The 56,342-nt window shown below is 71.2% G+C and carries 50 protein-coding genes; 27 read left to right on the top strand and 23 right to left on the bottom strand.

The window, feature by feature from the left end; genetic code table 11:
- Nucleotides 1–66: 66 nt before the first annotated feature.
- The 5 genes from ACFQ6S_RS10300 to ACFQ6S_RS10280 form a co-directional block, all read right to left on the bottom strand.
- Nucleotides 67–3,516 (bottom strand): beta-galactosidase, encoded by a 3,450-nt coding sequence (locus ACFQ6S_RS10300; RefSeq protein ID WP_383405801.1) that lies wholly within the window; start codon nt 3,514–3,516, stop codon nt 67–69.
- Nucleotides 3,516–4,490, bottom strand: a complete 975-nt coding sequence (locus ACFQ6S_RS10295) for a carbohydrate ABC transporter permease (protein WP_383405798.1) — start codon at nt 4,488–4,490, stop codon at nt 3,516–3,518. The genes ACFQ6S_RS10300 and ACFQ6S_RS10295 overlap by 1 nt, the downstream gene beginning before the upstream one ends.
- Before the next feature lie 6 nt (nt 4,491–4,496).
- On the bottom strand, nt 4,497–5,786 hold the full coding sequence (locus tag ACFQ6S_RS10290; RefSeq protein ID WP_383405795.1) for an ABC transporter substrate-binding protein: 1,290 nt from the start codon (nt 5,784–5,786) through the stop codon (nt 4,497–4,499).
- Between the two features lie 184 nt (nt 5,787–5,970).
- Nucleotides 5,971–6,612, bottom strand: a complete 642-nt coding sequence (locus tag ACFQ6S_RS10285) for a response regulator (protein ID WP_383405792.1) — start codon at nt 6,610–6,612, stop codon at nt 5,971–5,973.
- A complete protein-coding gene (locus ACFQ6S_RS10280; protein ID WP_383405790.1) occupies nt 6,609–7,811 on the bottom strand; it encodes a sensor histidine kinase in 1,203 nt (400 codons plus the stop codon). The genes ACFQ6S_RS10285 and ACFQ6S_RS10280 overlap by 4 nt, the downstream gene beginning before the upstream one ends.
- Before the next feature lie 234 nt (nt 7,812–8,045).
- Here ACFQ6S_RS10280 and ACFQ6S_RS10275 point away from each other — a divergent pair, with 234 nt between their 5' ends.
- Together ACFQ6S_RS10275 and ACFQ6S_RS10270 are read left to right on the top strand one after the other, a co-directional pair.
- Nucleotides 8,046–8,603, top strand: coding sequence for a heme-binding protein (locus ACFQ6S_RS10275; protein ID WP_383405788.1), 558 nt, complete (start codon nt 8,046–8,048; stop codon nt 8,601–8,603).
- A gap of 188 nt (nt 8,604–8,791) precedes the next feature.
- A complete protein-coding gene (locus tag ACFQ6S_RS10270) occupies nt 8,792–9,148 on the top strand; it encodes a luciferase family protein (protein WP_383405786.1) in 357 nt (118 codons plus the stop codon).
- Nucleotides 9,149–9,167: 19 nt separating this feature from the next.
- Here ACFQ6S_RS10270 and ACFQ6S_RS10265 read toward each other — a convergent pair whose 3' ends face one another.
- Complete coding sequence (locus ACFQ6S_RS10265) at nt 9,168–9,752, bottom strand: TetR/AcrR family transcriptional regulator (RefSeq protein WP_383405784.1); 585 nt, start codon at nt 9,750–9,752, stop codon at nt 9,168–9,170.
- A gap of 90 nt (nt 9,753–9,842) precedes the next feature.
- On the opposite strand from ACFQ6S_RS10265, the gene ACFQ6S_RS10260 reads away from it, so the two are divergent.
- The 3 genes from ACFQ6S_RS10260 to ACFQ6S_RS10250 all read left to right on the top strand — a co-directional run bounded on the left by ACFQ6S_RS10260 (nt 9,843) and on the right by ACFQ6S_RS10250 (nt 11,612).
- Nucleotides 9,843–10,271 carry a nuclear transport factor 2 family protein gene (locus tag ACFQ6S_RS10260; RefSeq protein WP_383405783.1) on the top strand — a complete coding sequence of 143 codons (429 nt, stop codon included), beginning with the start codon at nt 9,843–9,845 and terminating at the stop codon, nt 10,269–10,271.
- Nucleotides 10,268–11,134 carry an NAD(P)H-binding protein gene (locus ACFQ6S_RS10255; protein WP_383405781.1) on the top strand — a complete coding sequence of 289 codons (867 nt, stop codon included), beginning with the start codon at nt 10,268–10,270 and terminating at the stop codon, nt 11,132–11,134. The genes ACFQ6S_RS10260 and ACFQ6S_RS10255 overlap by 4 nt, the downstream gene beginning before the upstream one ends.
- A 79-nt stretch (nt 11,135–11,213) precedes the next feature.
- Nucleotides 11,214–11,612: a DUF3592 domain-containing protein gene (locus tag ACFQ6S_RS10250; RefSeq protein WP_383405779.1), complete on the top strand. Its 399-nt coding sequence runs from the start codon at nt 11,214–11,216 to the stop codon at nt 11,610–11,612.
- A 55-nt stretch (nt 11,613–11,667) separates the two neighbouring features.
- Here the strand turns inward: ACFQ6S_RS10250 and ACFQ6S_RS10245 are convergent, their stop codons facing one another.
- The gene (locus ACFQ6S_RS10245; protein WP_383405777.1) at nt 11,668–12,672 is read right to left on the bottom strand and encodes an esterase/lipase family protein; all 1,005 of its coding nucleotides are present in this window, start codon (nt 12,670–12,672) and stop codon (nt 11,668–11,670) included.
- Between the two features lie 250 nt (nt 12,673–12,922).
- Here ACFQ6S_RS10245 and ACFQ6S_RS10240 point away from each other — a divergent pair, with 250 nt between their 5' ends.
- Complete coding sequence (locus ACFQ6S_RS10240; RefSeq protein WP_383405775.1) at nt 12,923–13,666, top strand: DUF1775 domain-containing protein; 744 nt, start codon at nt 12,923–12,925, stop codon at nt 13,664–13,666.
- A gap of 206 nt (nt 13,667–13,872) precedes the next feature.
- The gene (locus tag ACFQ6S_RS10235; protein ID WP_383405773.1) at nt 13,873–15,423 is read left to right on the top strand and encodes a glycoside hydrolase family 30 beta sandwich domain-containing protein; all 1,551 of its coding nucleotides are present in this window, start codon (nt 13,873–13,875) and stop codon (nt 15,421–15,423) included.
- A gap of 24 nt (nt 15,424–15,447) precedes the next feature.
- Here the strand turns inward: ACFQ6S_RS10235 and ACFQ6S_RS10230 are convergent, their stop codons facing one another.
- The 6 genes from ACFQ6S_RS10230 to ACFQ6S_RS10205 form a co-directional block, all read right to left on the bottom strand.
- Nucleotides 15,448–16,299, bottom strand: coding sequence for a PaaX family transcriptional regulator C-terminal domain-containing protein (locus ACFQ6S_RS10230; protein WP_383405771.1), 852 nt, complete (start codon nt 16,297–16,299; stop codon nt 15,448–15,450).
- Nucleotides 16,300–16,351: 52 nt separating this feature from the next.
- Nucleotides 16,352–17,731, bottom strand: a complete 1,380-nt coding sequence (locus ACFQ6S_RS10225; RefSeq protein WP_383405769.1) for an alpha/beta hydrolase family protein — start codon at nt 17,729–17,731, stop codon at nt 16,352–16,354.
- Nucleotides 17,728–19,089: an MFS transporter gene (locus ACFQ6S_RS10220; RefSeq protein ID WP_383405767.1), complete on the bottom strand. Its 1,362-nt coding sequence runs from the start codon at nt 19,087–19,089 to the stop codon at nt 17,728–17,730. The genes ACFQ6S_RS10225 and ACFQ6S_RS10220 overlap by 4 nt, the downstream gene beginning before the upstream one ends.
- Nucleotides 19,090–19,185: 96 nt before the next feature.
- A complete protein-coding gene (locus tag ACFQ6S_RS10215; protein ID WP_383405765.1) occupies nt 19,186–19,977 on the bottom strand; it encodes a thioesterase family protein in 792 nt (263 codons plus the stop codon).
- Between the two features lie 22 nt (nt 19,978–19,999).
- Nucleotides 20,000–20,326, bottom strand: coding sequence for a branched-chain amino acid transporter permease (locus ACFQ6S_RS10210; protein WP_383405763.1), 327 nt, complete (start codon nt 20,324–20,326; stop codon nt 20,000–20,002).
- A complete protein-coding gene (locus ACFQ6S_RS10205; protein WP_383405761.1) occupies nt 20,319–21,074 on the bottom strand; it encodes an AzlC family ABC transporter permease in 756 nt (251 codons plus the stop codon). Before ACFQ6S_RS10205 ends, ACFQ6S_RS10210 begins: the two co-directional genes overlap by 8 nt.
- An 80-nt stretch (nt 21,075–21,154) precedes the next feature.
- Between ACFQ6S_RS10205 and ACFQ6S_RS10200 the strand changes: the two genes are divergently transcribed.
- Nucleotides 21,155–21,595: an Lrp/AsnC family transcriptional regulator gene (locus ACFQ6S_RS10200; RefSeq protein ID WP_383405759.1), complete on the top strand. Its 441-nt coding sequence runs from the start codon at nt 21,155–21,157 to the stop codon at nt 21,593–21,595.
- Nucleotides 21,596–21,936: 341 nt separating this feature from the next.
- Entirely contained in the window at nt 21,937–23,574 is a 1,638-nt protein-coding gene (locus tag ACFQ6S_RS10195; protein ID WP_383405757.1) for a sigma-70 family RNA polymerase sigma factor, read from the top strand.
- 27 nt (nt 23,575–23,601) lie between these two features.
- Here the strand turns inward: ACFQ6S_RS10195 and ACFQ6S_RS10190 are convergent, their stop codons facing one another.
- From ACFQ6S_RS10190 to ACFQ6S_RS10160, 7 genes are all read right to left on the bottom strand, one after another.
- Complete coding sequence (locus tag ACFQ6S_RS10190; RefSeq protein WP_383405755.1) at nt 23,602–25,023, bottom strand: aminobutyraldehyde dehydrogenase; 1,422 nt, start codon at nt 25,021–25,023, stop codon at nt 23,602–23,604.
- Nucleotides 25,016–26,335: a flavin monoamine oxidase family protein gene (locus ACFQ6S_RS10185; RefSeq protein ID WP_383405753.1), complete on the bottom strand. Its 1,320-nt coding sequence runs from the start codon at nt 26,333–26,335 to the stop codon at nt 25,016–25,018. The genes ACFQ6S_RS10190 and ACFQ6S_RS10185 overlap by 8 nt, the downstream gene beginning before the upstream one ends.
- Nucleotides 26,336–26,363: 28 nt before the next feature.
- Nucleotides 26,364–27,434 (bottom strand): ABC transporter ATP-binding protein, encoded by a 1,071-nt coding sequence (locus ACFQ6S_RS10180; protein ID WP_383405751.1) that lies wholly within the window; start codon nt 27,432–27,434, stop codon nt 26,364–26,366.
- A 5-nt stretch (nt 27,435–27,439) separates the two neighbouring features.
- Complete coding sequence (locus ACFQ6S_RS10175; protein WP_383405749.1) at nt 27,440–28,318, bottom strand: ABC transporter permease; 879 nt, start codon at nt 28,316–28,318, stop codon at nt 27,440–27,442.
- Nucleotides 28,315–29,208, bottom strand: coding sequence for an ABC transporter permease (locus ACFQ6S_RS10170; RefSeq protein ID WP_383405747.1), 894 nt, complete (start codon nt 29,206–29,208; stop codon nt 28,315–28,317). The genes ACFQ6S_RS10175 and ACFQ6S_RS10170 overlap by 4 nt, the downstream gene beginning before the upstream one ends.
- A gap of 3 nt (nt 29,209–29,211) precedes the next feature.
- Nucleotides 29,212–30,336 (bottom strand): spermidine/putrescine ABC transporter substrate-binding protein, encoded by a 1,125-nt coding sequence (locus tag ACFQ6S_RS10165; RefSeq protein ID WP_383405745.1) that lies wholly within the window; start codon nt 30,334–30,336, stop codon nt 29,212–29,214.
- A 191-nt stretch (nt 30,337–30,527) separates the two neighbouring features.
- Complete coding sequence (locus ACFQ6S_RS10160) at nt 30,528–31,706, bottom strand: aromatic ring-hydroxylating dioxygenase subunit alpha (RefSeq protein ID WP_383405744.1); 1,179 nt, start codon at nt 31,704–31,706, stop codon at nt 30,528–30,530.
- A gap of 411 nt (nt 31,707–32,117) precedes the next feature.
- Here ACFQ6S_RS10160 and ACFQ6S_RS10155 point away from each other — a divergent pair, with 411 nt between their 5' ends.
- Genes ACFQ6S_RS10155 through ACFQ6S_RS10120 form a run of 8 tightly spaced genes read left to right on the top strand, consistent with a single transcriptional unit; the run spans nt 32,118 to nt 40,099 of the window.
- Nucleotides 32,118–32,543, top strand: a complete 426-nt coding sequence (locus tag ACFQ6S_RS10155; RefSeq protein WP_383405742.1) for a hypothetical protein — start codon at nt 32,118–32,120, stop codon at nt 32,541–32,543.
- Nucleotides 32,540–33,775 (top strand): NADH-ubiquinone oxidoreductase-F iron-sulfur binding region domain-containing protein, encoded by a 1,236-nt coding sequence (locus tag ACFQ6S_RS10150; protein ID WP_383405740.1) that lies wholly within the window; start codon nt 32,540–32,542, stop codon nt 33,773–33,775. Before ACFQ6S_RS10155 ends, ACFQ6S_RS10150 begins: the two co-directional genes overlap by 4 nt.
- Before the next feature lie 60 nt (nt 33,776–33,835).
- Nucleotides 33,836–34,027 (top strand): ferredoxin, encoded by a 192-nt coding sequence (locus ACFQ6S_RS10145; RefSeq protein WP_383405738.1) that lies wholly within the window; start codon nt 33,836–33,838, stop codon nt 34,025–34,027.
- Between the two features lies 1 nt (nt 34,028).
- The gene (locus ACFQ6S_RS10140) at nt 34,029–36,083 is read left to right on the top strand and encodes an acetate--CoA ligase family protein (RefSeq protein WP_383405736.1); all 2,055 of its coding nucleotides are present in this window, start codon (nt 34,029–34,031) and stop codon (nt 36,081–36,083) included.
- A 39-nt stretch (nt 36,084–36,122) separates the two neighbouring features.
- Complete coding sequence (locus ACFQ6S_RS10135; protein ID WP_383405734.1) at nt 36,123–37,295, top strand: acyl-CoA dehydrogenase family protein; 1,173 nt, start codon at nt 36,123–36,125, stop codon at nt 37,293–37,295.
- Between the two features lie 35 nt (nt 37,296–37,330).
- Nucleotides 37,331–38,503 carry an acyl-CoA dehydrogenase family protein gene (locus ACFQ6S_RS10130; protein WP_383405732.1) on the top strand — a complete coding sequence of 391 codons (1,173 nt, stop codon included), beginning with the start codon at nt 37,331–37,333 and terminating at the stop codon, nt 38,501–38,503.
- 34 nt (nt 38,504–38,537) lie between these two features.
- Complete coding sequence (locus ACFQ6S_RS10125) at nt 38,538–39,440, top strand: 3-hydroxybutyryl-CoA dehydrogenase (RefSeq protein WP_383405730.1); 903 nt, start codon at nt 38,538–38,540, stop codon at nt 39,438–39,440.
- A gap of 47 nt (nt 39,441–39,487) precedes the next feature.
- On the top strand, nt 39,488–40,099 hold the full coding sequence (locus tag ACFQ6S_RS10120; RefSeq protein WP_383405728.1) for a TetR/AcrR family transcriptional regulator: 612 nt from the start codon (nt 39,488–39,490) through the stop codon (nt 40,097–40,099).
- A gap of 19 nt (nt 40,100–40,118) precedes the next feature.
- On the opposite strand, the gene ACFQ6S_RS10115 is transcribed toward ACFQ6S_RS10120, so the two are convergent.
- Together ACFQ6S_RS10115 and ACFQ6S_RS10110 are read right to left on the bottom strand one after the other, a co-directional pair.
- Nucleotides 40,119–42,566 (bottom strand): SpoIIE family protein phosphatase, encoded by a 2,448-nt coding sequence (locus tag ACFQ6S_RS10115; RefSeq protein ID WP_383405726.1) that lies wholly within the window; start codon nt 42,564–42,566, stop codon nt 40,119–40,121.
- 126 nt (nt 42,567–42,692) lie between these two features.
- Complete coding sequence (locus ACFQ6S_RS10110; RefSeq protein ID WP_383405723.1) at nt 42,693–44,768, bottom strand: SpoIIE family protein phosphatase; 2,076 nt, start codon at nt 44,766–44,768, stop codon at nt 42,693–42,695.
- A 145-nt stretch (nt 44,769–44,913) separates the two neighbouring features.
- Here ACFQ6S_RS10110 and ACFQ6S_RS10105 point away from each other — a divergent pair, with 145 nt between their 5' ends.
- Entirely contained in the window at nt 44,914–48,288 is a 3,375-nt protein-coding gene (locus ACFQ6S_RS10105; protein ID WP_383405721.1) for a pyruvate carboxylase, read from the top strand.
- 143 nt (nt 48,289–48,431) lie between these two features.
- The gene (locus ACFQ6S_RS10100) at nt 48,432–49,241 is read left to right on the top strand and encodes an aminoglycoside adenylyltransferase domain-containing protein (RefSeq protein WP_383405719.1); all 810 of its coding nucleotides are present in this window, start codon (nt 48,432–48,434) and stop codon (nt 49,239–49,241) included.
- Nucleotides 49,242–49,244: 3 nt separating this feature from the next.
- Here the strand turns inward: ACFQ6S_RS10100 and ACFQ6S_RS10095 are convergent, their stop codons facing one another.
- The gene (locus ACFQ6S_RS10095) at nt 49,245–49,499 is read right to left on the bottom strand and encodes an EF-hand domain-containing protein (protein WP_383405717.1); all 255 of its coding nucleotides are present in this window, start codon (nt 49,497–49,499) and stop codon (nt 49,245–49,247) included.
- Between the two features lie 243 nt (nt 49,500–49,742).
- Here ACFQ6S_RS10095 and ACFQ6S_RS10090 point away from each other — a divergent pair, with 243 nt between their 5' ends.
- From ACFQ6S_RS10090 to hypA, 8 genes are all read left to right on the top strand, one after another.
- Nucleotides 49,743–51,290: a hypothetical protein gene (locus ACFQ6S_RS10090; RefSeq protein ID WP_383405715.1), complete on the top strand. Its 1,548-nt coding sequence runs from the start codon at nt 49,743–49,745 to the stop codon at nt 51,288–51,290.
- Nucleotide 51,291: 1 nt separating this feature from the next.
- Nucleotides 51,292–52,380: a hydrogenase expression protein HypE gene (locus ACFQ6S_RS10085; RefSeq protein ID WP_383405713.1), complete on the top strand. Its 1,089-nt coding sequence runs from the start codon at nt 51,292–51,294 to the stop codon at nt 52,378–52,380.
- Nucleotides 52,381–52,449: 69 nt separating this feature from the next.
- Nucleotides 52,450–54,243, top strand: a complete 1,794-nt coding sequence (locus tag ACFQ6S_RS10080) for a nickel-dependent hydrogenase large subunit (RefSeq protein ID WP_383405711.1) — start codon at nt 52,450–52,452, stop codon at nt 54,241–54,243.
- A complete protein-coding gene (locus tag ACFQ6S_RS10075; protein ID WP_383405709.1) occupies nt 54,236–54,799 on the top strand; it encodes a NifU family protein in 564 nt (187 codons plus the stop codon). Before ACFQ6S_RS10080 ends, ACFQ6S_RS10075 begins: the two co-directional genes overlap by 8 nt.
- Entirely contained in the window at nt 54,796–55,392 is a 597-nt protein-coding gene (locus ACFQ6S_RS10070; protein WP_383405707.1) for a DUF5947 family protein, read from the top strand. Before ACFQ6S_RS10075 ends, ACFQ6S_RS10070 begins: the two co-directional genes overlap by 4 nt.
- Before the next feature lie 40 nt (nt 55,393–55,432).
- A complete protein-coding gene (locus tag ACFQ6S_RS10065) occupies nt 55,433–55,639 on the top strand; it encodes a hypothetical protein (protein WP_383405705.1) in 207 nt (68 codons plus the stop codon).
- Nucleotides 55,640–55,712: 73 nt separating this feature from the next.
- Nucleotides 55,713–55,862, top strand: coding sequence for a hypothetical protein (locus tag ACFQ6S_RS10060; protein WP_383405703.1), 150 nt, complete (start codon nt 55,713–55,715; stop codon nt 55,860–55,862).
- A 7-nt stretch (nt 55,863–55,869) separates the two neighbouring features.
- Nucleotides 55,870–56,220 carry a hydrogenase maturation nickel metallochaperone HypA gene (gene hypA, locus ACFQ6S_RS10055; RefSeq protein WP_383405702.1) on the top strand — a complete coding sequence of 117 codons (351 nt, stop codon included), beginning with the start codon at nt 55,870–55,872 and terminating at the stop codon, nt 56,218–56,220.
- Nucleotides 56,221–56,342 lie beyond the last annotated feature (122 nt).

Raw genomic sequence — 56,342 nt, 5'->3', positions numbered from 1 at the left:
CCGTACAGGCTCGGTCTGTTGATCAGCGTACGGCGCGCGACCGGCACGCAGTCGGGAACGGGACGCTCATTCCGCCCCCGCCCCCGCCCACGCCCCCACCCACACCGTCCGTACCTCCGGAGCCCCCCGCCCCTCGATGCCCTGCACGAGCAAGGTCAGGCCCGGCCAACCCGGCGGTACCCAGAGCGAGTCGGGATCCCCGCCCGAGAAGGCGGGCCGGTCGCCGGCCCAGATGCGGCCCACGCACTCCCCGCCGGCCCATCCGGTCACCCGTACCTGCGTGGCGTCCAGCCGGACCAGCCGGCCGTCCGGGGACGCCGGCAGATCGACGTCGAGCCATGCCTCCTCTCCCGGTTCGAGCGCCAGCGGGAGCCGTACCTCCTCCGTACGGCCGGACCGGGCGGCGAACCTGGTCAGCAGCTCGTCGTCCTGTGCCGCGCACGACCAGTCCCTCACGGCGTCGAGCGCGAGCAGTTCGGCGCGCAGGCCGGGACCGCTCGGGTGGTGCGGGAGGGTGAGCGCGACCTGGTGGGTGCCGGCGGGGAGCAGCAGCCAGGGGTTCTCGGTGTGGACGGTCGTCGGTTCGCCGTCGTCGACGCTCACCCGGAGTGGTTCGACGACCCCTCGCAGACGCAGGGCGGACGGAGTGGGGGAGTGGACCGTACGGGTATAGGTGACCGGCACCGCGACGCGCGTGCTGCTCCAGCCGCCGAGCACACGGACCGGTGCCGGGGCGCCCGCCCAGTGTCCGTGCACGGTCCACAGCGCCGACACGTCCGTCGTCTCCCGCACCTTCCACAGGGTGCCGAGGCCGCGCAGCGCGCCGAGCCGGAGTGCGGGCAGCCGGGCGTCGTCGAAGTTGGCGTGGCCCCAGATCTCCACCTTCGCCTCGATCGCGACGCTGCCCGTCACATCCCGCACGTCGATGCGCCGTGCCGCGCCGAACCCGGCGATCGGCGGGTGCGTGCGCCCCCCGACGGACAGGTCGACGATGTCCGCCGCGCCGGTGAGCAGCAGCTCGTCGACGTCCGTCAGATCCGTGCTGGTCCGGTAGACGCCACGCCCCCGGTACACGCCGAGCGACTCCAGCGTCGGCGGCAGCGCGTGCACCCCGGCCGGCTGCTCGGGGGCCGTCTCGCAGCGTCGGCGCACCTCTTGCACGGCGGTCGGCGCGGCCTTGGCGGGCCGGTGCGGGGCGTCGGTCAACCGCACCGTGCCGTCCGGTGCGACCGACCGCAGTCGTGCGGCCTCCGCCGACGGCAGCACGACGACGGTCACTCCCGCCACGGTCCTCCGCTCGGACACCGGGATCTCGGCCCGTTGCCCGTCCAGTACGACGGTGACCGGCACGTCGGAGGAGAAGACCAGCGTCCCGTCCGTCCGCGCCACGAGGTCTGCCGAGGCGAGGTCCAGGACGGTGTCGGCGAGCGGCACGTCCAGCGCCATCAGGGGGCACGATCCCGGAGCGACCGCGACCGGCACACCTCGGACGACCGCCGTGCCGGGGTTCTCGCCGAGATGCGGTACGGCCACCAGCAGGCCGCCCTCGGGAAGGGCGAGTGCCGACGGCTCCGAACTCGTCGGGAAGTCGCAGCTGAGCTCGGTGTACGACAGCGTTGTCGCCAGGGCCAGTTGGGAACCCCATGTCTCCACGAGCCGTGCGAACACCTGCGCCTCGGCGTACTCCGGCCGCTCCTCGCCGGTCGACGTGACGTATCCGCCGAAGTCGTAGCCATGGCTCATGAAATTGCCGGGGCTACCCCAGTTTCCGCTCGACGGGGTGTACCCGAAGTTCCAGCCGGACGACTGGAGATACGGCGCGATCAGCTTGGCGCCGCTCGCCAGCAGCCGCCGTAGTGTCCGATGGCGGCGGTTGGTCTCGGTGACCAGCAGTGGCACACCGCGCTCCGCGACCAGAGCGGCATAGCGGCGCACCTCGGCCTCGATGTCCGGGGAGTCGTCGTCCGGATAGAAGTTGCAGGCCGGTACGACATCGTCGGCATCACCCGTGGCGCCCGCGAGGTCGCCCTGGCCGGAGCAGGCGATCAGCGGGACCGTGATGCCGTGCCCGAGTGCCGCCTCACGCAAGGCGGTCAGGTAGCCCGTCCGGTCCGCGCAGTCGAAGAAGTCCAGCTCGTTCTCCAACTGCACCATGACGACGGGACCGTTCGCCGGATACTGTCGCTCGGCCAGCAACGGCAGCACCTGGTCGAACCACTCGGTGACCCGCTCCAGATAGCGCGGCTCGTTCTGGCGAACCCCCAACTCCGCGTCGAGACCGAGCCAGGCGGGCAGCGCGCCGCCGTCCCACTCGGAGCAGATGTACGGACCCGGCCGTGCGATGACGTACAGGCCCGCCTCCTGCGCCAGGTCCAGGAATGCCGCGACGTCCCGCCGGCCCTCGAACGACCAGCGGCCGGGCGCCAACTCGTGGAAGTTCCACGGCAGATAGACGTCGACGCAGGTGTATCCCGAGGCCCGCACCTGGTCGAGCCGCTCGCGCCACTGCTCCCGGGGCAGACGGAAGTAGAACAGCGAGGCGCACAGCAGGGTGCTCGGGCGGCCGTCGATCCACACGCCCCGGCCGTCGAGGCGGACGGCTTCGATGGTCTCCGTACGGTTCACTTCACTCCCGCGCTTCCGCCGCTGATGTCCATTTCGTAGAGGTACTTCTGGCCCAGGTAGTAGATGACGATCATCGGAGCCGCGAGCAGGATCGAGCCGACCATGACCAGGTTCCACGGCGGTGCCTGCATCGCCGCCGAAGTGCTGGTGATGTACTGCACGCCCAGGGCGAGGCATCTTCGACTCGTCGTTGAGATAGATCAGGGGCCCCATGAAGTCGCCCCAGGTGTGGGTGAGCGTGAAGATGCCGATGGCGATCAGCACCGGCCGCAGCATCGGGAACATGATCCGGCGGTAGATGCCGAAGAAGCCCAGACCGTCCACCATGGCGGCCTCGTCGAGCTGGCTGGGCAGCCGGGAGACGAACTGGCGGACCAGGAAGATGTTGAAGGCGTTGGAGAAGAAGTTCGGCACGATCAGCGGCAGGAAGGTGTTCACCCAGCCCAGGTCCCGGAAGAGGATGAACTGGGGGATCATCGTGATCTGCGTCGGGATCATCATCGTCGCGAGGACGACGAGGAACATCGTGCTCTTGCCGGGGGCCCGCAGCCGCGCGAACGCGTAGCCGACGAGGCCGCTGGAGAGCACCTGCCCCACGACCGAGAACAGCGAGATGATCACCGAGTTGAGCAGGAAGGTGCCCATCGGCAGCTCGGTGCCGAACACCCGGGAGAAGTTCTCCCAGTGGAACTCGCGCGGGATGATCGTGAACGTGTTGGCGTTCACGGTGGCGTCGCTCGACAGCGCGATCGAGCCGACGAACACCAGCGGCGTCGACAGGATCGCCGCCACGATGATCAAGGTGCCGTACGTGAACGGGGTCGCGCGGAACGCCCGTACGGCGGAGGTCTGTTGGCCGTCCTGGCGTACCGATGTCACCACAGTGGCCATCACTTCACCTCGGTTTCGTAGAACACCCAGCGTCGGGTCGTACGGAAGGCGATGACCGTGAAGACGAGGATCACGGCGAACAACAGCCATGAGATCGCCGACGCGTACCCCATGTGGTAGAAGCCGAAGGCCTGGTCGAACAGCAGCGGCACCATCGTCTGCGCCGAGTCGTAGGCTCCGCGGTTGCTCTTCGGGGTCAGGATGTACACCTGCGCGAACACCTGGAACGCGTTGATCAGCCCCATGATCAGGTTGAAGAAGATGATGGGCGTCAGATGGGGCAGCGTGATGCTCCAGAACTGCCGCACCGAGCCCGCCCCGTCGACCTCGGCGGCCTCGTACAGCTCACGCGGGATGCCCTTCATCGCGGCGAGCAACAGCACGGTCGCGCTGCCCGCGCCCCACGCCGACATCAGGATCAGCGCGGGCTTGACCCAGGGGCCGTCGATCAGCCATGACGGGCCCGAGATACCGAACAGGCCGAGGAAGTCGTTGACCGGGCCGGACGGGGCGAGCACCATCTTGAAGATCATCGCGGTGGCGACCAGCGGCACCAGCGTCGGCAGATAGATCAGGGTGCGGAACAACTTGCGGGCCCGGACCTGCTTGTTGAGCAGGTTCGCCAGCCACAGGCCGAGCACCAGACCGAGCGGGACCGAGATCGCGGCGTAGTAGAAGGTGTTCCAGAGCGCCTTCCAGAACGCGGGATCCTCGGTCAGGAGCGTGGTGTAGTTCTCGAGGCCGACCCACTTGGGTGGGGTGAAGGAGTCCCAGTCCGTCAGGGAGTAGTAGATCGACGCGATCATCGGTCCGAGCAGGAAGACCAGGAAGCCGATCACCCACGGCGAGACGAACAGGTAGAAGGAGAGCGCCTCACGGCGCCGCCGCTTCGAGAGCCGCGGTTTCCTGGATGACGTGCGCTTCTTCGCGGCCGGCGGGGCGGTCGGCGTGGTCGAGGCCGTCGTGGTCGCCATCGCCGGTCATCCCGCGGACTTGATGAGGGACTCGAGGTTCTTCTGAAGCGCGGTCAGCACCTTCTTGGCGCTCCGCTCCTTGCCGAGCCAGAAGTCGGCGAGCCCGCTCTCGATGGCCGCCTGCATCTCGTTCCACTCGGGGATGAATGGCGCCCGGAAGACGAACTCGCTCGACTCGGCGAACACCCCCATGTCCACCTGCGTCTTCATCCACTCGGGCTTGAGGAACGCCTCGCTCTTCTGTACCTCCAGGCTGGCCGGTACGTCCTCGCCGGAGGAGATGATCACCTTCTGTGCCTCGGGTGAGGTGAGGAAGTCGATCGCCTTGAACGCGTTGTCGGCCTGCTTGGAGCTGCGGGAGACGGCGAGGCCGCTGCCGAACGCCGACACCGCCTGCTTCTCGCCTCGCCACATCGGCGCGATGTCCCACGCGAACTTCGTCGTGGTCAGACCGGCGATGGCCCAGAACCCGGTGGCATTGACGGCGACCTTCTGGTTGGCGAAGGCCTGGTCGCCGCCGATGTCGGCACCCATGTCCGCGTAGTCCTTCGCGCTGGGCACGACCTTGTGCTTGAAGACCAGGTCGCCGGCCCACTGCAGGGCCTCGACCGCCTCGTCGCTGTCCACCGCGGGTCTGCCGTTGTCGTCGATGATGGCGCCGCCGTTCTGGTAGACGAAGCTCCACCACTGCGGCCACCAGCCGGCACCGCCGTAGCCCCACTGCTTGCCGGGGACGGTCAGCTCCTTGAACGCGTCCAGCGCGTCGTCCCAAGTCCACTCCGCGGTGGGCGCCTTGATGCCCTTCTTCTCGAACAGCTCCTTGTTGTAGTAGACGATCATCGCGCCGGACCGGTCCGGTATCGCGAAGAGCTCGTCCTGGTACGTGTAGATGGAGCCGACCGAGCCGAACCGCTGCTCGGTGTCGAGGCCGGCCTTCTTGGCGAGATCGTCGAGCGGCAGCAACTGGCTCTTGCTGGAGTACGTGTTGACGCTCTCGGCGACCTGCATGATGTCCGGCCCGTTGCCGCCGGCGATCATCGTCTGGACCTTCTGCGGGTACGAGTCGCTCGGGATCAGCTGGAGCTTGACCTTCAGCTCCGGGAACTTCTTCACCAGCAGGTCGATGCGGGCCTGGTACGCCTTGCGGTCGGCGTCGCCGCCCCACACCGTCATCACGAGCGGCCCCCCGCTGGATCCGCTGCTGGAGGATCCGCACGCGGTGAGGGTCACGACACCGGCCGCGACCCCGAGACCGAGGAAACCCCGTCGGGACATCTGAAGCTTGTCAACAGGCATGGCTGTACCCCTAGTCGGCGTGCGCGAACGCGCAGGGAGCGGCTCTCAGCAGCCGGGACCCGGCTTCGAGTGACGGTTAAAATAACCCTCGTTAAATCGGGGCTACAAGCCCTTGATCCCTACGAGTTTCGACCTGCACGACTCACACACGACCGGCCCGGTGACCCTGACCGCGGGTCACCTCTCACGGCAGCAGGCGCTGTTCCTTCGCCACCGCGACCGCGCCCGCTCGGGTGTCGACGCCGAGCTTGTCGTAGATGCGGCGCAGATGGGTCTTGACCGTGGCCTCGCTGATGTACAGGGCGCGGGCGATGTCGCGGTTGCCGATGCCGCGGGCGAGTTGGGCGAGGATGTCGCGTTCGCGGTCGGTGAGGGTGGGGCGGGGCCGGCGCAGGTTGGCCATCACACGGCCGGCGACCGGAGCGGACAGGGCGGGACGGCCCTCGGCGGCGGCGTGGATCGCGGCGAAGAGTTCCTCGGGGCGCTCGGCCTTGAGCAGATAGCCGGTCGCGCCCGCCTCGATGGCGCGGGTGATGTCGGCGTCGGTGTCGTACGTGGTCAGGACCAGGACACGGGTGGCGGTGCCGGGGGTGGAGGTGAGGCGGCGGGTGGTCTCCACGCCGTCGATGCCCTCGCCCAGTTGCAGATCCATCAGCACCACGTCGGGGGCGAGTTTCGCGGCCAGTGCCAGCGCCTCCTCGCCGGTGCCGGCCTCGCCGACGACCTCGATGTCCGGGGCGCTGTCGAGCAGCGCGAGCAGCCCGGCCCGTACGACGGCATGGTCGTCGCACACCAGAGTGCGTACGGGTGCGGTGTCGGCGGTCATCGGGGTGCCTCCAGGGGGACGGCGGCGGACAGGACGGTGCCCTCGCCGGGCGTGGAGTCGACGGTCAGGGTGCCGCCGAGCGCGTGCAGCCGGGCACGCATGGCGGGCAGCCCGTGTCCGCGCTCCGCACCGGGCGAGCCGGGCAGGGCGGCGGGGTCGAAGCCATGGCCGTCGTCGGAGACGTCCAGGACGACCCCGTCGTCGAGGCGGGTGAGCGTGAGGGCCGCGTGCGTGGCGGCCGCGTGCTCGCGGACGTTGGCCAGGGCGCCCTGGGCGATGCGCAGCAGCGCGGACTGGACGCGGTCGGGCAGCCGGGGGAGGCGTCCGTCGTCGTCGATGTGGACGCGGACGGTGAGGTGCCCGCCGGACTCCCGCGCGGCCAGGGCACGCAGCGCCTGGTCGAGGCCGCCGTCCACCAGGTCCGTGGGGGCGAGGTCGTGCACGAAGCGCCGGGCCTCGGCGAGGTTGTGCGCGGCGACGGACGCGGCGGTGCGGACATGGACGCGGGCCTTGTCCGGTTCGGTGTCCCACACCCGGTCCGCCGCCTGCAACAGCATCTGCTGGCTGGACAGGCCCTGGGCGAGCGTGTCGTGGATCTCCATGGAGAGCCGCTGACGTTCGGCGAGGGTGCCCTCGCGGCGCTCGGACGCGGCGAGTTCGTGGCGCGTGCGGATCAGGTCGTCGATCAGGACGCGCTGGCGTGCGGTGTGCCGTTCCATCTGGAGGAAGACGGCCGTGGCGAGGGCGGCGACGGCGGGCGGCGCCAGGACCAGGTTCGGGTCGAAGCGGCCCGCGAGCTGCACCTGCGCGGCGACGACGAACGCGGTCAGGACCACCACCAGAACGAGGGCCGCGCGGGTCGGCAGCGTGCGCAGACCGGTGTAGAAGAGGGGCACCGCGCACCAGGCGAAGCTGGGCGCGAGCACGACCAGGACCATCCACACCACGACGACCAGCGCCAGCCAGGCCGAGTGCCGCCGGGTGGGCGAAGGTCCCGCGTCACCGGTCCTGGGGCCCAGCAGATGCAGCACGGCGAGCACGACGCACAGCGCGATGATCCAGGGCATACGCGGTTCGCCGGGATGGCGCAGCACGAATCGGGCCAGTGCTCCGCCGAGCAGCAGAAAGAACGCCGCGTGCATGACGAAGCCGAGCCACCGGCTGTCCACGGTGCTCGGTTCGTACGGCCGGTTCCCCATCAGGGGCTCGCCTCCCTTCCGCCCGCCTGCGCTGAACTGGGCAAACACCTCCATTGTGACCCGGTGCGAGGGCCGGGCAGGTCAACCGAACGGATGACCCCGGTGTCGTCCTTCCCGGCGCCCGGAGCGAGCCGGAACGTCGACCGTGCGGGGCCCGTTCAAGGCCGAGGGTGGAAAGCGGACGAAGCGGGGCGGCAACCGGGCCGCCCGCCCACCGAAGGAGTCGACCGACCCATGAACCCCGTGCACAAGAAGTTCTCCCGCCGCGCTCGTGTCGCCACCGGCGGTGCCGTGCTCGCCGTCGTCGCCCTGGCGGGGTTCGGCGCGGTGTCCGCGAACGCCTCGGCGCCCGTCACGAAGCCGACCACCGTCGCCGCCGCCCCGGCCAGGGCCACCACCACCCACCTGACGATCGACGCCGCCACCAAGGCCGCGCAGGCCGCGCTCGACGCCGCCGAGAAGGAGAACCAGCGCGTCACGGTCGCCGTCGTCGACCGCAACGGCAACACGATCGTCACCCTGCGCGGCGACGGCGCCGGCCCGCAGTCCTACGAGTCCGCCGAGCGCAAGGCCTACACCGCGGTCTCCTGGAACGCCCCCACCTCCCAGCTGGCCGAGCGGCTGGAGCAGGCCCCGAACCTGAAGGACATCCCCGGCACGCTGTTCCTCGCGGGCGGCGTCCCCGTCACCGCCGGCGACGCGCCGATCGCCGGCATCGGCGTCGCGGGCGCTCCGTCCGGGGCCCTGGACGAGAAGTTCGCGCAGGCGGGCGCCAACGCGGTGGCTCGCTAGCCACCGGGAGCGTATGGCGCGGGGCGCCGTCGCGGGGCGGCCGACGGCGGCAGCCAGTGGTGGCGGAGCCGGCTCGGCGCCCCGATGCCGTATCGGTACAGGTCGTGCAAAAGCGGTCCGTCTCCGCGTTCCGGTTACGGCTTGCTCGCGCCTAGGTGTCCGGGTGGTGAGCGCACGATGATGGGGTCATGACCACGGCCTTACATGCCATGACGCAACTGGCGAGCTGGCCCGACCTCTCGGAGGCCCCGCCCAGCTGTGGCACCGGCCGGGCATTGTGCTCGGCCGGCGCCGAGATCGTGCACTTCCACTCGGACCACAACGTCGACCTGCATCTCACGGCCAGGACGATCCGCCGCTTCCAGGACGAGCTGAAGAATTCGACGGCCGTCCGGCTGGTGCCCGACTCGCACTGGGTCACCATCCACCTGGACTGCGATTCGGACATCGACCTGCTCATGACGCTGGCGAGCGCCGCCCTGCAGGCCCATCAGAGGGGGCCGGATCCGGACGGCGCGCCGTGCGCCTGGTGCAACGGTCACTGACCGGGCGCGGAGGACCGATTCACGCCTCGCTGCCGAGCACCCCGGCACTGAATTTCGCCAGCTGTCCCCGCAGTTCCTCCCGCGGCACCCCCTTCACCCCGGCCAGGTATTCGACGAGGTCGGCCCGGGTGGCCGCGAGCAGCGCGTGGGCGGTGAAGTCGCTCTCGGCCACACCCGGGACCCGGTCCAGGAGGTCCCGGAGCAGGGTGTGCCAGCCCTCGTAGTGCTCCGTGAGATAGGGGCTGTCCGCCCCGTTGCCCTCCAGGGCCAGCGCGAGATGGCGGTTGTCGAGCTTGAAGCACAGAACGGCGTCGAGCAGCGCCGGTACGCGCTTCAGCGGCGGTGTCGTGGGACCCAGCGGTGGTGGGCCCTCCCCGACGGCGGTCCTCAGGGGCTCGAGGCGCGCGGCGTACAGCGCGCGGATCAGGCCCGTTCGGTCGCCGAAGGCGCGGAAGAGGGTCCCTTTGCCGACGCCGGCCGCCGCCGCGATGTCCGCCATGGTGACCTCTTCGGGGCTTCGGCACTCGGTGAACAGGGTGTCGGCCGCCGCGAAGGCGGCCGCCCGGTTACGGACCGCGTCCTTACGGGGCTTGCGCTCGGTCATGGGCTCCTCCGGTTGCGATGCGGACCAGCGGTCCGTATTGTTGCGGGTGAACCGGACCGCTGGTCCGTATCGTACGGCAAGGAGACACTCATGCCCGCGACCACCTCACCGTCAGACCTGTACCGCCACAGCCTGCGGCTGCTGCTGGACAAGGACATCGCCGCCTGGGTCGGCCTGTGGACCGAGCACGGCGTCATGGAGTTCCCGTTCGCGCCGCCCGGCTGGCCCGAGCGGCTCGAGGGCCGGGAGGCCATCGCCTCCTACATGCGGGGCTACCCCGACCACATCGACCTGCACGACTTCCCCGACCTGAGGATCCACGAGACGACCGACCCCGCGACCGTCGTGGTCGAGATGCGCGGCGTGGGTCGCATGGTCGAGACCGGCGGTGATTTCGACATGAAGTACATCGCCGTCGTGACCGTCGAGGACGGGCAGTTCACCTCCTACCGCGACTACTGGAACCCCCTCGCCGTCAGCGAACCCGGCGCGGACTTCACCGGGAGTGCCTCCCGATGACCTCCGCCCGCACCACCCTGGTCATCGGCGCCACCGGCACCACGGGCAGCCGCACGGCCGCCCGGCTGAGCGCCGCCGGTCGGCGAGTGCGGGCCGCCGGCCGACGCGCCACCCCGGTGCCCGGCGCGGACGCGGTCCGATTCGACTGGTACGACCCCGCCACCCATGGCGACGCCCTCGACGGAGCCGACCGTGTCTACCTCGTGCCGCCGATCGGTGACCCGGAGCCCGCCTCGGTGATGCTGCCCTTCCTCCGGCAGGCGCGCTCCGCCGGCGTGCGGCGCGCGATACTGCTCAGCTCCTCGGCGATCCCCGCGGGCGGTCCGGCGGTGGGGGAGGTGCACCGGGCGCTGCCCGGCCTGTTCGACGAGTGGGCGGTGCTGCGGCCGTCGTGGTTCATGCAGAACTTCACCGGAGCGCACACCCACGCCGACGGCATCCGCGAGCACGGCGTCATCCGGACCGCGACCGGAAAGGGACGCGTCGGGTTCGTCGACGCCGACGATATCGCCGCCGTGGCGGTCCACGCCCTGACGGACGAGCAGGCGCCCGACACCGACCTGATCCTGACCGGTCCGGAGGCGCTCAGTCACGACGACGTCGCCGCGATCGTCACCGAGGTCACCGGCCGGCCCGTGGCCCACCGCCATCTGGCCTACGACGACATGCGGGACCGGCTCGCCGCGGTGATACCGCCGGAGTTCGCCACGATGCTGGCCGACATGGACCGTGCCATCGCCGAGGGCGACGAGGACCGCACCACCGACACCGTCCGGCGCGTGACGGGCCGCCCGCCGAACGGTTTCAGGGCGGTCGCCGAGCGGGAACTGACCGCTCGAGCCACGCGGGAGGGCATTCAGTGAACCATCGGGGTGTCATCCGCGTCGTCTGATGGTGACACCGGCGCCGGACGTGCGCCGGGCTGAGGGAGACGGGTGGCCCATGGGAGAAACGGTCGCTTTCGTGCTGAGCGTCCTAGCGGGGGTCCTGTGTCTGTGGGCCGGCGTCCGCGAGCACCGGCTGATGCGTCTGCTGCTCCGGGACGGCGTGCACGCCGAGGGCGTCGTCGTGGACCAGGAGCGGGTCTCGTCGGAGGACCCCTGGACGCCGGTGATCGAGTACACCGACCGGCAAGGGCGCCGGGTCAGGTTCCGCCCCCAGGCGACCGGGACCGGCCTCGGTTTCGCCACCGGGACTCATGTGCCCGTGGTCTATCTGCCCGAACGGCCGGACACGGCACGGGTGTTCACCCCGAAGCACCGCAGGGCGCCGTACCTCATGCTGCCGACCGGTGGAGTGGCGTTCCTCGGCGCCGCGGTCCTGATCGTGCTGAATCGCTGAGCGTCGTCGACGGAGGCGCCCCCCACCCGCGAGGGACGCCACCACCGGCACGTTCTCAGCCGCCGAGGAGGGGCAGCGTCAGACCGCAGCGCACGGGCGTTGCGTGCGCGGGGTCGAGGGCGTTGCTCACGAGTTGGGCGGCGTTGGTGTCGTACGCCAGCGACAGGTGGTCGGAGACGTCCTGTCGGCAGACGTTCTGGATCAGGATGTTCCGTACCGTCGCGCCAGGTCCCGCGGTCAGGAAGTTCTTGGGGTAGGGGGTGGCGAACTCGTCGTACCGGGTGGCGATGACGGTGTAGCGGACTCCGGGCTGGGTGTCGCCGTCCCGGTCCAGCTTCTGGTTCATCTCGGAGCCGGCCATCTGATCCGACCAGGCCTGGCCGACGAGGGCGGACATGGTCGGGTTGAGACCGAGCTTCGTGGTCAGCCTGCCGATGCCGGAGATGTCCCCGCCGTGGTTGGACGGAGCGAGGGCGACGAGGCCGCGCACCTTGTTCCGCTTCGGGTGCGCCGGATTCGTACCGCCCTCGAACCGCAGATACCAGCGAGGGGTCGGGCCGCCACCCTGGGAGTGGCCGACGAGATCGACCTGGCGGGTACGGGTGGCCTTCAGCACACGGTCGACATAACGGGCGACCTGCTTGGCGGACTGCGCGATGGGACCGGTGGCCTGGAACGGACTGCCCGGAACCCCGCCGTAGTTGGGCGCGAAGACGCAGTAGCCCTGACGCTTCAGCCACGGGGACAGCATGCTCCAGTTGTTGAAGCGGTTGGCCGCCGAGCCGTGCAGCAGCACGACCGGGCGCGGATGCTTGCGTGTGGGCCGGCAGGACCAGTCGTTCGCCCCGGCCGGCGAAGCGTCCGGGTGGAGGAGCCCTCCGGCCATCGCCGCGGGGACGTCGAGGACCCTGAGCGGCGGTCGCGGCGATACGGGGCGGTCGGACGCGGTCGCCACACCGGGCACGCCGGCCGTCAGCGACAGCGCGACGCTCGCACAGACGGCGGCCCACCTGCTGTGCCGCCGGTTCGACCGTCTCCGGGAAGCCATACGATCCGACATCGGACCACTCCTCGTCTCAGCGCCGGCCGAGCGCCGACGCGAAGATCATCGAGGAGTCGATCAGTGATCCGCCCAACACCCGCTCCGGGGACTTCTTATGGAGCAGACTGCTTTCATCCGTCCAGCCCACGCGGCACCGGCGAAAATCTCCTGGGTGCCCGGGAACTCACCCGGGTCCTCATCCGACTTGTGTGAAGAAGAGGCCGTTCGCCGGCCGTTCCGCCACGTCCTGCGTACAAGGGAGTCGTCCGTGTCCCGCTCCACCCTGACAGGCAGCCTGCGCCGTGCCGGCGTCCTCACCTCGGTCGCCCTCGCCGTGGCCCTCGCCACGGCGGTACCCGCGGCGGCGCACACGGAGGTGGAGGCCGAGGGAGCCCGGGCCCTCGACCGGAACGTCGAGTTGACCTTCTCCGCGGAGTCTGAGTCCGGCACGGCCGGGATCAGCAAACTGGAGGTGATCCTGCCCGAGGGGATCGGCCCGCAGGACGTCACCTACGAAGAAGGGCCCAAGGGGTGGAAGTTCGCCCCCACCAGCCGGGGCTACACGGTGTCCGGGCCGAAGCCGGCCGTGGGTGAGGACGTCGAGTACGTCGTGACCGTACGGCAGTTGCCGGATACGAAGGAAGTGGTCTTCAAGACCCTCCAGAGCTACAGCGACGGCAAGGTCGACCGCTGGATCGAGCTGGAGGAGGAGGCCGAGGGCGACGGTCACGGGCACGGTCATCCCGCGCCCCGCCTCGCGCTGAAGGCGGCGGCCCCCGGCGCCGAGTCGGTGAGCCCCACTCCCACGGAGGCCCCGACCACTGCCGCTCCTTCGTCGGGCACGACGTCGGGCGGGCCCGCCGCAGAGAAGACCTCCGCGGAGCCTGGGGCGGACGACTCGAAGGACGACGACGGCATGCCCGTTGCCGTGCCCGTGGGCATCGTCGCGGCCGTGCTGGTGCTCGGTGGTGGTGTGTGGTGGATGCGTAAACGCCGGAGCGGGGCCGCCTGAGGGTAACCGGCGGGCGCCGGGCACGGTCCGGAGGCAGCCGCGGGGCGGCCGGACAAGCTGAAGGAACGTGCCCCTCGGTCCAGGTTCGTGACGGCTCAGCGCAAGAGGCTTTCTTCACGCCTTGACTTAAGTGTACGGGCATTGCTTGGATCGCAAGTCCCGCTCAGCCCCGCACTGCTGGCCCCCCCACGAGTCCAGGAGCAGCTGTGAGACGTCCCCTCACCACCTTCGCGGCCGTCGCGGTCACGACGCTGTCCGCACTGATCGGCACGGGTCAGGCCGCGCAAGGCCAGGTCGTCACCGGTACCTACTCCACCGGTGCCGCGCACGCATGGCAGCAACTGCCGATCGTCCGGACGGGCACCGATCACGGCGGCACCGTCGATGCCACCGTGGTCGTCGATCCCGGCGCCGCTCGCCAGAAGTACGCGGGGGTCGGCTTCTCCCTGGACGAGACGAGCGTGTCCAACCTGTGGAAGCTCACGCCAGCCGAGCGCGAGAAGGCCGTACGGCTGCTGGTCGACCCCGAGCGCGGCGCGGGCATGGACCGCTTCCGCCTCACGATCGGCAGTCCCGATCTCATCGAACACCTGCCGTTCTGGTCGCTGGACGACCTGCCCGCCGGAGTCACCGAGGACTTCGGCCTGAAGCACTTCTCCATCCGGCGGGACATCGACCTGCACATCATCGAAACGATCAAGCTCATCCAGCGGTACAACCCCAGGGCCACCTTCTTCGCCTCCGCATGGAGCGCCCCGGCCTGGATGAAGACCAACAACCGGTTCACCGGCGAGGTGGCACTCAAGCCCGGCGGCACCACGGAGCACTACCAGGTGGGCAAGCTGCGCGACGACTGCATCGAGGTGTTCGCGCGCTACTACGTCAAGTACGTCCAGGCGTACGCCAGGCAGGGAGTGCGCGTCGACGCGCTGACCCTGCTGAACGAGCCCGGCATGGACGTCGTCTACCCGGCGATGGACATCAGCGTCGCCCAGCAGCAGAAGCTGGCCCTGGCGATCAAGCGTGAACTGCGTGCCGCCCGGCTGAACACCCAGCTGTATGTCCATGACTTCAACTTCTGGGACTGGCGCGACCCCAACAGCACGGCGACCAAGAACTACCACCGCATCTTCGAGGACGCCCCGGCCGGCTCCGTGACCGGAGAGCAGGTGCGGCGGGCGGCGGACGCGATCGCCTTCCACCCCTACTGGGGTGACGCGAGTGTGATGCGCGACGCCCGCGAGCAGACCGGGAAACCGGTCCATGTGACCGAGACCAGCGATCTCTCGCCCTCGACCGTCCTCGACGACTTCCGCCTGGACGCCAGTTCCTACATCCTCTGGGCCCAGACCACGGACCAGGACGGCGGGACCCTGCACTGGACGCCGTCACGCGACAACGACATCGACTGGGACGAGGTGGCCGCCACCACCAAGTGGCCGGACCGGCTGGTGAAGGTGAACACGGCCACCAAGGACTTCAGCGTCCGCGACGAGCTGTACGGGATCGGGCAGTTCGCCAAGTACCTTTCGCCCGGCGATGTGCGCCTGGAGTCGAGCGCCGCGGAGAAGGGCGTCAGCAACGTGGTGTACCGCTCCGGCAAGGGCACCTACGTGGCCGTCCTCGGCAACAGCGCGGGCACCGACAGCAGGGTCCGGATCGCCGTGGGCGGCCAGAAGTTCGTGGTGACGGTGCCGGCCGGCTCCTTCGCCACCTACCGGTGGAAGGGGCACCCCGGACCGGACGATCGGGGCTGAGGGACCCGAGGCGTCGCCGATCGCTCACCGCAGCGGGGTGGTCTCCAGCAGTTCGCGGGCCATCTGCCCCGCGGGCCCGGCGGTGTGGTCGGCGACGCGCCGGAAGGTCTCCTGCGCGGGCCGGGCCGGCCACTCCGGGGGAAGGTGGCGGGCCGGGAGCCTGGGATCGGCACGGATGGTCCACAACCACTCGCTGACCAGCCGCAGCCGGGTGCCGATCGGATCGTCCCCGGCCCCGGCGTCCAGATGCGCGGTCCAGCGCTTGTCGAAGACGACGTAACGGGCGGCGATGCTCTCCAGGTCCCAGGTGTCGCGGACCATCAGCTCGATGTCGGTGGCCACGTCGGCCTGCGCGTGGAAGATCTTGACGTGGTCGGTGAGGCCGAGCTCCGAGACGATGCCGGCCACGTCGACGCTCCCCGGAGCGATCCACAGCCCGCTGTAGAGCGCGCCGAATCCGGACCACGTGAGCCGGGAGCGCAGATCGTGGCGCTGTCGCTTCCAGGAGTCGGGCAGGGAGAAGCCGAGCAGGGTCCAGGAGCCGTCCCAGTCGTCGTTGACCGCGCCCTGCTGCCAGATGCGGGCGCGGCCGTCCTGGAGGACGCGCGTCGCCTGCGGGGTCAGACCGAAGAACATCTTGCGGCCCTCGCGCTGGCGGCGCAGCAGACCCCGGTTGACCATGCGGGTCAGCGTGGAGCGTACGGCCTGCTCACCGACCCCGACGCGGCCGAGCACGTCGATGATGCTGCCCGAGTAGACGCCCAGGTCGCCTTCCTCCAGGGCATGGTTGCCGAAGAAGGCGAGCATGAGCGACTGCGGGCGCGGCTGCGGGCCCTCCGAGGTGTCCTGACCGTCCAGGATGTCGTCGTCCTCCACGGTGGCAAGGGTACGGCCGCCCGCCGGGGGCGCGGCGGGCGGCCGTACGGCTTCATCGGCCGTCGGCGGGGTGGGCGAGGTCGTAGGGACGGGGGTACGCGGTGGGGCGGTACGGCACATAGCGGGCAGGTGTCGTCGGATCGGCCTTCGTGGCACGGGAGTTGAGGGCGGCCGGGTCGGTGCCGACCCACTTGCCCGTGTCCAGGCGGTCCTCCAGCGTGTCCAGGGCGGCGAGCTGTTCGGCGGGGCTGAAGGTGCAGTGGCCGGCGTTGTCGGTGTACGCCTGCCGCAGCCGTGAGGCCGATCCGGCGGCGGTGACGGCCCGCTTCAGGGCGCTCTCCGCCTGGACGGGGATGAGGGCGTCGCCGGTGGTGTGGACGGTGAGCTGCGGCTTTGTCAGCTCGCCCGTGAAGGAGCTGGTGCTCGCCATCCACGCGACGGCAGCCGGGTCGGCACTGACGCGCGGGGCGCGGTTGAGGGCGGCGAGGTCGGCCTTCAGGGAGAGGCCGGCCTCCTTGTACAGCTCGGTCACCTCCTTGCGGACCGACGACCTCCCGAGCAGCTTCGCGTAGTCGACCCCGGTGTTCCAGGACATGTTGCCGCCGGCCCGGGACTCGGCCTCCTGCCGCCAGCTGAAGGCGGGCAGCTTCACCAACCCCTTGAGCGCTTCGTACTGATGGGACTGCTGGGCGTCCCAGTCGGTCGTCGCGGGCCGGGGCTGCGTCGGCTGGTTCCAGCCCGGGATGTTGTGCAGGGCGGCGGCCAGGGCGATCCGTGCCCGTCCGGCGGGCGTCGACTGGGCCGTGTCGACCGCGGTCGTCAGGGTGTTGGCCGCGTCGGCCGCGGTCCGCTGGTCCGCGATGTTCACCAGCGGAATGTCGGCGTCGGGCGCGACGAGGGTCCTGAGGGCGAAGACCGGGTCGAGGGTGCTGTTCCAGTTGGCGACGCCGCCGTGTACGAGACCGCACAGGGAGAGCGAGCCGTCGATCCGCTCCGGGTGGCGCTCGGCGATGGCGGTGGTGACGAGGCCGCCGTAGGACTGCCCCCAGGCGATGGTGCGGGAGGCAGGCCCGAAGCGTTCGGTGAAGGCGGCGAGGGTGGCCATCTGGTCGGGGACCGCGTCCGTCACCGCCCAGCCGGTGGTGGCGTAGGAGGACCCGATGAGGGCGTAGCCCCGCTGCAGGAGAAGGGCCTTCGTGGCCTCGTCCGTGACGTCCCGGGCGGGGTTGGCGGGGCCGGGGGTGTAGCCGTGGCTGAAGAGCAGGACGGTGCCGTTCCAGTCGGCGGGCACGTCCATCATGTACGTCGCCCCGGAAGGGAGTTCGACGTCCACGTGGGTGGGGGCGGGGGCCGCGGCGACGGCCGAGCCGGGGAGCGCGGTGACGGCGAGGGCGAGGGCTGCCGCGAAGGCCGTGCGGGTGCCGGTCGTCATGCGGTGATCTCCTCCGTGCGGGGGGTGGTGGGGAGTTCGGCGGCGGGACCGGAGAGGGACGTACGGCTGGTCTCGCGCACGAACCAGACGGTCAGCGCGGTGATGAGGGAGCCGCCGCAGATCAGCAGCGCGACGGGCGTGCCGTTGCCGCTCCCGGCGACCAGGCTTCCGGCGATCATGGGGGAGAAGCCGGCGCCGACCAGGGTCGCGCCCTGGTAGCCCAGGGACGCGCCGGTGTAGCGGACCCGGGTGCCGAACATCTCGGTGAGCAGGGCGCCCAGCGGGCCGTACATCGTGGACTGGGCGATGCCGTGGCCGATGACGACGGCGAGGATCAGCGCACCCGGGGACTCGGAGTCGACCAGTGCGAGGACCGGGAAAGCGGTGGCGGCCGAGAGGACCGCGCCGGTGAGGACGACCGGGCGGCGGCCGACGCGGTCGGAGAGCGCGGAGGCGCAGGGCAGTACGACGAGGGCGACGGCGGCGGAGACCGTGAGCGCGGTGAGCACCTGGGAACGGGCGTAGCCGATGCCGGTGGCGTACGCGATCAGGTAACTGGTCAGCAGGGACTGGGCGGTGAAGGCGCCGATGCCGACGCAGCAGGCCAGCAGCAGGGCCCGGGGACGCCGCAGGACGTCGAGGATCGGTAGCCGGGACTCGGCGCGGTTCTTCTTCACCTCGGCGAACAGCGGACTCTCGACCACCTTGAGCCGGACGAACAGGCCTACGCCCAGCAGCACCACGCTCAGCAGGAACGGCACGCGCCAGCCCCAGGCGGTGAACTGGTCGCGGGGCATGGCGACCACGAGGGTGACGACGACCGAGGACAGCAGGGAACCGAGCGGTGCTCCCATCTGCGTGAAGCTGGACCACAGACCGCGGCGCCGCTCCCCGGCGTGCTCGACGACCATCAGGGTGGCGCCGCCCCACTCACCGCCGATGGCGATGCCCTGCAGGACGCGCAGGGCGATCAGCAGGACCGGCGCCCAGATGCCGATCGTGTCGTACGTCGGCAGCAGGCCGATGAGGAAGCTGGCGCCGCCCATCAGGCCCATGGTGAGCAGCAGCATCGACTTGCGGCCGAGCCGGTCGCCGAAGTGCCCGAAGACGATGCCGCCGAGCGGCCGGGCGCAGTAACCGGCGGCGAAGGTGCCGAACGCGGCGATCGTGCCGACGGCGGGGTCGGCGCCCGGGAAGAACAGTTCGCCGAAGACGAGCGCGGCTACCGTGCCGTAGACGAGGAAGTCGTAGAACTCCACGGCCGTCCCGAGCAATCCGGACAGTGCGACTCTGCGCAGCTGCCGGATTCGCTCGGAGGGTGTGGACGGTGTCGGTGATGCGGCGGGGGACGGGGACATCGCGGTCTCCCTAGACCGGGGGGAAGGACACCGCGAAATTAGGCTCTGTAGCTACCATCGTCAACAAAGTGCACAACATTGACAGCCGACCGGTCGTCACATCCCCGGTGCGGGGCGGACGGTGAGGATCTGCTGTGCCTGTCCGACCGGGCCGTCGGCGTCGTGCAGAACCGTGCTGGTCAGGCCCTGACCGGAAGGGCCGAAGGAGACCGTGGTGTCCAGTCCGGTCCAGGCGCCGTGCGGTTGGCGGTGCAGGTGGACGGTCAGATCGACATTGGGGAACATCCAGGCGGTGGGCGACTGTCGCACGGCGATGCCGTTGGCGGTGTCGACGAGCGCGAGATACGAGGCGAGCTGGCTGACCGGGACGCCGGCCACCAGCGCCAGGGGTGTGGAGATCCAGGCGGTCGTGCGGCCCGGCCGGGGCGGTGCCACGGGCCGGACGTCCAGGGAGGCGATGTAGCCGCCTGGCCAGACCTCGGTCATCGGCCACGGGCCGAGCGACTCCGGCGGGGTGAGGCGCTCGTCGGCGCCACCCGCGACCGCGGCGGTGTCGATCCGGGCCAGGAACCAGGCGCGGGCCCGGACCACCGGACGGCCGGCTATCCGTACGACCGCTTCGAGCAGTGCGATGGTCCGTCCCGGGCGGACGGTCTCCACCTCGATCTCGCACTCGTCGAGGGCGAGGCGCCCCAGGATGTCGTAACTGATCCGGGAGAGGACCAGACCGTCGTCCGGTCCGCTCGCCCGGTGGCGGTCGATGGCGTGGACGACGAGCCCGCCCAGGGGACTGAAGTGCTGCTCGTCCGGATCCCAGGCCCCGCCCGCGTGGGGCGTCGGCTTGTAGCGGCGGTCGTCGATGGCTTCGAAGTAGCTGTCGGGGGTCAACGGGCGCTTCTCCAAGGGGTGTTCAGAGGGTGTTGAGCAGGACGACGTAGACGGCGGTGCCGGCGCCGACGCTCACGATGGTGCGGCGGCCGAAGGAGAGGTGGGTGCCGACGGTCACGGCGACGGCGAGCAGCGCGTAACACGTGCCGCGCGGGTCGGTCGTGATCGTGCCGTGCAGCGCGGTCACCGCGAGGATGGCGAGGATCCCGACCGGCATCCACACCGCCAGCCGCCGCACGACCGCCGAGTCGCGAAGCCGCCCGAGTACGGCGAAGGGGGCGGCGCGCAGGGTGAGGGTGACGGCGAAGGCGATCGCCACGACCGCGACGAGATACGAGGTGCTAGGCATGCGCGGTCTCCTCGGCGGTGTCGCGGGCGGTGACGGCATGGCGGACCAGGAGCAGTCCGACGAACAGCAGCAGCGCCGTGAACATGGCCATCCCCGGAGTGAGGACGAGGGCCACGGTCACGCTCGACGCGGCGATCAGCAGGGACGGCAGCTCCTCGCGGGAGCGGAACGCGTCGAGGGTGAGCACGGTGAACAGGGCGCACAGCGCGAACTCCAGGCCGTGGACCGGGGCGGGCAGAAAGGAGCCGAGCGCGACGCCGACCAGGCCACCGCCCACCCAGTACGCCTCGCACGCGATCTGCATGGCCAGCAGCCGGGGCGCCGAGCGCTCGTCCTCGGGGAGGGAGGCGTTGACCGCGTACACCTCGTCGATCATCGCGTACACGGCGTACGCCTTGGCCACCGGGTGTCTGACCAGGTGCAGCGGGAAGGAGAAGGCGTAGAAGACGTGCCGGAAGTTGACCACGAGCACGGTCAGCGCCACCGCGGTCAGCGGTGTGACGGCGGCGAGCATCCCCACGAGCAGCAGCTCCAGGGAGCCGGCGAACGCCGCCAGCGACAGGGCGGGCGCGAGCCACCACGGCAGTCCGGCCTGGACGATCAGCAGACCGAGGGCGATGCCCAGCGGGAAGATGCCCAGTCCGGCCGAGAAGGAGTCGCGGACGCCCTGGGAGATCCGGGTTCGGCGGGCGGGCGCGGGTATCTGGGGCGGGCGTACGGCCGTGCGGGTCGGTGCGTGTTGTTCCACGGCTCCATCGTCCCGTAGGAGCCGTGGCATTTGGTTGCGAATATTGCTCGGTGGGACACTCCTGGGGCAATATTATTGTCGTGGATGCCATCGACAAGGCAATCATTGCCGAGCTGGAGCGAGACGGACGACTGACCAACGTGGAGCTGGCCCAGCGGGTCGGGCTGACCACCGGGCCGTGTCTGCGCCGGGTGCAACGGCTGGAGGCCGACGGTGTCATCCGCGGCTACCGAGCTGTGATCGACCCGGTGCCGGTGGGCCGGTCCTTCGAGGTGCTGATCGACCTCAGCCTCGAGGCGCAGGACGCGGAGACGGTCGCGCGCTTCGAGGAGACCCTGGCGCAGGCCGAGGAAGTGCTGGAGCTGCGGCGGCTGTTCGGCAGCCCCGACTACTTCGTGCGCGTGGCCGTCGCCGACCTGGCCGCGTACGAGGCGTTCCTGAGCGGGCGGGTGATGACGATCCCGCGCATCAAGAACGTCACGTCGCACTTCACGATGAAGATCGTCAAGCAAGGGCCGTAGCGGACTCCGGACTGTTCTGCGTCTCCTGTCTCGGCCTGGCCCTGCTGCCCGTCGCACTGCTCGCCGCGGTCGCCGTACGCACCCGCCGCCCGCATCCCGCGCGCTGCGCATCGAGGGGACGAGCGAGGGCATTCACTCTCATACCCGTACGTTCCGAAGCTTCCAACTGCCTTGATGTTCACGCCGATGTGACGTTCCCCATTGCGCGGCCGGTCGGCCCTCGTGAGGCTCTCGGGGAACAAGCGTCCGAAGCATCTCCGAAGAACTGTTATCCACGGTCCACCGAGCGATCTCCCAGGTATCGGACAGCATCGTTCGGCGTCGAGGACAGGGAAGTTTTGATGAGTACAGAGCGCACGAGGGATCTCGCGGCACTGGTGAACGCCGCCCGCAGCGGCGACCCGGAGGCCCAGGACGCCCTGGTCAGTGCGTACCTCCCGCTGGTCTACAACATTGTGGGGAGGGCTCTGAACGGCTCCGTCGACGTCGACGACGTGGTGCAGGAGACCATGCTCCGGGCGCTGGACGCGCTCGGCGGTCTGCGTAGCCCCGAGAGTTTCCGCTCCTGGCTCGTGGCCATCGCGATGAACCAGGTCAGGGCGCACTGGCACGACCGGCAGTCCGCCCCGGGCGGCGTGGAGGAGGCCGAGGACCTCGCCGATCCGGGCGCCGACTTCGTGGATCTGACCCTGGTGCAGCTCCAGTTGTCCGGCCAGCGTCAGGAGACGGCACGCGCCACCCGCTGGCTGGAGCCCGACGACCGGGGGCTGCTGTCGCTGTGGTGGCTGGAGTGCGCCGGCGAGCTGACCCGGACCGAGGTCGCCGCGGCCCTGGAGCTGTCGCCGCAGCACACGGCGGTACGGGTGCAGCGAATGAAGGCGCAGCTGGAGGCGGCCCGGGTGGTGGTACGGGCGCTCGACGCGCGGCCCCGATGCGAGGAACTGCAAGGCCTTCTCGCGTCCTGGGACAGTCGGCCCTCGGCACTGTGGCGCAAGCGAATAGCCAGACATGCCCGTGGTTGCGCGCGTTGCTCCGGTTTGTGGAGCGGGTTGCTGCCCGCCGAAGGGCTCCTGGCCGGTCTCGCGTTGGTCGCCGCGGCGCCCGCACTGCTGGAGCGAGTGCTGTCCAGCTCCGGCGGGATGGCCCCGGTCGGCTCGGCCTCTCTGGTGAGCGAGGCCTCGGGTCACGCAGCTTCGGGTACGACGGCCGGGCACCGGGCCGCGCGTGGCCGGGCGGTCTCCCGTGGCGAGGCCCGTCGTCGTCGGCGTAACAAGCGCCGGGCCGTCGGAGGCGCCGTCGTGGCGGCCTGCGTCGCGGGTGGCGGATTCTGGTACTTCGACTCCGACCCCGGTACCGGGACCGAGGAGCCGACCGCCGCGCGGACCGCCGGCGCCCCGGTGGCGGAACTGTCGGCGTCCGGTCCCGTGGAGACCTCGGCGCCCGCATCCAAGTCCCCGTCGCCGTCCACCTCGCCGTCGAAGAAGGCAAGCCCTTCCGCATCCCCCAAACCGACCAAGAAGGCCACGCCCACTCCCCGGCCCACCCCTCGGCCGACGCGGACCGCGACCAGCGCACCCCAGCCGCAGTCGGCGCCGACCGACACCATCGGGCAGGTGGTCGCGCTGGTGAACAAGGAGCGGGCGAACGCCGGCTGCGGTCCGCTCGCGGAGGACTCCCTGCTGAACAAGGCCGCACAGGGCCACTCCGAGGACATGGCCGCCCGCGACTTCTTCGACCACACGAACCCGGACGGCGCCGACCCCGGCCAGCGCATCACCGCGGCCGGGTACCGCTGGTCCACCTACGGCGAGAACATCGCGATGGGCCAGCAGACCCCGGAGAGCGTGATGGACTCCTGGATGAACAGCCCCGGCCACCGTGCCAACATCCTCAACTGCTCGTTCAAGGACATCGGCATCGGCATCCATGACGGCTCGGGCGGCCCCTGGTGGACGCAGGCCTTCGGCGCCAAGCTGTGAGAGCGGGCCGCCCGGTGCCGGCGGCCGTCACAGCATGACGTGCTTGACCTGTGTGTAGTCGAGCAGCCCGGTGAGGGAGAGGTCGCTGCCGTAGCCGGAGTGGCCCACCCCGCCGTGCGGCATCTCCGACACCGTCGTGCCATGGGTGTTGACCCAGACGATGCCGGTCCGCAGCGCACGGCTCGCGCGCATGGCGCGGTCGTGGTCACGGGTCCACACGCTCGCGGCGAGACCTTGCGTGACGCCGTTGGCCAGCTGGAAGGCCTCGGACTCCTCGGTGAACGGCTGGACGGTGACGACCGGGCCGAATACCTCGCTCTGCACGATCTCGTCCTCCTGCCGGGCCCCGGCGATCACCGTGGCCTGGTGGAAGTAGCCGGGCCGGTCCAGGGCCGCGCCACCCGTGACGACTTCGGCACGGTCGGGGAGCCGTTCCAACAGGCCGCGTACGGAGGCGAGTTGAGCGGAGTTGGCCAGCGGCCCGAAGTCGGCGTCCGCGTCGCTCTGCCCTCCGGGTCGACGCTGTGCCGCCCGTTCGGCGAAGCGGGCGAGGAAGGTGTCGTGGATCCGCCGGTCGACCAGGATCCTGGTCGCGGCCGTGCAGTCCTGCCCGGCGTTGTAGAAGGCGAGCGACGACAACTGCTCGACCGCGTCGTCGAGATCGGCATCCGCGTGGATCAACACGGGGGCATTGCCGCCGAGTTCGAGATGCAGCCGCTTGAGGTCGGCGGCCGCGGCCGCGGCGATCTCCTGCCCGGCGCGGACACTGCCGGTGACGGCCACCAGCCTGACCTGCGGGTGGGCGACGAGGGCGCGCCCGGTGTCGCGGTCCCCGCACACCACGTTGAGCACACCGGGCGGCAGGTGTTCGGCGGCCAGCCGGGCGAGCAGCAGGGCCGACGACGGAGTGGTGTCGGACGGCTTCAGGACGATCGTGTTGCCGGCCGCGAGGGCTGGGGCGATCTTCCAGACGGCCATCATCAGCGGGTAGTTCCACGGCGTGATCTGAGCACAGACACCGACCGGCTCGCGGCGCAGCACCGAGGTGCGACCCGGCGTGTACTCGGCCGCCGCGGCGCCCGGCAGGTTGCGGGCGGCGCCGGCGAAGTACCGCAACACGTCCACGATCGCGGGCAGTTCGTCCCCGAGGAACAAGGCCCGCGGCTTGCCCGTGTCGGTCACCTCGGCGCGCGTCACCGCCTCGGCCTCCCGCTCCACGGCGTCGGCGATGCGCAGCAGCGCCGCCTGCCGCTGCGCCGGAGTCGTCGACGACCAGCCCTGAAAGGCCTCTTCGGCCGCCCGGCAGGCCCCGTCGACGTCCTCGGCGCCGGAGAGCGGGGCCGTGCCATGGGGGAGTCCGGTGGCCGGATCGATCAGCGGCAGGGTGGCACCGGACGCGGCCGGCACCTCCTTGCCGCCGATGTGGTTGAGACGGTCGGTGTCAGCCACGGCGCAGCGCCTCCTCGGCGGCGGCGCGGCCGGTGCGGACGGCGCCCTCCATGTATCCGGCGACCCACTGGTCGGAGCCGCAGACGTAGAACGGCGGCTCATGGGTGCCGTGCAGCGGGCCGACGGCCATGACCTCGCCCGGCGGCCACTGGGTGACGTACCCCTGCGTCCACGGGTCGGTGCCCCACAGCCGCAGATGGCAGGCGCTGGGCCGCAGCGCCTCGTCGCCGAACATGCCGGCCATCTCGGCGAGCAGTTCGGGCGTGCGCAGCTGGGGCGGGGTGCCTAGCAGGACGCCGTAGCGCTCGGGTGGGATCAGCGCGGACAGGACGCCCTCGTTCTGCGGCCAGGTGCTGCCCAGCACTCCCTCCGCCTCGGACAGGCCGTTCAGACCGGCGTCCCGCCAGAAGGGACGGTCGTAGACCGCGGCGAACTTCGCGGCCGTCGCCTGCCGTTGCCGGTGCAGCGAGGCGAGCCGTGCCTCGCTGACACCACTGACGGCGACCGACCGCAGCGGGCCGACGGGCAGGGCGCTCACCACCGCGCCGGCGGTGAAGACCTCACCGGTGACCAGACGTACGGCACAACGGCCGGGGCGGATGTCCAGCGCGGCGACGGGCGAGCCCAGCCGGATGCGCGGACCCAGCACCCGGCCCAGGACCTCGGCGAGCGTCGCCGAACCCTCCGCGAGCCGCAGCCCCTCCCAGTCGTCGTAGTCGTAGTCGCCCGTGCCGGAGCCGGGTACCGCCGCGCTCTTGCGCAGCGCGGCCAGCAGCGAGATCCGCTCGTACGAGCCGCCCGCCAGGGCGAGTTGGCCGATGTCCCACAGCCGTACCACCGCGGGTGTGGCCTCGCGCGAGCGCAGCCAGTCGGCGACGGACAGCCGGTCCAGGGCGGTCGCGTCCGGATGCGACCACGGGTCCTCGGAGTCGACGGTGGCCGCGAGGGCGCTGAACTCGGCGCCAAGGCGCTCGTGCAGGGCCGCGTCACCGGGTCCGAACCAGTGCGGCGGATCGCCCGCCGAGAGCCCCTCCGGGGTGGCACGCGTCATGCGGCCGGGTTCGTCGACATAGCTGGGGATCAGTTCGAGGCCGAGCTCCTTGGCGAGCCGGAGATAGGCGGTGTGCCCGTGGCCGACGACCTCACCGCCCAGCTGGACGGTACGGCCGTCGGGTGTGCGGGTCTGCTCGACCCGGCCGCCGACGCGGTCCCGGGCCTCCAGGACGAGCACGTCGGTGCCGGCGTCGGCCAGGTCCCGGGCGGCGGCGAGCCCCGCGAGACCGGCGCCGAGCACGATCACATCGTGATGCATGGGTTTCGCTTTCTTCCGTCAGAGGCGCTCAGGCCAGGACCAGGCAGTGCTCGGGCCGCCACCCGAACTCCACCGTCTCGCCGCCGCTCCAGCGGTCCTCCATGCGGGCACGGGCCGTGTTCTGCTCCAGCACCGACAGCGTGACGCCCGGGGCGAGTTCGATCAGATAGGTCGTGGTCGGGCCGCTGTAGACGGTCTCGCGGATCACCCCGCTCTGCATCGACATGCCCGGTTCGAAGTCGGAGAGCCAGATCTTCTCGGGGCGCACGGAGACGCTCACCGCGGTGCCGTCCGCGATGCCGGAACGGGCGCCGACGGCCAGCGCGGGGCCCTTCTCCAGGGTCACCTCCCCGTCCCGGTAGGTGCCGGTCATCAGGTTGGAGGTGCCCATGAACGAGGCCACGAAGCTGGTGGCGGGGTGCTCGTAGATGTCCTCGGGGGTGCCGCACTGCTCGATGCGTCCCGCGTTCATCACGGCGATCCGGTCGGACATCGTCAGTGCCTCGTCCTGGTCGTGGGTGACGAAGACGAAGGTGATGCCGACCTCGCGCTGGATCTGCTTCAGCTCCACCTGCATCTGCCGGCGCAGCTTCAGATCGAGGGCCGCCAGCGGTTCGTCGAGCAGCAGCACGGCGGGCCGGTTGACCAGCGCGCGGGCGAGGGCGACGCGCTGGCGCTGGCCGCCGGAGAGGGTGCGGGGCCTGCGGTCGGCGAGGCCGGCGAGCTGGACCAGCTCCAGCATTTCGCCGACCCGTTGCCGTATCTCGGCCTTGGCGACGCCGCTGCGCTTGAGGCCGAAGCCGACGTTGTCGGCGATGCTCAGATGGTCGAAGAGGGCATAACTCTGGAAGACCGTGTTGACGTTGCGCTTGTTCGGCGGAAGGTCCGTCACGTCCTCACCGGCGAGCAGCACCGCACCCTCGGTGGGATCGCTGAACCCGCCGATCATGCGCAGGGTGGTGGTCTTGCCGCAGCCGGAAGGGCCCAGCAGGGAGAAGAAATTGCCGGCCTCGATGTCGAGGTCGAGTCGGTGGACGGCGTAGGAGTCGGCGAACTGCTTGGAGACGCCGTCGAGCCGGACGGCGGGGGTCGCGTCCATGGAAGTCACTCCCCGGAGAGGATGTCGAGGCCGCCGCGGCGGCCGAAGAGGCGCGGGATGAACAGGGCCAGGGCGATCAGGGCGATGGATCCCGCGAGCATCAGCGTGCCGACCGCGTTGATGGTCGGTTGCACCCCGAAACGGATCGCCGAGTAGATCCGCACCGACAGGGGCTGGGGGTCGACGCCGGTGGTGAAGTAGGCGAGCACGAAGTCGTCGAAGACCAGCGCGAAGATCAGTACGGCGGAGGCGAGCACGGCGGGCAGCAGCGCCGGCAGGGTCACCAGCCGCACCGCCTGCCACCGTGTGGCGCCGAGATCCATCGCGGCCTCCTCCACCTCCGGGTTCAGCGCGGCGACCCGGGAGCGCAGGATGACCGTGACGTACGAGATCGAGAAGGTGATCTCGGCGAGCATCACGGTGCCGGTGGACAGGGGCACGCCCAGGCCCTTGAACAGCAGCATCGACGCCACGCCCGTGACGATCTCCGGCGTGATCAGCGGCACCAGCATGATCAGCCCGGCCAGTGAGCCGAGCCGGGTGCGGCAGCGGACCAGACCGAGGGCCAGCGCCACCCCGAGGAGCACCGAGCCGGCCATCGCCACCAGGGAGATCCGCAGGCTGGTGCCCAGGGAGGCGATCAGGACGTCGTCGTGGACGAAGGCGCGGTACCAGCGCAGGCTGAACCCGTCGAACACGGTCAGGGACTTCTGCGAGTTGAAGGAGAAGAGGGCGACGACGGCGATGGGCAGGTAGAGCAGGGCGAAGAACAGCCCGGTGACCGCGATGAGAACACGGGGCTTGCGGTGGGCGCGTCGGCGTCGGCGCGTCCGGACGGACGGGCGGGCCGGGGCGGTGGTGGAGGGCAGGCGGACCAGGGTCATCGCAGTGCCTCCGCCTCGTCCTTGCGGGTGCGCCGCAGATAGCCGAGCATCCCGATCAGCAGGACCAGCATCAGCAGCATGGTGAGCGCCGAGCCGAGCGGCCAGTTCTGGCCCTGGAAGAACTTGTCCTGGATGAGGTTGCCGATCATGATCTGGTCCGGACCTCCCATGAGCTGTGCGCTGACGAAGTCGCCCATCGCGGGCAGGAAGACCAGGACGAGCCCGGCCGCCGCGCCCTGCCGGGTGGCGGGCAGGGTGACGAAGAAGAAGGTGCGGACCGGGCCGCCGTACAGATCGCGGCCGGCCTCGATGAGGGAGACGTCCAGCCGTTCCAGGGCCGCGTACAGCGGGATGATCATGAAGACGACGAAGCCGTAGACGAGTCCGGCGACCACACCGAAGCCGCTGTTGAGGATCTTCGTCCCCTCGTCGGCCAGACCGACCGCGCGCAGCGTGCGCAGCACCGGCCCGTCGTCGGACAGGACCACCGACCAGCCGTACATCCGCACCAGGTAGTTGGCGAAGAACGGCACCACGATCGCGGCGATCAGCGCGTGCTTGTACCGGCCGCCGTACAGGGCGATCGTGTACGCCACCGGATAGGCGATCAGCAGACAGATCACGCAGGTCAGCAGGGCGTAGCCGAGGGAGCGGGCCAGGACCTCGGTGTAGGCGGGGTCGGCGAGGGCGCGTACGCCGGCGAGGTCGAAACCGAAGCGCGGGTTGCCGAGCTCGTCGGTGGTGCCGACCGCGAGGATCGCGACCAGGACCAGCGAGGCGATCAGGAAGCCGGTCATCCACAGGGTGCCCGGCAGCATGAACCAGAGCCACATCCGGTTTCCGTTGGTGTCCCGGCGCCGCTTGCGGGAGGAGTGGCGGAGCAGTGCCATGTCTCAGCCCGCCTTCACATGGGTCCAGGCGATGTCGCGGGCGTCCTCCGCGCCGCGGCCGCCGTTGCGGAAGAAGACGTCGGCCTTGAGGTCGTCCTGGGTGACCAGGCACTCGGGGAACGGCTCGACCAGATCGGCGTAGATCTTCTCGGAGCCGGCGACCGGCATCGGGTAGCCGATGTACTCGATGTTCTTCTTCACGTTCTCCCGCCGCAGCATGTAGTCGATGAACAGCATCGCGGTGCCGGGGTGGGGCGCGTTCCAGGGGATGGCGTAGCAGTCGGAGTTGATCGGCGTGCCCTCCTTGGGTGCCTGGAACCCGAACACGGACGGATCGTCGGCCTGGTTGAGCATCGCGGCCATGTCGCCGCTCCACGCCTGCTGGATCAGCGCGTTGCCGTTGAGGAGGTTGTTGTAACTGTCGCTGGAGAAGCCGCGCAGCCGCGGCCGCAAGGTGCCCAGCAGTGAGGTGATCCGGTCGAGGTCACCGGTGTCGCCGGTGCTGACGTCGAGACCGAGCGCGAGGGCACCCATGCCGAGGACCTCGTCCCGGTCGTCCAGCAGGAAGACCTTGCCCTTGGCCCGCTCGCTCCACAGGTCCCGCCAGGAGTCGGTGAGCTCCCCGATCCGGTCCCGCCGCCAGCCGATGCCGGTCTTGTACGCGGTGAAGGGGACGGTGTGCGTGGAGCCGGGGTCGTACCAGGGGTCGGCGAAGTACGCGTAGGAGCCGAACACGGCCTCTGCGTTGGCGAGTTGGGAGTGATCGATACGGCGCAGCCGGCCGCCTCGGACCAGTCGCTGGGCCCATTTGGCGGTCGGGAAGATGATGTCGTAGCGGTTGCCCGCGTTGAGCTTGGCGACCATGCCTTCCATCGAGTCGAAGTTCGACTGGATGACCTTGACGCCGTACTCCTTCTCGAAGCCCTTGAACACGGTCGGGTCGACGAAGTCGGCCCAGTTGAAGTAGACGAGATCGCCGTCGACGCGCGCCTCGACCGGGGCGAGCTGTCTGGCGTCGGGCTTTTTCGCGGGCAGGAACCCGCAGCCGCCGGCCGCGGCGCCCAGCAGGCCGCAGGCGCCCGCGCGCAGCACGGCGCGTCGGGTCGGCGGTGGTACCTCGGGGGACATGAAACGTCCTCTCCGTCGAGGAACGGCACAACTCCAGGGCGGGACCGGCTGGTCGGCTCACTTCAGGCCCTGATTGCGAAGTGAAGACCGGTCTGGGGAGGGTGCGTGCGTGGCTCAGAGGGAGCGCGGTAAGGCCGACGGCAGACGTACGGCGGTACGCGCGTGCGGCGAAGGGAGTGTGGCCTGGGGCGTCACCGTGCGTCCCCGTCCAGGTCGTCCCTGACCCGGCGCGCGAACCATCCGACGGCGGCCTCGCGCTGCGACAGCGGACCCGGCTCGAAACCGGGAGTCCGCATGCCGGCCTGGACGCGCTCCACCAGCTCGGCGTCCTCGTCGTTGGTCACCCAGCCGATGTGGATGTTCAGCCGCCGGGCCAGCCGCGTGCGCAGACCCTCGCCGATCTTCGTGTAGAAGGCACCGGGGATCGCCGCCCGGTCCTGGGCGGTGGGCAGGGCGGTCCACGCGAGCACGTGGTCAGGGTAGAAGTCGATGAGCGTGTTGGGGTAGATCACGGCGTACCGCCATACCCGCCGGTCGGCCTCGGCCAGCCCCGGCATGGGGCTCGCCAGCCGCTGGTAGAGCCGCTCGGTCCAGTTCGAGGAGGGCTTGTCGCGCAGGGGCGACTCGAACAGTACGTAGTTCTCCTGGACGTCGACCGTGTACGCGGCGTAGTCGAGCAGTCGCATGAGCGCCGGGTGGGCCACGGGGACGTGGTAGCCCTCCAGGTAGTTGTCGACGATCACCTTCCAGTTGGCGTTCTGCTGCTCGCCGCCCGTCAGATCGTGGATGCGGTGCTTGCCCACGGGGACCAGGCCGGGCCCGGCGTAGTGGCCGACGGCCTCGGCGAGCCCGGCGCAGCTCTCGGCGAGCGGGGTCGCCTCCATGTCGAGGTTGACGAAGACGAAGCCGAGGAAGGACTCGACGTTGACCGGGTGGAGACCGAGCTTCGGCTTGTCCAGGCAGGGGATCCTGCGCGCCTCGGGGGCTCCGACCAGGCGGCCGTCCAGCTTGTAGGTCCAGCCGTGGTACGGGCAGCGGATCGCCTTGCCCGACGGTTCCGGGTCGGAAACCAGACGGGTCCCGCGGTGCCGGCAGACGTTGAGGTGGGCGGCGAGCCCGCCGTCCTCGGTGCGGACGACCAGCACCTCCCGGCCGGCGGCGGTGGCGGTCAGCCGGGCGCCGGGTCCGGGGAGATCGGACTCGTGGCAGACGAGCTGCCAGGACTTGGCGAAGATGCGGTCGGTCTCGGCCTCGGCGACGGCCGGATCGGTGTAGTAGCGGGCCGGCAGGGCTTCGCCGGGGTGCTCGGGGGGCGGCCCCGGCGGGGCAGCGCCGACCGTGTCGGCTTCCCGGGTTGTCGAGGGATTCATGGGGTCCTCCTCCGCGCCGCTGCGGCGGCGATGGGCGGTGAGGGGGTGGCCGGGACACACGGCAGGTTCGGCTTCCAGACCTGCCGGGATCCGGCTGACTGATTGGTTAGTCAGAGTGGGACCGTGGCGAAGGCAAGTCAAGACTTGTGGCCTGACTAATTAGTTAGTTAGTCTCGTGCCAGGCGAACGGCCCGGGGCCCGCAGACGGATTGCTCAGGCGCCTTCCGCAAACCCGCGGACCATCGGACCGCTGGTCCACGCCACGTCGAGTGTCCGGATCCGGACACCACCGCACAGCTCCCCGCCCCGCGCCCCCTCGCGAAACGGCACCGGAGCATCCCCATCCCACGTCATGGCCGCGCCGCCCCCGTCTCCGGACCACCCGGAAACGGTGCGACCCCGGAGGCACGCATGAGCACTCGCCGCAGTCTCGTCTGGCTCGGCCTCACACCGGAGCCCGAACAGGAGCTGCCCGCCGCGGTGGCCTCCCTGCGGTCCCCGGCGGACGGCCGCCCGCCGTCGGTCCTAGTCCGCGCCGAGCGGCACCGCGTCGAGCGGCTGGTGCTGCGCGGCACCCAGCGCGGCTGGCTGCGCTACCTGCGCGAGGTCACCGACCTGGTCGTCGAGGCGGCGGGATCCCGGAGCAGCGATCCGGGTGCGGCGCTGCTGGCCGGCGAGGTCGTCCTCGACCACCACCGCATGCTGATCGGCCTCCCCGGGGCGGGCTACGAGCGCACCACCACTCAGCGACGGGACCTGGAGCACGCGCTGGCACGTCTGAGGTCGCGCCCCGGACCCGCACTCTTCGGCCACTCCGAGCCCAGGAGCACCGTATGACCGGCGTGTTCTCCCTTCTGCCCGAAGGACGGCAGGGCCTGCTCGCCGCGCCGCTCGGCCAGGGCCAGGACATCGACACGTACCTCGCCGGCGGCGGCTATGCGCCGCTGGTCGCGCCCGACCGCCTGCTGGAGCGGATCGCCGCCGTCGGCCTGCGCGGACGGGGCGGCGCCGGCTTCCCCGCCGCCGTCAAGCTCCGTGCCGTCCGCGGCGCACCGGGCCCGCGCGTGGTCGTCGCCAACGGTGAGGAGGGCGAGCCCGGCTCCGTGAAGGACCGCTGGCTGCTGCGGTACCGCCCGCACCTGGTTCTCGACGGCGTGCGGCTGGCCGCGGCCATGACCGGGGCCGAGCGTGGCTTCGTGTACCTCTCGGACGCCCCCGCCGAGCGGGCCGTGCGACGGGCGCTGGCCGAGTGTGCCGCCGAGCTGCGCATCGACGTCGTACGGACCGAGCACACCTACGTCGCGGGGGAGGAGACCGCGGTCGTACGAAAGATCAACGGCGGCCCGGCGCTTCCCGCGGCGAAGCCTCCGCGTCCCTTCGAGAGCGGTGTGGGCGGCGCGCCCACCCTGGTCGCCAACGTGGAGACGCTGGCCCGGATCGCGGCGATGTACTCGCGTCCCGCCGAGGCGGACACCGTCGCGGGCGCCCATCTGGTGAGCCTGTCCGGGCCCGGTGCCCGGGGCCTGCTCGCCGAGGTGCCCGCCGGTACCCACCTGAAGGTCCTCGCCGATCTGTGCGGGCACGGCAGGGCCGAGGCGGTGCTGCTGGGCGGCATGTTCGGCGGACTGTACGGCACGGGCTGGAACGATCTTCCGCTCGACCACGACGGCCTGAACGCGGCCGGCGGGGCCCTCGGCTGCGGCGCGCTGCACTTCCTGGGCCCGGAGGACTGCCCGGTCGCCGTGGCCGTGGAGGCAGCCGCCTATCTGGCGGCGCAGAGCGCCCGGCAGTGCGGGGTGTGCCTCTCGGGCACCGGAGCGATGGCCAAGGCCCTCTCGGCCGTCGCCCGCGGCGAGGCCACCCACGACACGGTCGAGAAACTGCACCGCTGGTCGCGGCAGCTGCCCGGACGTGGAGCCTGCGGGCTGCTCGACGCCGCCGCCCGGGTCGGCGCCGGTCTCCTCGCCCACTTCCCCGACCGCGTCGACGCCCATCGCGGGACCTCCTGCCCCGCGTGCTCGCGCGCGCATCCCGAGGACGGACGCCGCTTCCTGGTGCCGGTGCCCTGACCCGCGCGCCGCTCACCGCCGACGAGACGCTCGAACCCGCCGTACCGAAAGGACCGCACCATGAAACTCCTGCTGGACTCCACCCGCTGCCAGGGCTACGGCCTGTGCCAGGAACCTGCGCCCGAGCAGATCGACCTCGACGAGTGGGGTTACGCGCGGTTGCGCTCGGCGGAGGTGCCGCCGGGCGGCGAGGACGCCGCCGAGGCCGCCGTCGCCGCCTGCCCCAACTCCGCGCTGCGGCTGGGGAAGTGACATGGGACGCGACCTCTCGGCACTCTTCGACCCGGTCTCCGTCGCCGTCGTCGGAGCCAGCGACGACCCCGCCAAGTACGGCCACGCCATCGCGGCCCAGGCGGTCCGCGCGAACGGCCGCCGCCCCGTCCACCTGGTCAACCGCCGTGGCGGCACGGTGCTCGGCCGCACCGTCGCCCCCAGCCTGAGCGCGATCGGCGAACCCGTCGACCTCGCGGTGGTCTCCGTGCCGGCCGCCGGGTTCGAGGACGCCGTCGACGAGGCGCTGCGGTGCGGGGCGCGCGCCATCGTCGCGATCACGGCCGGATTCGCCGAGACCGGCGACGCGGGCCGGGCCCGGCAGGACGGAGTCGCCGAGCGGGTACGCGCCGCCGGCGCCGTGATGGTCGGGCCCAACTGCCTGGGGCTGGCCGACAACACCACCGACCTCTTCCTGGCGTCCGACACCTTCACACCCGGCGGCATCGCGCTGCTGAGCCAGAGCGGAAACCTCGCCCTCGAACTCCAGCTCCGCTTCGGGCCGCACGGCCTCGGCTTCTCCCGTTTCGTCTCGCTCGGCAACCAGGCCGACGTCACCCTCGTCGACCTGCTCGCCGACTGCGCCCGGCACGACGGCACCCGGGCCATCGCGGTCTACGCCGAGGACTTCGGCGACGGACGTGCCTTCGCCGAGGCCGCCGCGGATGCCGGCAAGCCCGTGGTGCTGCTCACCGCCGGGCGCGGGGACGCCTCCGCCCGCAGCGCCCAGTCGCACACCGGCGCGCTGACCACCTCGGCCGACGTCGTGGCCGCGGCATGCCGCGACGCCGGGGTGGAGCTGGTCGCCACCCCGCGCGAACTCACCGTCGTCCTCGCCGCGTTGAACGGCGGACGCCGGGCGGCCGACCACCGGGTCGCCGTCCTCACGGACGGCGGAGGCCACGGCGTCGTCGCCGCCGACGCGGTGGAGACGACCGGTCTCGCCGTGCCCGAACTGCGGGAGCCCACGCGGCAGCGGCTGCGGGAGGCCCTGTGGGAGCAGTCGGCCGTGGCCAACCCGGTGGACCTCGCCGGGATGGGTGAGCAGGATCCGCACTCGTACGCGGAGACCGTCGAGGCACTGCTGGCCGCCGAGGAGGTCGACGCCGTGCTGATGACGGGCTACTTCGGCGGGTACGCGGCGTCGGAGGGCGGGCTCGGCGGAGGCGGTACGGCACTGGCGGACGGGGAGCAGGCGGCCGCCCGCCTCATCGCCGCCCGGCATCGCGCCACCGCCAAGCCCCTCGTGGTGCAGTCGATGTATCCCGACTCGCCCAGCTGCCGCACCCTCGCCGCCGCCGGTGTGCCGGTCTTCGGCGCCACCGAGGACGCCGCCCGCGCGCTCGCCGCCACGGCACCGCGCTCACGGAACACGAGTGTGGCGCCCCTTCCCCGTCCCGCGTCCCCGTTGCGCGAGAGCGGCTACCTGGAGACGCGCCGGGCCCTCGAAGCGGCCGGACTCGCCTTCCCCACCGCCCGGGAGATCCACGACGAGACCGAACTGCTCGCCGCGGCCTCGGAGTTCACCGGACCGTATGTCCTCAAGGCGCTGCACCTGCTCCACAAGTCCGACGCCGGGGGAGTGGCGCTGGGCCTGGCCGGCCGGGACGAACTGCTCGCCGCCTTCCGCGAGATGCACGCCCGGCTCGGCGCCTCCGCCTACTCCGTGGAGGCCATGGCGGACCTCACCGACGGCATCGAGCTGATCGTCGGCGTCAACCGGGACCCGCGTTTCGGCCCGGTCGCCATGGTGGGCCTGGGCGGAGTGCTCGCGGAGGTCCTGCACGACATCGCCTTCACCCTCGCCCCCGTGCCCGCCGACCGCGCCCTGCAGTTGCTGCGCGGCCTGCGCACCGCCGCCCTGCTCGACGGGGTGCGCGGCCGTCCGCCCGTCGACATCGCCGCGGCCGCCGCGGCCATCGAGACCATCACGGCATTCGCCGCGGCCCACCCCGAAATCGCCGAGATCGAGGTCAACCCCCTTCTCGTACGGCCCGACGGGGCCCTCGCCCTCGACTCCCGCGCCGTACTCGCCTGACCGAGCCGCACTCGCCCGACCGACCTGGAAGAGGTCCCCATGGACATGCGCTACACCCCCGAGCAGGCCGACCTGAAGCGTCGCGCCGCCGAGTACGCCCGGCTGCTGATGCGGTACGAGGACCAGTCCGAGCAGGCGGGTGGACCCCTGCCGCAGGAGCTCGTCACCGAACTGACCCGGGCCGCCATGGACGCCGGCGTCTACGCCATCAACATGCCCGCCGAGTGGGGCGGCGCCGGGCTCAGCCTGCTCGACCAGGTCATCGTCGAGGAGGAGTTCGGCAAGGTCACCAACTGCCTGTGGGACATCCCCTGGCGGCCCGCCAACGTCCTCGCGTACGGCGACGAGCGGCAGCGTGAGAAGTATCTGCTGCCGGTGATCCGCGCCGAGCGGTTCGACGCGTTCGCCGTCACCGAGCCGGGCGCCGGTTCCGACCCGTCCTCCGGCACCTCCACGGCCACGCGCACCGACGGGGGCTGGCTGCTCAACGGGGAGAAGTGGTTCGTCACCTGCGGCGACATCGCCGACTTCCTGCTGGTGCAGGCGGACGCCGGCCCGGAGCGGCTGCCCACGCTGTTCTTCGTGGACAAGGCCGCGCCCGGCGTGAAGATGACCCGGCTGCCGCACTTCATGCACTCCGCGGTCAACGGGCATCCCGAGTTCACCTTCACCGACGTCTTCGTCGCCGACGAGGACGTGCTCGGCGGTGTCGGCAAGGGCTACGAGCTCACCAAGGAATGGTTCACGGACGAACGCCTGATGATCGCGGCCCGCACCGTCGGCGCCGCCGAGCGCGCCCTCCAGCTCGCCCGTGACTGGGCCGTGGAGCGCGAGCAGTTCGGGGCCCCCATCGCGTCGTACCAGCTGATCCAGGGGATGCTGGCCGACTGCGCCGTGGACATCGCGGTCAACCGTGCCTACACCCACCAGGTCGCCTGGGAGGCCGACCAGCCCGGCACCGACCGCAAGACGCTGCACGCCAAGGCCTCCACCGCCAAGCTCGCCGCCAGCGAGGCCGCAGGGCGGGTCGCCGACCGGTGTCTGCAGATCTTCGGCGGCCGCGGCTACGACCGCACCTACCCCGTCGAGCGCATGTACCGCGAGCTGCGCGTCGACCGGATCTGGGAGGGCACCTCCGAGATCCAGCGGCTGATCATCGCCAACGAGCTCATCAAGCGGGGCACGCGCGCCCTTGCTCTGCCCACCCACTGAAACCGCCCCACTCCCACCGGACAGCGAGGACTTCCATGGACTTCCGCCTCACCCCGCGCCAGGTTCAGCTCAAGGCCGACGCGCGTGCCCTCACCGACTTCATCGCCGGCTACGAGATCCAGTGCGAGGAGGACAACGGTCTGCCCGCCGACGCCCACGCCAAGGTCCGCGACGCCGTGCTGGACGCCGGGCTCCAGGCCGTCAACATGCCCGCCGAGTGGGGCGGCGCCGGCCTCACCATCGCCGAACAGGTCACCGTGCAGGAGGAGTTGGGCCGGCTCACCGGCGCGCTGTGGGACATGGTGTGGCGGCCCGCGAACGCGCTGCGCTTCTGCACCCCCGAGCAGCGCGAGCGCTTCCTCATCCCGGTGATCAACGGTGAGCGGCGCGACTGCTACGCCGTCACCGAGCCCGGCGCCGGCTCCGACCCGCAGAACCTGGCCACCACGGCGACGAAGAACGACCAGGGCTGGGTGCTCGACGGCGAGAAGTGGTTCGTGACGGTCGGCGACCACGCCGACTTCATGATCGTGCTCGCGGCGGCCGGCCCGGAGCGCGCACCGACCCTCTTCCTGGTGGACAAGGACACCCCCGGCATCGAGATGACGCGCGTCCCGCGCTGGATGCACACCTTCGTCTACGAGCACCCCGAGTTCACCTTCACCGACGTCCAGGTCGGCGAGGACGCGGTGCTCGGCGGCATCGGCGAGGGATACGACATCACGCGCTCGTGGTTCACCGAGGAGCGCCTGATGATCGCCGCCCGCACCATCGGCGCGGCCGAGCGGGCGCTGGAGCTGTCCCGTGACTGGGCCGTGGAGCGCGAGCAGTTCGGAGCCCCGATCTCCTCGTACCAGCTGATCCAGGGGATGCTGGCCGACTGCGCGGTGGACATCGCGGTCAACCGCGCCTACACCCACCAGGTCGCCTGGGAGATCGACCAGGCCTCGGCCGAGGACCGCAAGACGCTGCACGCCAAGGCGGCCATCGCCAAGCTCTCGGCGAGCGAGGCCTCGGGCCGGGTGATCGACCGGTGCCTCCAGATCCACGGCGGACGGGGCTACGACCGCTCGTACGCCGTCGAGCGGCTCTACCGCGAGCTGCGCGTGGACCGCATCTGGGAGGGCACCTCCGAGATCCAGCGGCTGATCATCGCCAACGAGCTCGTCAAGCGCGGCACGGGGGTCCTGGACCTGCCCAGCGCCTGACCCCTGCCGCCGCAGACCAGAGAGAGGGATACGGATGACCGACATCAAGCGCGTGGGAGTCGTCGGCTGCGGGCTGATGGGCGCCGGCATCGCCGAGGTCTGCGCACGGGCCGACGTACCGGTCACGGTCGTGGAGCGCGACGCGGAGGCGGCCCGGGCCGGCCGCCTCCGCATCACCCGCTCGCTCGACCGTGCGACCGCCAACGGCAGACTGAGCGACGAACGACGGGAGGCCGCCGCGGCCCTGATCACCGTCGTCCACGAGCTCGCATCACTGCATGACCACGACCTGGTCATCGAAGCGGTCGCCGAGGACGAGGGCCTCAAGGTCGACGTCTTCACCCGCCTCGACTCCGTGATCGCCGGGCAGGACACCATCCTCGCGACCAACACCTCCTCCATCCCGGTCATCAGACTCGCCGCCGCGACCTCCCGCCCCGATCGTGTCGTCGGCGTGCACTTCTTCAACCCCGTGCCGGTGCTGCGGCTCGTCGAACTCGTGCCGTCGCTGCTCACCTCGCCCAGCACCGCCGAGCGGGCCGAGGAGTTCGTGACCGGCACGCTCGGCAAGGAGGTCGTACGGACCAGGGACAAGGCCGGGTTCGTCGTCAACGCGCTGCTCGTGCCCTATCTCCTCGCCGCGATCCGCATGGTGGAGTCGGGCAGCGCGACCGTCGAGGACGTCGACCGCGGCATGGTCCTCGGCTGCGCGCACCCGCTCGGACCGCTGGCCCTGACGGACCTCATCGGCCTGGACACCACACGGGCCATCGCCGAGTCGCTGTACGCCGAGTTCCGCGAACCCCAGTACTCGCCACCCCCGCTGCTGTCCCGGATGGTGGAGGCCGGGTTGCTGGGGCGTAAGTCCGGCCGGGGCTTCCACGCCTACGACGAAGAGCCGCCTCGTGCGGTACCGGTACCGGCGGGGCGGCCGTGAGGGAAGATGGTCATGGCGTACGACCACCGAACGAGGGGAGCCGCAGGGTGTCCACCAAGGTGCGCACGGCAGACACGCGCGAGCGCATCCTGACCGCGGCGTGCGAGGTCATCGCCGACATCGGCTTCGAGAAGATCCGCATGCGCATGGTCGCCGAGCGGGCCGGGGTGTCGACGGCGCTGCTGCACTACCACTTCGACACGCGCGAGAAGCTGTTCACCGAGGCGATGACCCACTCCTTCGCCAACACGGCCCTCGACGTCGAACGCGACGCGGAGACGGCACCGGCCGCGGTCGTCCTGGCCCGCATCGTGCGCAACCTGCTGCCCACCGATCCCGAGCTCCACCAGGACTGGCGGCTGTGGCAGGAGCTATGGGTGCGGGCGCTGCGCGACGAGACGACCCGGGTCTTCGCCGTCGACCTGTACGCCCAGCTGCACGGCTGGGTGTCCGGCGCGATCCGGCGCGGCATCGCCTCCGGCGAGTTCACCGCCACCGACGTCGACGACCTCAGCACACTTGTGCTGTCCCTGAGCGACGGCTACGGCATCCGCCTCATGCTGCGCGACCCGACCGTCACCCTGGACACGGCGCTGGCCGCCATCTGGCGCCATGTGTCCACGGCGCTCGGGCTGCCGGCCACGGTGCCGACGGACTGACCCTCCCGGTGCGGCGAGCTCAAGTACCCGCGTCCGCCTGATCCGTCGTCAGGGGCTGCTCGGCCCAGATGGTCTTGCTGTTGCGGCCGTAGCGCGTGCCCCAGCGCTCCGACAGCTGGGCCACCAGGAACAGGCCGCGCCCGCCCTCGTCGGTGCTGCGGGCCTGTCGCAGGTTGGGGGAAGTGCTGCTGGAGTCGGAGACCTCGCAGATGAGCTGGCCGTCGCGGATCAGCCGCAGCACGACGGGGCCGCCCGCGTACCGGTAGGCGTTCGTGACCAGTTCGCTCACGATCAGCTCGGTGGTGAACGCCAGCTCCTGCAGCCCCCACTCGGCCAGCCGGTCGCTCGCCAGGGTGCGGGCCTCGCCGGCCGCGATGGGTCCGTCCGGCAACTCCCAGGTGGCCACGTTCTCCGGCGCCAGCACCCGGGTGCGGCCCAGCAGCAGGGTGACGTCGTCGGCGGGCCGGTCGGGGAGCATCGCGTCCTCCACCGCCTTGCAGGTGTGCTCCAGCGACCGGGCCGGACCGGCCAGCGTGCCCTGCAGCAGGTCCAGTCCCTGGTCGATGTCGCGGTCGCCGGCCAGCAGGAGGCCGTCGCTGTACAGGGCGATCAGGCTGCCCTCGGCCAGTTCGAGCTCGGCCGTCTCGAACGGCAGCCCGCCCAGGCCCAGCGGTGGTCCGGCGGGGAGGTCGACCGGGCGCACCCGGGCGTCCGGCCCCAGCACGGTCGGCGGCGGGTGGCCCGCCCGTGCCATCGCGCAGAGCCGGGAGACCGGATCGTAGATCGCGTACAGACAGGTGGCGCCCACGATCGGAGGGGCGTTCGCCTCGGTCTCCCGCTGCTCGGTGGCCAGCTGGTCCACCAGGTCGTCGAGCCGGGCGAGTACCTCGTCCGGGGCCAGGTCGAGGTGGGCCAGGGTGCGCACGGCGGCGCGCAGTCGGCCCATGGTCGCCGAGGCGTGCATGCCGTGGCCGACCACGTCGCCGACCACCAGCGCGACCCGCAGCCCCGACAGCGGGATGACGTCGAACCAGTCGCCGCCGACCCCTGTGGTGGCCCTCGCCGGCAGGTAGCGGTGGGCCGTCTCGATCGCCGGGTGCTCGGGCACCTCACTGGGCAGCAGGCTGCGCTGCAGGGCCTCGGCGGCCTGGTGCTGCTGGGTGTAGCGGCGGGCGTTGTCGATGCAGACCGCGGCCCTGGCGGCGAACTCCTCCGCCAGGGTGAGGTCGTCCTCCTCGAACGGCGTCGGCCGCTTCGAGCGCCACAGACAGACCACCCCGAGAACCACACCGCGCGCGGCCAGCGGCACCGCCATCAGGGAGTGGACGCCCATCGCCAGCGCCCTCTCGGCCCGTTCCGGCTCGGCGGCGAACCAAGCGGCGCTCTCTTCCAGGGCGGGTAGCAGGACCGGACGCCTGTCGGCCAGGCAGAGGGCGGGCGCGGTCCGCTCGGGGAAGGAGAACAGGTGGCCCTCGGGACGCATCACCTTCATCGACTCGGGCCGGATGCTACGGACCGCCATCCTGCGCAGCGGGCCCCTGCAGTCGGGGGCCGGTTCTTCTCCGCGAGGCACGGGCTCCAGCAGATCCACCGAGATGGCGTCGGCGAGGTCGGGCACCGCCACCTCGGCCAGCTCCCGCGCCGTCGTCGCCACATCCAGGGTCGTCCCGATCCTGCTGCCGGCCTCGTTGAGCAGCGCGAGTCGCCGACGGGCCCGGTGGCGGTCGGTGACGTCCTCGACGATCTCGGTGACGCCCAGCACCCTGCCCGACGGGTCCTCCATCCGGAAGGCGGAGATGGAGATGAACAGCTCCTTGCCGGGATCGTGCAGCAGCCGGGCCCGCTGCTCGGCGAAGATCACGGGCCGGCCCGTCTCGAGGACCGACCGGAGCTTGTCCTCCGCCAGGTCCGCGTCCGTGCCGAGCAGGAACTCAGCGGCGCGCCGCCCGCGATACGCCTCGGGCGGCAGTCCGCCGAACCGTGCGATCGCCCGGTTGACCCGCAGCACGCGAAGGTCCGGCCCGAGCACGACGACACCCACCGGGGACCGGCTGAAGAGGCCGTCCAGCACGGCGCGGTCGATCTCCCACTGGACCATGTCCTCGGCGAGCGAGCCGACGAGGTGCCACTCGACGGTGGAGTCCAGCCGTTCCACCTTGCGGGCCCTGAAGCCGACGAAGACGCGGTCGCCCGCGCTGTCGAGGACCGGCAGCAGCCCGAACCAGCCGTGCTCGCGCAGACACGCTCTGGTCGCCTCGACGATCAGGGCGCCGTCCCCGCTGTCGACAAGGACCTCGCGCACATGTCGGCCCAGCACCTCTTCGGCCCGGTGGCCGAGGAGGACGGTGGCCTGTTCGCTCCAGGCGACGACCCGTCCGTGGCCGTCCAGGGCGGCTGAGGCGGATCGGTGGACCGAGAACGGATCCGCCGGGCTCTCATTGAGAGACATCGGGGATGTGTTGTGCATCGCCCACCCATCTCGCGCCGTTCGGGGGGCCCGCAGTGCGGCGCCCCGGGCGTTCCTGCCGTTCCGAGTGCCTGGCTTCCCAGCGGCTCACACCCAGTATCGGCCGTGCGGGCACCGTGTGCCGGTTCACGGGGGCAGTGCGCGGGCGAGGAGCACCGCGACGTCGTCGTCCGCCACCTCGGGCAGGACATGGGCCAGCAGGCCGTCGCAGACCTCGTCCAGCCGGCGCCCGGGGTTCCGCAGCGCCTGCGCCAGACGGCGCATTCCCTGGTCGAGGTCGGTGCCGCGGGTCTCGATCAGACCGTCGGTGTAGGCCACCAGGAGACTGCGGGGCGCGAGCACGGCGTGCTGGATCTCGCACTCCTTCCTGCCCACGCCCAGCGGCGGGCCCGAGGGTCCGTCCAGGAAAGTGACGTTTCCTCGTTCGTCGGCGATCACCGGGGGCGGATGACCCGCCCGGGCGATCAGACAGTGGCCGGTGACCGGATGGTGAATGGCGTACAGGCAGGTGGCCATCTCGTTCTCGCCCAGGTCCGCCACGGCGGCGTCCAGTGCGTGGAGCAACTGGTCGGGCGGGGTGTCCCGGCGTGCCAGGGTCCGCACCGCGGTGCGCAGCTGTCCCATGACCGCCGCGGCGTGGATGCCATGGCCCATCACGTCCCCGATCACCAGCGCGGTCCGGCCGCCAGACAGGGCGATGGCGTCGAACCAGTCGCCACCGACCTCGTGGTCGCCGGCCGGCAGATAGCGCGCGCTGAGTTCCAGTCCGTGGACGACGGGCAGAGAGGGGTTCATCAGGGTGCGCTGGAGGGTGAGGGCCGCGTCGCGTTCGCGGCTGTACATCCGCGCGTTGTCGATGCTCAGTGCCGCCCGGGCGACCAGTTCGTCGATCAGCAGCGTGTCCTGGTCGTCGAACGGCTCCCGGTCCCGGGTCCGGGTCACCACCACCGCGCCGAGCACGGTGCCCCGCGCCACCAGCGGTATCAGTCGCGCCGCGCCCACCCGCTCGCGCAGGTACTCGCGCAGCCGCGCGGCTCCGGGGGCGGTGATCAGCGGTCCGATGTCGGACAGGTACAGGTTCATGGGCCGCCCGGCGGTGATGACCTGCTCGTACACCGAGCCGGGCGGGACCTGCATGGTCATGCCGACCGCGAGATGGTCGGCCGGCGCGGCCGGATCCGTGAAGGCCGCCGCGGCGCGCCGGACCACGCCGTGCGCGGACGCGGCCGTCTCGTCCGGGGCCAGCGCCTCCTCCAGCAGCTGGACGTCGGCGGAGTCCGCGAGCCGGGGCACCAGGACGCGGACCACCTCCCGCGCCGTCTGCACCAGGTCCAGCGTGGAGCCCATCTGCGTGCCCGCCTCCGCCAGCAGCGCGAGGCGCTGCCGTCCCCGCTCCGCCTCCAGGTGGGCCCGCTGCCCCTCCGTGACGTCGATCAGCGAGGCGATCACACCCACCGGCCGGCCGGCACTGCCGAGCAGCGGGGCGTAGGAGCAGGACCACGTCCGCCGCCGCGCCGGATCGGCCGTGTCGGCCGTATGGCGGAAGTCCACCACCGCCTCACCCCGGTCGAGGACCCGTCGCATGACCGCCTCCAGCGCGCCGGCGCGGGGGGCGACGTCGGTCACGCGTTTACCCACGTGCTCGGCCACCGGCACCCCGTCCATGCGGGCCAGCGCCTCGTTGACCCGCAGGAAACGCAGGTCGGGACCGAGCATGGCCAGACCGATCGGGGACTGTGTGAACAGCCCCTCCAGCGCGGCCAGCGCGTCCCGCATCCGCTCCACCGCGGACGTCTCCGCCGCGATGGCCAGCACACCCGTGCCCCCACGCGCGTCGGCGATCGGGCAGTGCCACATCTCCATGTCGACGAGGGTCCCGTCGCGATGCCGGACCGGCAGCCGTCCGACCACCGCCGCACCCGTGCCCACCATCCGGCCCACCCGGTCGGCCAGCTCGTGGTTCTCCTCGGGTACGAGCACACGCTTGGCGTCCTGGCCCAGCATCTGCTCCGGTGTGTGACCGAGCAGGTCCTGCGCGGCCAGCGACCACTGCACCAGTCGGCCGTCGGAGTCGACCACCCACAGGGCGAGCGGGAGCAGGTCCTGGAACACCCCCGCGTACCCCACCGCGGACGCGAGCGGGCCCGGCGTTTCGCCGATCGCGTCGTGCGCAGTCGCACCGCGGTGACTCACGCTGGCCATGAGGGCACCTCGCTCACACCACCCTTCACCACAGGCGGCTCAAGGACAGCCTAGGCCCTCGTAAGTGGCCCGGCTCACATAGCGTGGGAGGAATGCCGCCGACACCATGGGTGATCCGTCAACCGGCAGGCTGAAGGGATCAAGAATGTTCCGCAAGGTGCTGGTCGCCAACCGTGGTGAGATCGCGATTCGCGCTTTCCGCGCAGGCTACGAGCTGGGCGCGCGCACCGTCGCCGTCTTTCCGCACGAGGACCGCAACTCACTGCACCGGCTGAAGGCCGACGAGGCGTACGAGATCGGTCAGCCAGGCCACCCGGTGAGGGCCTATCTCTCGGTGGAGGAGATCGTCCGTGCGGCGCGTCGTGCGGGAGCGGACGCGGTCTACCCGGGCTACGGGTTCCTGTCCGAGAACCCCGATCTGGCCCGGGCGTGCGAGGAGGCGGGCATCACGTTCGTCGGACCGAGCGCGGAGATCCTCGAGCTGACCGGGAACAAGGCCCGCGCGGTGGCCGCGGCCCGGGAGGCCGGGGTGCCGGTCCTGGGTTCCTCGGCGCCCTCCAACGACGTGGACGAACTCGTCCGCGCCGCCGAGGACATCGGCTTCCCCGTGTTCGTCAAGGCGGTCGCCGGCGGCGGCGGGCGTGGCATGCGACGGGTCGAGGAACCCGCCCAGCTGCGGGAGTCCATCGAGGCGGCGTCCCGTGAGGCGGCGTCCGCGTTCGGCGACCCCACCGTCTTCCTGGAGAAGGCCGTCGTCGAGCCCCGCCACATCGAGGTGCAGATCCTCGCCGACGGCGAGGGCAATGTGATCCACCTGTTCGAGCGGGACTGCTCGCTGCAGCGCCGTCACCAGAAGGTCATCGAGCTGGCGCCCGCGCCGAACCTCGACCCGGAGCTGCGCGACCGCATCTGCGCCGACGCCGTCCGCTTCGCCCGGCAGATCGGCTACCGCAACGCGGGCACCGTGGAATTCCTGCTGGACCGCGAGGGCAACCACGTCTTCATCGAGATGAACCCGCGCATCCAGGTCGAGCACACGGTGACCGAGGAGGTCACCGACGTCGACCTCGTGCAGTCACAGCTGCGCATCGCCGCAGGCCAGACGCTGGCCGACCTCGGCCTCGCCCAGGAGACCGTGACCCTGCGCGGCGCCGCGCTCCAGTGCCGTATCACCACCGAGGACCCGGCCAACGGCTTCCGTCCGGACACCGGCCGCATCAGCGCCTACCGCTCACCCGGCGGCTCGGGCATCCGCCTCGACGGCGGCACCACCCACGCCGGTACGGAGATCAGCGCCCACTTCGACTCGATGCTGGTCAAGCTCACCTGCCGGGGCCGGGACTTCGCCGCCGCGGTGGGCCGAGCCCGGCGTGCCGTGGCCGAGTTCCGCATCCGGGGCGTGGCCACCAACATCCCCTTCCTGCAGGCGGTGCTGGACGACCCCGACTTCCAGGCCGGCCGCGTCACCACGTCGTTCATCGAGCAGCGCCCGCATCTGCTCACCGCCCGGCACTCCGCCGACCGCGGCACGAAGCTGCTCACCTATCTGGCCGACGTCACGGTGAACAAGCCGCACGGCGAACGGCCCGACCTGCTCGACCCGCTGACCAAGCTGCCCGAACTGCCGGCCGGCGAGCCCCCGGCCGGGTCGCGGCAACGGCTCGCCGAGCTCGGCCCGGAGGGCTTCGCGAGCTGGCTGCGTGCCTCGCCGACCATCGGCGTCACCGACACCACGTTCCGCGACGCCCACCAGTCACTGCTCGCCACGCGCGTGCGCACCAAGGACATGCTGGCCGTCGCCCCGGTCGTGGCCCGCACCCTGCCCCAGCTGCTGTCCCTGGAGTGCTGGGGCGGCGCGACCTACGACGTCGCCCTGCGCTTCCTCGCCGAGGACCCGTGGGAGCGCCTGGCGGCCCTGCGGGAAGCCGCCCCGAACATCTGCCTGCAGATGCTGCTGCGCGGCCGCAACACCGTGGGCTACACGCCGTATCCCACCGAGGTGACCGACGCCTTCGTGCACGAGGCGGCCGCCACCGGCATCGACATCTTCCGCATCTTCGACGCCCTCAACGACGTCGATCAGATGCGGCCCGCCATCGAGGCCGTACGGGACACCGGCACCGCCGTCGCCGAGGTGGCGCTGTGCTACACCTCCGACCTGTCCGACCCCTCCGAGCGCCTGTACACCTTGGACTACTACCTGCGTCTGGCCGAGCAGATCGTGGACGCGGGCGCCCATGTGCTGGCCGTCAAGGACATGGCGGGCCTGCTGCGCGCCCCGGCCGCCGCGAAGCTGGTGTCGGCCCTGCGCCGGGAGTTCGACCTGCCGGTCCATGTGCACACCCACGACACCGCGGGCGGCCAGCTCGCCACCTACCTGGCCGCGATCCAGGCCGGCGCGGACGCGGTGGACGGGGCGGTGGCGTCCATGGCGGGCACCACCTCGCAGCCGTCGCTGTCGGCGATCGTGGCCGCCACCGACCACTCCGAGCGGCCGACCGGCCTCGACCTCCAGGCCGTCGGCGACCTGGAGCCGTACTGGGAGAGCGTCCGCAAGGTCTACGCCCCCTTCGAGGCGGGTCTGGCCTCGCCGACCGGCCGGGTCTACCACCACGAGATCCCCGGCGGACAGCTGTCCAACCTGCGCACCCAGGCGGTCGCGCTCGGCCTCGGCGACCGTTTCGAGGAGATCGAGGCGATGTACGCCGCCGCCGACCGGATGCTCGGCCGTCTGGTGAAGGTCACCCCCTCGTCGAAGGTGGTCGGCGACCTGGCCCTGCACCTGGTGGGCGCCGGCGTGTCCCCGGCGGACTTCGAGACCGACCCGGACCGGTTCGACATCCCCGACTCCGTCATCGGCTTCCTGCGCGGCGAGCTGGGCACCCCGCCGGGCGGCTGGCCGGAGCCGTTCCGCAGCAAGGCGCTGCAGGGTCGGGCCGAGGCCAAGCCGGTCCAGGAACTCGGGGCCGACGACCGTGAGGGGCTGGCGAAGGACCGGCGGGCCACGCTCAACCGGCTGCTGTTCCCGGGACCGACGCGCGAGTTCGAGACGCACCGTGACACCTTCGGCGACACCAGCGTGCTGGACAGCAAGGACTTCTTCTACGGGCTGCGCCCGGGCAAGGAGTACGCCGTCGACCTCGAACGCGGGGTGCGGCTGCTGATCGAGTTGCAGGCCGTCGGCGACGCCGACGAGCGCGGGAATCGCGCCGTGATGTCCACCCTGAACGGCCAACTCCGCCCGATCCAGGTCCGCGACCGGGCGGCCGCCTCGGACGTCCCGGTGACCGAGAAGGCCGACCGGGCCAACCCCGGTCATGTCGCGGCGCCGTTCGCCGGGGTGGTGACCCTCACGGTCGCGGACGGGGACGAGGTGGAGGCCGGTGCCACGGTGGCCACCATCGAGGCGATGAAGATGGAGGCATCGATCACCGCGGCGAAGGCCGGCCGGGTGGCCAGGCTCGCCATCAACCGCATCCAGCAGGTCGAGGGCGGGGATCTGCTGGTGGAACTCGCCTAGGCCGCCTGGCGGGGCCCGTCGCCGACTGCCGTACCGCCCCGCGCGAGGAGGAACTCGCGCGGGGCGTCGGCATGCCGGACGAGGTCGGGAGCGCAGCCCCCGAGTGACCCCGCAAGCCGCAGACCGCGCCGGACACTGACCTCATGACCCGTGATTTCGCGGACCCGGAAGCCGTCCCCGCCGAACTGGGCCCCTACCTCCAGGAGCTCGTCCACCGCACGCACACCGCCTGCGGGCCCCATCTGGTGAGCGTCGTCGCCGTCGGCTCCGTCGCACTCGGCGACTACCGGCACGGGCGCAGCGACGTCGACGTGACGGTCGTCGTCGACGCATCCCCGCTCCCCGAGGGAGCCCTGTCCGACCTGGCCGAGGCACTCGCACACCCCGCTCTGCCCTGCCCCGCGGCGGGACTGGAGCTGGCCGTCTACGACGCGGACTTCGCGGCACGGCCGTCCGGAGCGTGCGGCTATCTGCTGGACCTCAACACCGGACCGTCGCTGCCCGAACGGGTCAGCTTCGACCCGGCCGAGTCCTCCGCGTTCTGGTACGTCATCGACCGGTCCGTCGCCCATCAGGCCGGGCGCGCGCTGCGCGGCAGGCCGGCACGGGAGGTGATCGCCGAACCCGCGCGGGCCGACCTGCTCACCGCGCTCCGCGCCTCGGTCCGCGAGCACAGCACCGGCGAGGGCCATCTCTCGGACAACCGGGTCCTCAACGGCTGCCGCGCCGTGCAGTACTGCCGCACGGGCCGTTGGCGGGCCAAGCGCCGGGCGGCGGAGGCGGTAGCGGCGTCCGAGGAACGCTTCCGGCCCGTCCTGCGTGCCGCACTGCACAGCTACGAACGTCCCTCGCGCGCCGCCGCCACCGCGCTGCCCACGTCAGACGTACGGGCCTTCCTGGCCTGGGTGGCCGACGAGGTCGACGCCGCGGCCCGGGCCGACCGGGCGGGATAGCGATCAGCGCCAGCCGAATCGGCGGTCCACCACCGCCGCGAACTCCTCCAGGGTCAGTACGTCGTCCCCGTTCTGGTCGGCGGCGTCGAACAGCGCGGACGAGGCGTTCTCGTCGCCCAGGCCCCAGAACGGCAGGTCTCCCGACGCGGCCAGGGACGGGCCCTTGGTCCGCAACGCGATGATCACCTCTGTGCGGGTCAGGGTCCCGTTGTGATCGAGGTCGAGCGCCTCGAACAGCTTCCGGGCCTTTTCGCTCATCGTGTCACCTTCGTTCCTGTCGTCGGGAGCCGCCCCGTCGGACCCCGCTCCCGCACGAAGACGTCTCCGCTGTCCTCCAGGTTGCCTCCGACGCGGACGACGGTTCCAGCCGGCCTTCGGAAGGCCGCCACGCCGAGTACCCCCTCGAACGGCCCAGTCGCGCTCAGCCGGAGGGGCGAGGGTGAGTGAGCGATGTGAACGTGGTGGAAGGGATCGGCGTGCACACGGAGACGAGGAGGCACGATGTCGGAGGGATTGGCCCAGGGCGACCTGGCGCGCGCTGTCCCGAAGGACGGCCCGGACCTGCCGCCGCCCCGGTCCATGGACGCCTTCGAGCAGGTGAGCTCGGTGGCCGACGCCGTGCTCTACGAGGGGTACCTGCTCTATCCCTACCGTCGGTCCTCGGCCAAGAACCGCGTCCGGTGGCAGTTCGGGGTGCTCTTTCCCCGGGACTGGGTGGAGTCGGACGGCCCGGTCGTCCCGGGCCTGTCCGGCTCCGCCGACTCGTGGTACCAGCGGACCGAGTGCCTGGTGCGGATCCTGCGGCCCGGCGCGTCGGTACGGGTTCGGCTGAGATACCTCCAGATGCAGCGCAAGCAGGTGGAGGAGACCGGCCGCGACGGTGCCCACCGGGCGGTCGAGTCGCTGCGGACCGAGGACGGCACGGTCCACCTGACCTTCGACGAAGCGGTGCCGCGCGAGATCGACGTGACGATCCCGCTGGCCGACCTCCTCCAGGGCGAACGCACCGTTGCGGCGGGAGCGTCGGCCGGTGAGGACGTCGAGCCACTCCCCGGGCGGGCCGGACGGGTGGTGCGGCGTCGTGCGGAGGTACGGGCGGACACCACGGTCTCCGTCGAGCGGCTCGCGCCGGATCTCTGCCGGCTCCGGGTACGCACCGCGCACACGGGCCCCGCGCCGCAGCCGCCAACCGCGCGCGAGGAGGCGCTGCGAGTTGCGCTCATCGCCACGCACACGCTCGTCGGCGGGGAGGGCGTGCAGTTCGTCTCGCTGATCGACCGCCCCGCGGACCTGCGCGCGGCCGCCGACGCCTGCCGCAACGAGTTCACCTTCCCCGTCCTCGGCGGTGAACCCGGCACCGGACACGTACTGCTGTCCGCGCCGATCATCCTCCCCGACCACCCGCAGGTGGCCCCGGAGAGCCCAGGAGATCTGCACGACGCGGCGGAGATCGACGAGATCCTCACCCTGCGCACCATGCTGCTGACGGACGAGGAGAAGCGCGAGGCACGCGCCACCGACCCGCGGGCCGCCGCGATCCTCGACCGTGTCGACACCATGCCGCCCGAGGTCTTCGCCCGCCTGCACGGCGCCGTCCGCTCCCTCACCCCGGCCGCGCCGACGCCAGGAAGCACCCTGGCCGCACCAGTGCCAGGAAGCACCCCGGCCCCACCGGTGCCGGAGGCCGCCTCACCCACCGAACGCCCCGCCTGGTGGCAGGAGGGCGCCGACGAGGGACTGTCCCCGACCACGGACACGGTGCTCGTCGACGGCGTGTCCCTCGGCGGCGGCAGCCGCGTACGGCTGCAGCCGAAACGGGCCGCCGACGCCCAGGACATGTTCCTCGTCGGGCGGACCGCCGAGGTGGCCGCCGTCTTCCATGACGTGGACGGCAGTGTGCACGTCGCCGTCACCCTCGACGACGACCCCGCGTCCGAACTGCACACCTGGTACGGCCGCTTCCACTACTTCCGGCCCGACGAGCTCGAGCCGCTCGAGTCCGCCCCGGAGTCCGCCCCATCCGAAACCCCCCGCAGCGGAGGCCGATGACATGACAACGCACAGCAGCACCACCGAGGTCGACGGCGAAGCGAGTGGCGCCGAGGACCGGCAGGGCTTCGAGGAGATCACCATCCTCTGGATCTCCGAGGGCATGAGCTGCGACGGCGACACGGTCTCCCTGACCGCCGCCGACCAACCCTCCATCGAGGACCTGGTGCTCGGCCTCATCCCCGGGGTGCCGAAGGTGAACCTGGTCAACAAGGTGCTGTCACCGAGCCTCGGCGGCGAGGACTTCCTCGCTCCCTACCGGGCGGCGGCTCGGGGCGATTTGTCACCGTTCATCCTTGTCATCGAGGGTTCGATCCCCAACCAGAACATCATCAAGGGCGACGGATACTGGACGTCCTTCGGCAACGACCCGGAGACCGGTGAGCCGCAGACCCTGAACTCCTGGATCGACGAACTGGCGCCCAGGGCCTGGGCGGTGGTCGCCGCCGGCACCTGCGCCACCTTCGGCGGCATCCACGCGATGGCGGGCAACCCGACCGGCAGCATGGGCCTCGCGGACTACCTGGGCTGGGACTACCGGTCGCAGGGCGGCCTGCCCGTGGTCAACGTGCCCGGCTGCCCGATCCAGCCCGAGAACTTCATGGAGACCCTGATCTGGGTGCTCTACCACGCGGCCGGCACCGCACCGCCGCCACCGCTGGACCACATGCTGCGCCCGCAGTGGCTGTTCGGCAGGACGGTGCACGAGGGCTGCGACCGAGGGTCCTACTACGAGCAGGCCAGCTTCGCCAAGGACTACAACTCACCCAAGTGCCTGGTCAAGACCGGCTGTTGGGGACCCGTCGTCAACTGCAACGTACCCAAGCGCGGCTGGATGGCCGGCATCGGCGGCTGCCCGAACGTCGGCGGCATCTGCATCGGCTGCACCATGCCCGGCTTCCCCGACGCCTTCATGCCGTTCATGGACGAGCCCCCCGGCGGCACCCTGTCGTCCCTGGTGATCAAGCCGTACGGCGCCGTCATCCGCCGACTGCGCGGCTTCACCAACGAGTTGGTCAACCACGAACCCAGATGGCGCCACAACAAGCGCAAGCTGACCAGCGGTTACGACCCGCACTGGCGGCCCTGACGCCATGCTCCGCGCACTCCACCACCCGACCCACCCACGGAACACCGACAGCGAGGGGCAGTACCGCACATGACCACAACCGAGGCCCGGCCCACAGGGCGCAAACCGCCCCAGCTCGTGGACATGTCCTGGGACCCGATCACCCGGATCATCGGCAACCTGGGCATCTACACGAAGATCGACTTCGCCAACCGGGAGGTCGTGGAGTGCCACAGCACCTCGTCGCTGTTCCGCGGCTATTCGGTGTTCATGAAGGGCAAGGACCCGCGCGACGCCGGGTTCATCACCTCCCGCATCTGCGGGATCTGCGGTGACAACCACACCACCTGCTCCGACTACGCCCAGCAGATGGCCTACGGCGTCAAGCCGCCGCCGCTCGCCGAGCACATCGTCAACCTCGGCGAAGCGGCCGAGTACATGTTCGACCACACGATCTTCCAGGACAACCTGGTCTTCGTGGACTTCTGCGAGGCGATGGTCAAGGCCACCAACCCCGGCCTGCTGGCCCGCGCGGAACGCACCGACGCACCTCGCGGCGAGATCCACGGCTACCGGACGATCGCCGACATCATGAAGGCCTTCAACCCCTTCGAGGGCGAGGTCTACAAGGAGGCCCTGAAGGTCAGCCGGGTCACCCGCGAGATGTTCTGCCTGATGGAGGGCCGGCACGTCCACCCGTCCACGCTGTACCCGGGCGGTGTCGGCACGATGCCGCAGCCGACCGCGTTCACGGACTACCTCAGCCGGCTCATGCGGGTCATCGACTTCATCAAGAAGGCCGTCGCCATGAACGACGACGTCTTCGACTTCTTCTACGAGGCGCTGCCCGGCTACGAGGAGGTCGGCCGTCGCCGCGTCCTGCTGGGCTGCTGGGGGGCCTTCCAGGACCCCAAGGTCGTGGACTACCGCTACGAGACCATGAACACCTGGGGCAAGGCGATGTACGTCACCCCGGGCATCATCGTCGACGGCGAACTGGTCACCAACAACCTCGTCGACATCAACCTCGGCCTGCGCATCATGCTCGGCAGCTCCTACTACGAGGACTGGGTGGGCGAGCAGCCCTTCGTCACCCACGACCCGCTCGGCAACCCCGTCGACATGCGCCACCCGTGGAACCAGACGACCGTCCCGGTACCGCAGAAGCGCAACTTCGACGACAAGTACAGCTGGGTGATGAGCCCGCGCTGGTTCGACCAGCGCACCGGGGACCACCTCGCCCTGGACACCGGCGGCGGCCCGCTCGCCCGGCTGTGGTCGACCGCGCTGAGCGGACTGGTCGACACCCCGTACATCAAGGCCACCGGCCACAGCGTGCGCATCTCGCTGCCCAAGGGAGAGAGCCTGCCGGAGACCACCCTGGAGTGGCGCATCCCGCAGTGGAGCAACACCATCGAACGCGACCGCGCCCGCCCCTACTTCGTCGCGTACGCCGCCGCCATGGCCCTGCAGTTCCTGGAGGAGGCCATGGGGCTGGTCCGCGCGGGCGAGACCAAGGTCTTCGAGAACTACGAGGTCCCCGACGAGGCCATCGGCTGCGGCTTCCACGAGGCGGTGCGCGGCGTCCTCTCGCACCACCTCGTGATCAAGGACAAGAAGATCGCCAACTACCACCCGTACCCGCCCACCCCGTGGAACGCCAGCCCCCGCGACATGTACGGCACCCCCGGCCCGTACGAGGACGCCGTCCAGGGGCAGCCGATCTTCGAGGAGAACGGCCCCGACGACTTCAAGGGCGTCGACATCATGCGCACGGTCCGCAGCTTCGACCCGTGTCTGCCCTGCGGTGTGCACATGTACGTCGGCAAGGGCAAGACGCTGACCACCCTGCACTCGCCGACCTATGGAGCCAACCATGGCTGAGGCCGCGGCGGCACGACTGGCGGACCTGGAGGTGGAGGCCCGGCTCGCCCGGCTCGACGAGCTGCTCGCCGGCCTCGAGTCCGCGCCCGGCCCCACCACCCGCTCCGCCACCGAAGCGGTACGGCTGCTGACCGAGGTCTACGGTGAGGCGCTGGCCCGCGTCCTGGACCACGCGGACGGACAGCTCGCCGCACACCTGACCGGCGACGAACTGCTGGGCCACCTGCTGGTGCTGCACGACATCCACCCCGAACCCACCGAGCTGCGCGCCGCCCGCGCGGTCGAGCGGCTCCGCCCGGCCGTGCGCGAGCGCGGCGGCGACGTGGAGTGGGCCGGGGTCGAGGGAGACGTGGCCCTGGTGCGGGTCACGTCCGGCGGTGGCTGCGCCTCGGGATGCGGCAGCGCCGGGGGCGAGGTCACCGCCGCGATCCGAGAGGCGGTGCTCGCCGTGGCTCCCGAGCTGACGGCGGTGGAGTCCGTACCGGCCCCCTCGGAACGGCCGGCCGCCCCCGCCTTCGTACCGCTGACCACGCTGACCCACCGGGGCGCGCCGTGACCACGGACGGCGCGCTGGCCCGCCTCATCCGCTCCTCGGCCGATCGCGCGGCGACGGCCGAGGCGGAGGTGTGCGACCTGTGCGCCGCACCGGTGCCGGACGAGCACGGCCACCTCTACGACAGCGGGCAGGAGGAGGTGCGCTGCGTCTGCGGGCCCTGCTCGGTGCTGTTCGCCGGGAGCGGAGCGGGTGACGGCCACTATCGGCCGGTGCCCCGGCGCCGGGTGCGGCTGCCCCGCGTCGACACGGCGGTCCTGGGCGTACCCGTCGGCCTCGTCTTCTTCGTGCCGCGGGCGGACGGCACGGTCACCGCCCAGGGCCCCAGCCCCGCGGGAGCCATGCGCTGGGAGGTGGACGCGGCGGCCTGGCAGCGGCTGGCAACGATGTGTCCGCAGCTCGCCACCGTGGAACCCGAGGTGGAGGCACTGCTGGTGAACACCGTGCACGGCCTCGACCACCACTGGATCGTGCCGATCGACGACTGCTACCGGATGGTCGCCGTCGTACGCCGGGAATGGGAGGGCCTGTCCGGCGGCGGCCGGGTCTGGCCCGCCGTCGAGCGATTCTTCACGGACCTCACCGAGCGGACATGAGCACGCACTCCGCATGACGGAGGCGAGGAAGGAGATCCCCATGGGCAGCATCCGAGTGGGCCGGCCCCAGGCGAAGCCCGACATGACCGGGCACGTCGCCGGCATGCACCAGGGCAACAAGGGGCGCTACGAGGACCAGACCGGTCACCACAAGGACGGCACCGCCGACGCGCGCCGTTCCACCGGGATCCATTGGAAGCGGCACGACACCCTCGTGGAGTCCATGCCGAACATCTCACCGGGATGACAGACAGCTGGGAGTCACCGCAATGAACGTCCAACTGGCAGGAAGGTGCCCCACCAAGGGCAGAGGAGCCGAGATGACCGGACAGCGGGTCCTGGTGGCGGAATGCCTCGTCGTGGGCGCGCTGGCGCTCGCGGTGCTGGTCAAGGAACTGCCCAGCCTGCGCCGGGAGATGCGGATCTGGCGGATGTCCGGCGGCTTGCGCGCCGGCCACCGCTACCCGTGAGCCGGCCGTGCACGAACTGTCGATCGCGACCGCGATCATCGAGCGGGCCGGCGAGCTGGCCCGGGCGGACGGGGCGGATGCCGTCTCCGAGGTGACCGTCCGGGTCGGCGAGCTGGCGGGGGTCGTTCCCGACGCCCTGGACTTCGCCTTCGAGGTCGCCCGCGACGGCACCGCCCTGGCCGCCGCACGGCTCGTGGTCGAGCAGGTGCCGGCGCAGGCCTGGTGCGACCCGTGCGCCGAGGAGTTCGCGGTCGGCATGCCGCCGTTCTTCTGGTGCCCGCGCTGCGACCGGCCCTCCACCGAGCTGCGCAGCGGCCGGGAACTGGAGATCACCGGGGTCGAGCCGGCCGTCGTCTGACACGACCGGGCCCCGGGGGGGGGGGGGGGGGAGAAGGGGGGGGGGGGGGGGGGGGGGGGGGGGGGGGGGGGGAAAGGAACTGGACAAAAAAAAAAAAAACAAAAAAGAGACAGGAAAAAAAA

The sequence above is a fragment of the Streptomyces sp. NPDC056479 genome, assembly GCF_042795335.1.
In the GTDB taxonomy this organism is placed as follows: domain Bacteria; phylum Actinomycetota; class Actinomycetes; order Streptomycetales; family Streptomycetaceae; genus Streptomyces.
The sequence above is the reverse complement of the archived record's forward strand: the minus strand, read 5'-3'. Positions and strand labels throughout refer to the sequence as shown.

Coding starts and splice junctions, on each gene's coding strand:
- ACFQ6S_RS10210 (WP_383405763.1), bottom strand. CDS start 20,326: ATGCCTAGCACCTCGTATCTCGTCGCGGTCGTGGCGATCGCCTTCGCC.
- ACFQ6S_RS10300 (WP_383405801.1), bottom strand. CDS start 3,516: ATGGCCACTGTGGTGACATCGGTACGCCAGGACGGCCAACAGACCTCC.
- ACFQ6S_RS10080 (WP_383405711.1), top strand. CDS start 52,450: ATGACCACAACCGAGGCCCGGCCCACAGGGCGCAAACCGCCCCAGCTC.
- ACFQ6S_RS10175 (WP_383405749.1), bottom strand. CDS start 28,318: ATGACCCTGGTCCGCCTGCCCTCCACCACCGCCCCGGCCCGCCCGTCC.
- ACFQ6S_RS10150 (WP_383405740.1), top strand. CDS start 32,540: ATGACCGGCGTGTTCTCCCTTCTGCCCGAAGGACGGCAGGGCCTGCTC.
- ACFQ6S_RS10250 (WP_383405779.1), top strand. CDS start 11,214: ATGGGAGAAACGGTCGCTTTCGTGCTGAGCGTCCTAGCGGGGGTCCTG.
- ACFQ6S_RS10125 (WP_383405730.1), top strand. CDS start 38,538: ATGACCGACATCAAGCGCGTGGGAGTCGTCGGCTGCGGGCTGATGGGC.
- ACFQ6S_RS10220 (WP_383405767.1), bottom strand. CDS start 19,089: ATGTCCCCGTCCCCCGCCGCATCACCGACACCGTCCACACCCTCCGAG.
- ACFQ6S_RS10295 (WP_383405798.1), bottom strand. CDS start 4,490: ATGGCGACCACGACGGCCTCGACCACGCCGACCGCCCCGCCGGCCGCG.
- ACFQ6S_RS10265 (WP_383405784.1), bottom strand. CDS start 9,752: ATGACCGAGCGCAAGCCCCGTAAGGACGCGGTCCGTAACCGGGCGGCC.
- ACFQ6S_RS10255 (WP_383405781.1), top strand. CDS start 10,268: ATGACCTCCGCCCGCACCACCCTGGTCATCGGCGCCACCGGCACCACG.
- ACFQ6S_RS10140 (WP_383405736.1), top strand. CDS start 34,029: ATGGGACGCGACCTCTCGGCACTCTTCGACCCGGTCTCCGTCGCCGTC.
- ACFQ6S_RS10085 (WP_383405713.1), top strand. CDS start 51,292: ATGACAACGCACAGCAGCACCACCGAGGTCGACGGCGAAGCGAGTGGC.
- ACFQ6S_RS10095 (WP_383405717.1), bottom strand. CDS start 49,499: ATGAGCGAAAAGGCCCGGAAGCTGTTCGAGGCGCTCGACCTCGATCAC.
- ACFQ6S_RS10170 (WP_383405747.1), bottom strand. CDS start 29,208: ATGGCACTGCTCCGCCACTCCTCCCGCAAGCGGCGCCGGGACACCAAC.
- ACFQ6S_RS10275 (WP_383405788.1), top strand. CDS start 8,046: ATGAACCCCGTGCACAAGAAGTTCTCCCGCCGCGCTCGTGTCGCCACC.
- ACFQ6S_RS10060 (WP_383405703.1), top strand. CDS start 55,713: ATGACCGGACAGCGGGTCCTGGTGGCGGAATGCCTCGTCGTGGGCGCG.
- ACFQ6S_RS10290 (WP_383405795.1), bottom strand. CDS start 5,786: ATGCCTGTTGACAAGCTTCAGATGTCCCGACGGGGTTTCCTCGGTCTC.
- ACFQ6S_RS10090 (WP_383405715.1), top strand. CDS start 49,743: ATGTCGGAGGGATTGGCCCAGGGCGACCTGGCGCGCGCTGTCCCGAAG.
- ACFQ6S_RS10100 (WP_383405719.1), top strand. CDS start 48,432: ATGACCCGTGATTTCGCGGACCCGGAAGCCGTCCCCGCCGAACTGGGC.
- ACFQ6S_RS10065 (WP_383405705.1), top strand. CDS start 55,433: ATGGGCAGCATCCGAGTGGGCCGGCCCCAGGCGAAGCCCGACATGACC.
- ACFQ6S_RS10135 (WP_383405734.1), top strand. CDS start 36,123: ATGGACATGCGCTACACCCCCGAGCAGGCCGACCTGAAGCGTCGCGCC.
- ACFQ6S_RS10115 (WP_383405726.1), bottom strand. CDS start 42,566: ATGCACAACACATCCCCGATGTCTCTCAATGAGAGCCCGGCGGATCCG.
- ACFQ6S_RS10165 (WP_383405745.1), bottom strand. CDS start 30,336: ATGTCCCCCGAGGTACCACCGCCGACCCGACGCGCCGTGCTGCGCGCG.
- ACFQ6S_RS10155 (WP_383405742.1), top strand. CDS start 32,118: ATGAGCACTCGCCGCAGTCTCGTCTGGCTCGGCCTCACACCGGAGCCC.
- ACFQ6S_RS10245 (WP_383405777.1), bottom strand. CDS start 12,672: ATGTCGGATCGTATGGCTTCCCGGAGACGGTCGAACCGGCGGCACAGC.
- ACFQ6S_RS10075 (WP_383405709.1), top strand. CDS start 54,236: ATGGCTGAGGCCGCGGCGGCACGACTGGCGGACCTGGAGGTGGAGGCC.
- ACFQ6S_RS10270 (WP_383405786.1), top strand. CDS start 8,792: ATGACCACGGCCTTACATGCCATGACGCAACTGGCGAGCTGGCCCGAC.
- ACFQ6S_RS10280 (WP_383405790.1), bottom strand. CDS start 7,811: ATGGGGAACCGGCCGTACGAACCGAGCACCGTGGACAGCCGGTGGCTC.
- ACFQ6S_RS10185 (WP_383405753.1), bottom strand. CDS start 26,335: ATGCATCACGATGTGATCGTGCTCGGCGCCGGTCTCGCGGGGCTCGCC.
- ACFQ6S_RS10145 (WP_383405738.1), top strand. CDS start 33,836: ATGAAACTCCTGCTGGACTCCACCCGCTGCCAGGGCTACGGCCTGTGC.
- ACFQ6S_RS10225 (WP_383405769.1), bottom strand. CDS start 17,731: ATGACGACCGGCACCCGCACGGCCTTCGCGGCAGCCCTCGCCCTCGCC.
- ACFQ6S_RS10285 (WP_383405792.1), bottom strand. CDS start 6,612: ATGACCGCCGACACCGCACCCGTACGCACTCTGGTGTGCGACGACCAT.
- ACFQ6S_RS10160 (WP_383405744.1), bottom strand. CDS start 31,706: ATGAATCCCTCGACAACCCGGGAAGCCGACACGGTCGGCGCTGCCCCG.
- ACFQ6S_RS10110 (WP_383405723.1), bottom strand. CDS start 44,768: ATGGCCAGCGTGAGTCACCGCGGTGCGACTGCGCACGACGCGATCGGC.
- ACFQ6S_RS10130 (WP_383405732.1), top strand. CDS start 37,331: ATGGACTTCCGCCTCACCCCGCGCCAGGTTCAGCTCAAGGCCGACGCG.
- ACFQ6S_RS10195 (WP_383405757.1), top strand. CDS start 21,937: ATGAGTACAGAGCGCACGAGGGATCTCGCGGCACTGGTGAACGCCGCC.
- ACFQ6S_RS10260 (WP_383405783.1), top strand. CDS start 9,843: ATGCCCGCGACCACCTCACCGTCAGACCTGTACCGCCACAGCCTGCGG.
- ACFQ6S_RS10180 (WP_383405751.1), bottom strand. CDS start 27,434: ATGGACGCGACCCCCGCCGTCCGGCTCGACGGCGTCTCCAAGCAGTTC.
- ACFQ6S_RS10105 (WP_383405721.1), top strand. CDS start 44,914: ATGTTCCGCAAGGTGCTGGTCGCCAACCGTGGTGAGATCGCGATTCGC.